The sequence below is a fragment of the Paenibacillus sp. J45TS6 genome (genome assembly GCF_018403285.1).
Classification (GTDB): Bacteria; Bacillota; Bacilli; order Paenibacillales; family Paenibacillaceae; genus Paenibacillus.
Genome location: NZ_BOSJ01000024.1, coordinates 1 through 54,608, shown reverse-complemented (window position 1 = coordinate 54,608; position 54,608 = coordinate 1). Strand labels below are relative to the sequence as shown.

At 41.2% G+C, this 54,608-nt stretch carries 45 protein-coding genes, 1 pseudogene and 1 riboswitch; of the genes and pseudogenes, 7 read left to right on the top strand and 39 right to left on the bottom strand.

The annotated features are described in order from the left end of the window. A pseudogene (locus KJS58_RS22635) lies at nucleotides 1-115 on the top strand (IS30 family transposase); the annotation flags it as partial. 88 nt (nucleotides 116-203) lie between these two features. Here the strand turns inward: KJS58_RS22635 and KJS58_RS22630 are convergent. The 14 genes from KJS58_RS22630 to KJS58_RS22565 all read right to left on the bottom strand — a co-directional run bounded on the left by KJS58_RS22630 (nucleotide 204) and on the right by KJS58_RS22565 (nucleotide 10,090). After that, entirely contained in the window at nucleotides 204-404 is a 201-nt protein-coding gene (locus tag KJS58_RS22630; RefSeq protein WP_213535722.1) for a hypothetical protein, read from the bottom strand. Between the two features lie 71 nt (nucleotides 405-475). After that, nucleotides 476-901 (bottom strand): GNAT family N-acetyltransferase, encoded by a 426-nt coding sequence (locus KJS58_RS22625; protein WP_213535720.1) that lies wholly within the window; start codon nucleotides 899-901, stop codon nucleotides 476-478. A gap of 99 nt (nucleotides 902-1,000) precedes the next feature. Beyond that, nucleotides 1,001-1,708 carry a hypothetical protein gene (locus tag KJS58_RS22620; RefSeq protein WP_213535718.1) on the bottom strand — a complete coding sequence of 236 codons (708 nt, stop codon included), beginning with the start codon at nucleotides 1,706-1,708 and terminating at the stop codon, nucleotides 1,001-1,003. A gap of 109 nt (nucleotides 1,709-1,817) precedes the next feature. Continuing rightward, nucleotides 1,818-2,333, bottom strand: coding sequence for a nucleotidyltransferase family protein (locus KJS58_RS22615; RefSeq protein ID WP_213535743.1), 516 nt, complete (start codon nucleotides 2,331-2,333; stop codon nucleotides 1,818-1,820). Nucleotides 2,334-2,526: 193 nt separating this feature from the next. Then, entirely contained in the window at nucleotides 2,527-3,246 is a 720-nt protein-coding gene (locus KJS58_RS22610) for a class I SAM-dependent methyltransferase (protein ID WP_213535716.1), read from the bottom strand. Nucleotides 3,247-3,306: 60 nt separating this feature from the next. Beyond that, nucleotides 3,307-3,528 carry an alpha/beta hydrolase family protein gene (locus KJS58_RS22605; RefSeq protein WP_213535714.1) on the bottom strand — a complete coding sequence of 74 codons (222 nt, stop codon included), beginning with the start codon at nucleotides 3,526-3,528 and terminating at the stop codon, nucleotides 3,307-3,309. Between the two features lie 48 nt (nucleotides 3,529-3,576). Then, a complete protein-coding gene (locus KJS58_RS22600) occupies nucleotides 3,577-3,738 on the bottom strand; it encodes a hypothetical protein (protein WP_213535712.1) in 162 nt (53 codons plus the stop codon). Between the two features lie 133 nt (nucleotides 3,739-3,871). Next, a complete protein-coding gene (locus tag KJS58_RS22595) occupies nucleotides 3,872-5,620 on the bottom strand; it encodes an ATP-binding protein (protein WP_213535711.1) in 1,749 nt (582 codons plus the stop codon). A 57-nt stretch (nucleotides 5,621-5,677) separates the two neighbouring features. Then, a complete protein-coding gene (locus KJS58_RS22590) occupies nucleotides 5,678-6,739 on the bottom strand; it encodes a cobalamin B12-binding domain-containing protein (protein WP_213535709.1) in 1,062 nt (353 codons plus the stop codon). A 206-nt stretch (nucleotides 6,740-6,945) separates the two neighbouring features. Next, on the bottom strand, nucleotides 6,946-7,404 hold the full coding sequence (locus KJS58_RS22585) for a MarR family winged helix-turn-helix transcriptional regulator (RefSeq protein ID WP_213535708.1): 459 nt from the start codon (nucleotides 7,402-7,404) through the stop codon (nucleotides 6,946-6,948). 76 nt (nucleotides 7,405-7,480) lie between these two features. Then, entirely contained in the window at nucleotides 7,481-8,008 is a 528-nt protein-coding gene (locus KJS58_RS22580; protein WP_306433111.1) for a GNAT family N-acetyltransferase, read from the bottom strand. Between the two features lie 62 nt (nucleotides 8,009-8,070). Beyond that, complete coding sequence (rpiA, locus tag KJS58_RS22575; protein WP_213535707.1) at nucleotides 8,071-8,742, bottom strand: ribose-5-phosphate isomerase RpiA; 672 nt, start codon at nucleotides 8,740-8,742, stop codon at nucleotides 8,071-8,073. Between the two features lie 181 nt (nucleotides 8,743-8,923). After that, nucleotides 8,924-9,538, bottom strand: a complete 615-nt coding sequence (locus tag KJS58_RS22570; RefSeq protein WP_249717834.1) for a TraX family protein — start codon at nucleotides 9,536-9,538, stop codon at nucleotides 8,924-8,926. A 75-nt stretch (nucleotides 9,539-9,613) separates the two neighbouring features. Beyond that, nucleotides 9,614-10,090: a GNAT family N-acetyltransferase gene (locus KJS58_RS22565; RefSeq protein ID WP_213535706.1), complete on the bottom strand. Its 477-nt coding sequence runs from the start codon at nucleotides 10,088-10,090 to the stop codon at nucleotides 9,614-9,616. Between the two features lie 202 nt (nucleotides 10,091-10,292). Here KJS58_RS22565 and KJS58_RS22560 point away from each other — a divergent pair, with 202 nt between their 5' ends. Both KJS58_RS22560 and KJS58_RS22555 read left to right on the top strand, forming a co-directional pair. Continuing rightward, nucleotides 10,293-10,760, top strand: a complete 468-nt coding sequence (locus KJS58_RS22560; protein ID WP_249717832.1) for a MarR family winged helix-turn-helix transcriptional regulator — start codon at nucleotides 10,293-10,295, stop codon at nucleotides 10,758-10,760. Nucleotides 10,761-10,830: 70 nt separating this feature from the next. Further along, entirely contained in the window at nucleotides 10,831-12,027 is a 1,197-nt protein-coding gene (locus KJS58_RS22555) for an MFS transporter (RefSeq protein ID WP_213535704.1), read from the top strand. A gap of 59 nt (nucleotides 12,028-12,086) precedes the next feature. Here the strand turns inward: KJS58_RS22555 and bcbE are convergent, their stop codons facing one another. Both bcbE and yicI read right to left on the bottom strand, forming a co-directional pair. Beyond that, nucleotides 12,087-13,367, bottom strand: coding sequence for a bacillibactin exporter BcbE (gene bcbE / locus KJS58_RS22550; RefSeq protein WP_213535703.1), 1,281 nt, complete (start codon nucleotides 13,365-13,367; stop codon nucleotides 12,087-12,089). Between the two features lie 188 nt (nucleotides 13,368-13,555). Continuing rightward, complete coding sequence (yicI, locus tag KJS58_RS22545; RefSeq protein WP_213535702.1) at nucleotides 13,556-15,874, bottom strand: alpha-xylosidase; 2,319 nt, start codon at nucleotides 15,872-15,874, stop codon at nucleotides 13,556-13,558. Between the two features lie 201 nt (nucleotides 15,875-16,075). Between yicI and KJS58_RS22540 the strand changes: the two genes are divergently transcribed. Continuing rightward, nucleotides 16,076-16,999 (top strand): helix-turn-helix transcriptional regulator, encoded by a 924-nt coding sequence (locus KJS58_RS22540; RefSeq protein ID WP_213535701.1) that lies wholly within the window; start codon nucleotides 16,076-16,078, stop codon nucleotides 16,997-16,999. Between the two features lie 52 nt (nucleotides 17,000-17,051). Here KJS58_RS22540 and KJS58_RS22535 read toward each other — a convergent pair whose 3' ends face one another. The 5 genes from KJS58_RS22535 to KJS58_RS22515 all read right to left on the bottom strand — a co-directional run bounded on the left by KJS58_RS22535 (nucleotide 17,052) and on the right by KJS58_RS22515 (nucleotide 24,497). Then, nucleotides 17,052-17,984 carry a hypothetical protein gene (locus KJS58_RS22535; protein ID WP_213535699.1) on the bottom strand — a complete coding sequence of 311 codons (933 nt, stop codon included), beginning with the start codon at nucleotides 17,982-17,984 and terminating at the stop codon, nucleotides 17,052-17,054. A gap of 28 nt (nucleotides 17,985-18,012) precedes the next feature. Further along, a riboswitch (cyclic di-GMP riboswitch) is annotated at nucleotides 18,013-18,105 on the bottom strand. Nucleotides 18,106-18,371: 266 nt separating this feature from the next. Then, nucleotides 18,372-20,189, bottom strand: coding sequence for an adenine deaminase (gene ade / locus KJS58_RS22530; RefSeq protein WP_249717830.1), 1,818 nt, complete (start codon nucleotides 20,187-20,189; stop codon nucleotides 18,372-18,374). A 264-nt stretch (nucleotides 20,190-20,453) separates the two neighbouring features. Then, nucleotides 20,454-22,823 carry an RNA polymerase recycling motor HelD gene (helD, locus tag KJS58_RS22525; protein WP_213535698.1) on the bottom strand — a complete coding sequence of 790 codons (2,370 nt, stop codon included), beginning with the start codon at nucleotides 22,821-22,823 and terminating at the stop codon, nucleotides 20,454-20,456. Nucleotides 22,824-22,853: 30 nt separating this feature from the next. Then, on the bottom strand, nucleotides 22,854-23,324 hold the full coding sequence (locus tag KJS58_RS22520) for a pyridoxamine 5'-phosphate oxidase family protein (RefSeq protein WP_213535697.1): 471 nt from the start codon (nucleotides 23,322-23,324) through the stop codon (nucleotides 22,854-22,856). A 108-nt stretch (nucleotides 23,325-23,432) separates the two neighbouring features. Next, on the bottom strand, nucleotides 23,433-24,497 hold the full coding sequence (locus KJS58_RS22515) for an FUSC family protein (protein WP_213535696.1): 1,065 nt from the start codon (nucleotides 24,495-24,497) through the stop codon (nucleotides 23,433-23,435). 370 nt (nucleotides 24,498-24,867) lie between these two features. Here KJS58_RS22515 and KJS58_RS22510 point away from each other — a divergent pair, with 370 nt between their 5' ends. Continuing rightward, on the top strand, nucleotides 24,868-26,088 hold the full coding sequence (locus KJS58_RS22510) for a stalk domain-containing protein (protein WP_213535695.1): 1,221 nt from the start codon (nucleotides 24,868-24,870) through the stop codon (nucleotides 26,086-26,088). A 74-nt stretch (nucleotides 26,089-26,162) separates the two neighbouring features. Here KJS58_RS22510 and KJS58_RS22505 read toward each other — a convergent pair whose 3' ends face one another. From KJS58_RS22505 to KJS58_RS22470, 8 genes are all read right to left on the bottom strand, one after another. Beyond that, complete coding sequence (locus KJS58_RS22505) at nucleotides 26,163-27,596, bottom strand: NAD-dependent malic enzyme (protein ID WP_213535692.1); 1,434 nt, start codon at nucleotides 27,594-27,596, stop codon at nucleotides 26,163-26,165. Between the two features lie 175 nt (nucleotides 27,597-27,771). Further along, nucleotides 27,772-29,862 (bottom strand): beta-galactosidase, encoded by a 2,091-nt coding sequence (locus KJS58_RS22500; protein WP_213535691.1) that lies wholly within the window; start codon nucleotides 29,860-29,862, stop codon nucleotides 27,772-27,774. Between the two features lie 69 nt (nucleotides 29,863-29,931). After that, the gene (locus tag KJS58_RS22495) at nucleotides 29,932-30,810 is read right to left on the bottom strand and encodes a carbohydrate ABC transporter permease (protein ID WP_213535689.1); all 879 of its coding nucleotides are present in this window, start codon (nucleotides 30,808-30,810) and stop codon (nucleotides 29,932-29,934) included. Between the two features lie 28 nt (nucleotides 30,811-30,838). Next, nucleotides 30,839-31,729, bottom strand: coding sequence for an ABC transporter permease (locus KJS58_RS22490; protein ID WP_213535688.1), 891 nt, complete (start codon nucleotides 31,727-31,729; stop codon nucleotides 30,839-30,841). Between the two features lie 122 nt (nucleotides 31,730-31,851). Further along, nucleotides 31,852-33,534, bottom strand: coding sequence for a type 2 periplasmic-binding domain-containing protein (locus tag KJS58_RS22485; protein WP_213535687.1), 1,683 nt, complete (start codon nucleotides 33,532-33,534; stop codon nucleotides 31,852-31,854). A gap of 101 nt (nucleotides 33,535-33,635) precedes the next feature. After that, a complete protein-coding gene (locus KJS58_RS22480) occupies nucleotides 33,636-35,270 on the bottom strand; it encodes a response regulator (RefSeq protein ID WP_213535686.1) in 1,635 nt (544 codons plus the stop codon). A 6-nt stretch (nucleotides 35,271-35,276) separates the two neighbouring features. Then, nucleotides 35,277-37,010, bottom strand: coding sequence for a sensor histidine kinase (locus tag KJS58_RS22475; RefSeq protein ID WP_213535684.1), 1,734 nt, complete (start codon nucleotides 37,008-37,010; stop codon nucleotides 35,277-35,279). Between the two features lie 337 nt (nucleotides 37,011-37,347). Then, nucleotides 37,348-38,538: an ornithine--oxo-acid transaminase gene (locus KJS58_RS22470; RefSeq protein WP_213535683.1), complete on the bottom strand. Its 1,191-nt coding sequence runs from the start codon at nucleotides 38,536-38,538 to the stop codon at nucleotides 37,348-37,350. Between KJS58_RS22470 and KJS58_RS22465 the strand changes: the two genes are divergently transcribed. Further along, complete coding sequence (locus KJS58_RS22465) at nucleotides 38,516-38,848, top strand: hypothetical protein (protein ID WP_213535744.1); 333 nt, start codon at nucleotides 38,516-38,518, stop codon at nucleotides 38,846-38,848. The genes KJS58_RS22470 and KJS58_RS22465 overlap by 23 nt on opposite strands. A 154-nt stretch (nucleotides 38,849-39,002) precedes the next feature. On the opposite strand, the gene KJS58_RS22460 is transcribed toward KJS58_RS22465, so the two are convergent. From KJS58_RS22460 to KJS58_RS22420, 9 genes are all read right to left on the bottom strand, one after another. Next, nucleotides 39,003-40,643, bottom strand: coding sequence for an extracellular solute-binding protein (locus tag KJS58_RS22460; RefSeq protein WP_213535682.1), 1,641 nt, complete (start codon nucleotides 40,641-40,643; stop codon nucleotides 39,003-39,005). A gap of 109 nt (nucleotides 40,644-40,752) precedes the next feature. Beyond that, nucleotides 40,753-42,420: a response regulator gene (locus tag KJS58_RS22455; protein WP_213535681.1), complete on the bottom strand. Its 1,668-nt coding sequence runs from the start codon at nucleotides 42,418-42,420 to the stop codon at nucleotides 40,753-40,755. Further along, nucleotides 42,421-44,172: a sensor histidine kinase gene (locus KJS58_RS22450; RefSeq protein WP_213535679.1), complete on the bottom strand. Its 1,752-nt coding sequence runs from the start codon at nucleotides 44,170-44,172 to the stop codon at nucleotides 42,421-42,423. It lies immediately after the preceding gene. 77 nt (nucleotides 44,173-44,249) lie between these two features. Next, complete coding sequence (locus KJS58_RS22445) at nucleotides 44,250-45,140, bottom strand: carbohydrate ABC transporter permease (RefSeq protein ID WP_213535678.1); 891 nt, start codon at nucleotides 45,138-45,140, stop codon at nucleotides 44,250-44,252. A gap of 15 nt (nucleotides 45,141-45,155) precedes the next feature. Continuing rightward, nucleotides 45,156-46,061 carry an ABC transporter permease gene (locus KJS58_RS22440; protein ID WP_213535677.1) on the bottom strand — a complete coding sequence of 302 codons (906 nt, stop codon included), beginning with the start codon at nucleotides 46,059-46,061 and terminating at the stop codon, nucleotides 45,156-45,158. Between the two features lie 202 nt (nucleotides 46,062-46,263). Further along, nucleotides 46,264-50,016, bottom strand: a complete 3,753-nt coding sequence (locus KJS58_RS22435) for an alpha-L-arabinofuranosidase C-terminal domain-containing protein (protein ID WP_213535676.1) — start codon at nucleotides 50,014-50,016, stop codon at nucleotides 46,264-46,266. A 240-nt stretch (nucleotides 50,017-50,256) separates the two neighbouring features. Then, entirely contained in the window at nucleotides 50,257-50,454 is a 198-nt protein-coding gene (locus KJS58_RS22430; RefSeq protein WP_213535726.1) for a YwbE family protein, read from the bottom strand. Nucleotides 50,455-50,493: 39 nt separating this feature from the next. Next, entirely contained in the window at nucleotides 50,494-51,252 is a 759-nt protein-coding gene (locus KJS58_RS22425; RefSeq protein ID WP_213535674.1) for a polysaccharide deacetylase family protein, read from the bottom strand. Nucleotides 51,253-51,435: 183 nt separating this feature from the next. Continuing rightward, complete coding sequence (locus tag KJS58_RS22420) at nucleotides 51,436-53,442, bottom strand: Na+/H+ antiporter (RefSeq protein WP_213535673.1); 2,007 nt, start codon at nucleotides 53,440-53,442, stop codon at nucleotides 51,436-51,438. Nucleotides 53,443-53,598: 156 nt separating this feature from the next. On the opposite strand from KJS58_RS22420, the gene KJS58_RS22415 reads away from it, so the two are divergent. Next, a complete protein-coding gene (locus KJS58_RS22415) occupies nucleotides 53,599-53,898 on the top strand; it encodes a hypothetical protein (protein ID WP_213535724.1) in 300 nt (99 codons plus the stop codon). 46 nt (nucleotides 53,899-53,944) lie between these two features. On the opposite strand, the gene KJS58_RS22410 is transcribed toward KJS58_RS22415, so the two are convergent. After that, complete coding sequence (locus KJS58_RS22410; protein WP_213535672.1) at nucleotides 53,945-54,211, bottom strand: MarR family winged helix-turn-helix transcriptional regulator; 267 nt, start codon at nucleotides 54,209-54,211, stop codon at nucleotides 53,945-53,947. Nucleotides 54,212-54,608 lie beyond the last annotated feature (397 nt).

The following is a 54,608-nucleotide window of genomic DNA, read 5'->3' as shown; positions in this document are numbered from 1 at the left end:
GACTGAGGAAGAATTAGAACATGCCCTCCAACTTATTAACAACAGACCAAGGAAATGTTTAGGATGGAAAACTGCTCACGAATCATTTGAAGAAGAAGTGTCGCACTTGGATTGACAATCCGTCATAAAAAAACGCAAAGAAAAAGACATATATTTCTGATAAGGTGAACCCACCTGTTTCAGAGTCATATATGTCTCTTTTATTAAGTAACAAAAGTAATAATACTCCCGATCAACATTCCTGCGATAAAGTAAGTTCCGCTCAGCGGAACTTTAACTTTGCGATGCTCCGCATAAACGAGGAGCAAAAACAACAATAGGAAGCTAATTTTCAGCCAAAGAAAAACAAAGGGAACTGCAAGTCCAAGAAGTAAACCGATAATTCGATACACTGTGGTAGGCAAATGCATATACTCCTTCTCTTAGTACCGTAATGGATGATACGTAAGTCTTGCTGTTCTCATCTTAGGATGGATTATTCCTCTTCTTCTATTTCAAACACACAGCGGAAACGTTCAACCCCAGGGTATTTTTCACCCAGACTATAGACAATAAAGCCAATATTCCGGTAAAAATCCACAGCTTCTTCGTCTGTTTCTGCGGTTACAACTTCAGGCTTTACACTACTAATCATTTCAGAGATAATGCCGCGTCCATAACCCTTCAGCCGATTCTCAGGCAGCACAGCGAGATGCTTGATTTGCACTTCTTGATTTTGTTTCTCGATTCCGATGAGAGCTACTAACTGCTCTTCATCCTCGAAACCGTACAACGTCATAGCGTCTTGTTCTTTATATTCCTTCAGGGCTGCAAGTACGTATTCCTGCTCTGGAAGGGTAGCGTATTCAATGAGTTCCTGTACTATAGGATCTTCTAAACGATCTTGTAAAGAAATAAACAATGTATATCCTCCTATTCATGCGCATTTACTATACGTACTTTAGGGCTTTTACAAGAATATTTCAAGTCTCTTATAGAATCACACACGAACATTTCATTTTCAACCATGATATGGATTATTGCTGTAAACCTCTTCAACAGGATCGGTTGATGAACTAAACGCTGACCAGGAAGGTAACAAGAAACGTAATTCTTCCGCTGTTTCTTGAATAAATTGTTCTATCCGTTCAATATCCATGAGCCGTAGTGAGCGAGGTTTAATCGGTTCTTCTAATTTACGAAGGATATCATACCGATAATCATCTACTTCTTGAAGTGAGACGAGTCTGCCCATGGCTGCAGCAGGTGCGGATTCAAGTAATTCGAGTAATTGCTTTGTTTCTGGATGCGTATCCATGAGTATGTATTCCAGTTGTGTGACGTCCCGGTTATATAGTGATTGAAATGAGCGAAACTGCGTATACCATCGGTACAGAAAAATGTTTTGTGCTAGATTTTCCATCCCTTTATATACGGTTTCAGCCCATCTCAAATCGACGTATATATGCGCAGCATACCCCATAAGAAACTGTCTGTAATCTTCACCAAGATGAATATTCGTATGTGATACATGAAACTGCTGAATTTCTCTTACCCGCGGCAGAATCCCTTCCACCTTACAGAGATGAGTATTCCACTTCATTTGATCATTCATATTCCGTCTTGTAAGAACAGCATTAGGTGCAATGTTGCCCAGAACAAAAGATGGTGATGGACGTCCTTGTTGAACCAGATGGGCAACCGTTAAATGTACCATTGGCCAAGGCATACTTTATTTCCCCCGCTTTTTCCCTTATAAAATGAGTAGCATAATAGATATTCTCTATTATTGTATCTTATTTCTCTCTATCTCATATTTCTCTACAATCTATGAGCTATCAGTCCATCATCAACAATAAAGGCCAATGATCAAGCCATTTCTTTTCAAATACTCTTTGTCTATACAGCCCAACATTCCGGAAATATGGACTTTTTTTCACATTCATCTCGAACAGATCAGATAAACCAAATGGAGCTATGATCTCCAGCTCATCTTGATCATTCAGACGAATCGCAACCGCAGTCGCTGTCTCAGTCCAGTACCTCATCGCATCTTCTACGGATTGGTAGGGAGGATCCATATTATATTCATGCATTCTTGCTTGGTTCTTAACTTGCCATTTTCGTCCAATCTGCCCTGACTGTAATTGTTTCTCATACTGGATATCAATCCATTCATCTAACTGCTTAGGATCATAATAAATGACATCAATATCATTCAGCGGAGTTGCGTCTTTATATTCGTGCAGTACATCCCACACTCGGTTCCTTACATAACCAGCAGCTATACATCCCTCTGGTAAGCCAAGTTCGCGAACCCGTTTAAGGTCATCGATAATTTGCGGCTGATTCATTATATCTCGCAAACGTTCTTCATATGTCAAATGTGATCGTCCTCCTTTTCTTCTATACTATTTAATCTAGAATGACACTTCATAGATTCACATACTTAATTATAGAGCGAACTTACTACAGCGACAATCAAATGTTTGCACTTTTATCCATAATGTAAAAAACAACAGACTTCATGAGCCTGTTGTTTTTTTATTATTTTCTTTTTCTTGCAGCAAATCGAAGTAACTGACAGCGGAATTCAGTAGGCTCATCATACTTTTCTTCAGGAATCGCCTGTGTGACTCGCTCTGTGAATAAAATATCCCAATCGTCCTGATAACGATGAGTTAATAAATCTTCAGCATATTGCGTAGGTAAATTTAGTTCGATCAGCGGTTTGATTGGTTCAAGATTCGAAAGTTTTACTTCCTCTACCCCGGTACTCATTGTAATGAGGTGTATACCGCCTATTTTTGTACCTGCCTGCATTCGGTCAAGCACCTGATGGAGCGCTTCTGCAGAGGATACATGTTCTAGACAAGAACAGGCTGCGATATAATCATACCGGTTTGGCTCAATCTCGTAATGTTCAATGTCTGCCTGTTCCGCCGTAATGAAGTGATCGACTTGATATTTTTTTGCGTGCTCATGTAAACTATCAATCGCTTCCTCTAGTAAATCTACCGCTACGACTCTGCTGTTCGTTCCGCGCAGTTTATCTGCTATCGCAATCGTATTTCTGCCTGCGCCTGCTCCAAGATCTAACACGGTGAGATGATCTTTATAAGCTCTTAGTCGGTCAAGCGTCTCCATGACAATCGGCATGGGTCCGGCCATCCAAGTCCCTTCTTCATAGAGATCGTGCTCTTTATAAAAATTACGATGATACGTTTCCTCCATTTTGCGCGCTTCTTTAAATTGTTGTTCAGACATATGGGCCCATCCCCTTTCCAAAATTGTTGTTTGAACTACCATTACCCATAATGAAACCTTTTATAGCCACTTTTTCTTTCTTATTTCCGTATTTTGTCCTAAATACCGGGCTACAAAATCTTTTATATGACGTTTATATCCCTCCGAATCTACTAGAAAAGAAGTAACATGTGCAGCTTCAGGAACGATATACAAATATTTGTCACCAGCACTTTCTCGGTACAGCTCATGAGCCATAGAGGTAGGAACGAAGGTATCTTCACCCCCACAAAATCGATCCATCTCATATCCACGGCCTGTATACCCGTGAGATAAAATAACGATCTTGTTCTATTTTAGACTCGTTGAAACCACTTTATCTCCTGCCATCTGTTCCGTATTCTTGATGATCATTGGTTTAGGTGTTCTTTTTATCGCCACTTTATAGAAATAGGAGACTGATGCCCACAGCAAGGCTGCAATCATAAGAAGTATTAGCAGTAAAATCCACATCCAATTTCTCTCCTCTATCTATTGATATATTGTACTTAAACCGTCTATGATTTCCTAACCTGCAAACCTGTTTTTCAGCACACAAAAAAAGGCATCCTAATTACGAAGCGGATACCTTTTCATAAACTTTGTATTATTGATGTATAGACGAAAGAAGCTTCTTAATTTCCCTGCAAGCCTTCTCGTAAGCAGGTACCAACAGTTCCTTCATTCGCTTAGGTTCTTCAAGACAACCCATTGTTGCAGATGTTTCTATCTTTCCTAACAGTAAAGAGAGATGTTCAATTCCCAAACTAAGACTGCTCGATTTCAAGTCGTGTGCGGTCTTGATTGCTTCACTACATTGGTTAGTATTAATATAATGAATCAATTGATCTATTTTACTCGGCGTATCCGCTTGATACATGTCAAGCAAGGTTTCTAATAACTCCCCCTTCTTCTCCTCACTAAGGTTCAATAACTCCATGATCACTTCCTCATTTAGAATAGAATCATCATGCATTTCAGGAAGCCATCTCTGCATCATTTCTCGCAGTGTTTCTAGAGTGATTGGCTTAGGTAAGTAATCGTCCATACCTGCCTCGAGACATTCTCTACGCTGCCTCTCTGTAACATTCCCAGTGAGTGCGATAATAGGAGTATGTGGACGCATTTCATCCTCTTCAATCTGTCGGATTTTTTTTGTTGCTTCTATTCCATCAAGCTTCGGCATCATATGATCCATCAGTATAACGCAGTATGGTTTACTGAGATAAGCGGCAACCGCTTCTTCTCCATTCTCCACCGTATCTATATTTGTAATTCCAAGCTTCTCTAACTGAACAAGGACAACCTTACGGTTAATGCTGTTATCTTCTGCGATAAGAATTGGATGTTCAAGAGGAGAGCACTGGATACAGTCCCTAGTCTCAAGTGTCACCGCTGTTAAACGGTTCATTTCCGCTTCATTCGTAGTAGGAATCATCGCCTCGACGCTAGACTTAACTTCAAAAGAAACTTCAATCCAAAAAGTAGACCCTTTTCCATACTCACTTATGACACCAATCTGTCCATTCATCAGATTTACAAAGTATTTGCTAATGGAGAGTCCAAGACCGGTTCCACCATACTTAGACTGTTGTCCATCAGATGTCTGAGCATAAGGTCTAAACAATTTAGACTGATCTTCCTTCGTAATGCCAATCCCAGTATCTGTAACTTCAATACGAATCATTTGTTTATGATCCTTTTCAGATAAAACCTGAATTCGAGTATAGATCGATCCGCCCTGCGTAAATTTGATGGCATTACCAACAAGATTCATTAGTATTTGAGTTACCCTGGTACTATCACCAATTAACGTGTCAGATAATGAGTCATCAATCTCTGTGTACAGTTGATTACCGGATTTATCAGCTTTTGCAGATAGAAGCATATTGACATGTTTCGAAATGCTTCGTAAATCCATCTCGGAAGGATTTAATTTCATTTCTCCCGCTTCAAGCTTTGATAGGTCTAATATATCATTTATTAAATAGAGCAAAAGTTGAGACGACTCCTGAATAACGGTAACCGATTGCCGCTGTTCCTCTGTAAGCGATGACATTAATAAGATTTCAGTCATCCCCATAATTCCATTCAAAGGAGTTCGAAACTCATGACTCAGCAAAGCCAGAAATTCACTTTTTGCTTCACTCGCTTGAACTGCCTGATTTTTCGCTTCATTCAGTCTGGAATTGTTTTTGGCAAGTTCCCTTTGTAACGTAACCAGATCGTTATTCATACTTGAAAATTCACTGAGTACGGTCTGCTCATGCTCTTTACTCTTAATTATTTCCCTGTTAAGTTCAGCTATGATATTTCTCAGTTTTGTCATCTCGTGTTCATTAAATTTTGAGGGCATATCATCCCTCCTCTCTAATAGATCACCTATAATGAAACACGAAGCAGGATTTATTCTTCACTTGGAAGAAAGCAGGGAATAAGCTACTTCAATGGCACTACCGGCATCATGAGCATACCCGTCTGCCCCAACTTCTCTCCAAAGTTCTGGGTCAATATTAAAAGGAAGCCCTCCAACGATAATAGACACCTGTTTTGTTGCAGGATTACTTCGCACCTCTGAAATTAACCGTTTTGCTAAATGAACATGAAAAGTCATCGTTACAGACAATGCAAGTACGTCCACATTATATTTTTGAATCGATTCCGTAATACCTTCTTTAGGAACATTGGCACCTAAATAATAGGTGTCCCAACCTTCCATCTCAAAGTGATCCGTCAGCATCCTAAGCCCAATTTCATGCAGTTCACTGCCTACACATGCAGCGAGCAATTTATAACCATTGTTCTCTTTGGTCAGCCAGTAAGGATAAAGCTTGGACATATTCGCCTGCGTTGCAGCCGTACATAAGTGCTCTTGAGCCACGGTAATGCTGCCCATATGCCATAACCTGCCGATTTCCAGCTGTGATTTTTGAAAAATAAAAAGATAGATATCTTGGATAGAAGTTCCTGCCGCGAGTAATTGCTCTATAACAGACCAAGCTCCCTTACGATCGGCAGACAATAGGGACCGAAGATACAACTCTGTATTTTCACGGTATGGCTGATTTTCCGCGATATACGTAGGTATAGGCTGGGCAGTTGCAATTTCCTGAATACCTTTTTCTAAATAATCAAGTAAGAGTTCTCGGTCTGTCTCTTTATATGTTTGTTCTAAGATTTCTTGGATTAAAGTGAAGTTAATACGCAAGTCTTCCTCTGTTACTTGATACCTCGCAACTAATATTTTTAGCCACGATACATATTGTGTAAAAAGAGAGGGACTTTTCAGCATAACACTCTCAGCCAAAAAACTTAGGCTATATTTTGTATCTTGTGTTGTTTTGATTTTGCCTGACGGGCCATATTTCAGTTCTAATTCAGGTTGTATTTCGTACTGCCTTTCTGTAATTTGTTCGGCGAGACGATCCACCTGTCGCAAGAGGACTTCCCCAGCTGCATTATTGGTATCATTCATCAGAATGCAGCTCCCTTCTTGTGAAAACCGATGTAATATTTACGCCCTAAAATTAAAATATAATATGAAACCAATATCCATTTTTCTCAAAGTGTATATCGATTTCAACTATTTAATTGTCCCACACTATAAAACAACATGCAAGCAATTGGAAATTTCAATCAAAAGAAAACCGACCTTATTGAGGTCGGTTTAACATACGAATTTCATCTTTCTATTTCTCGTCCACTAGCCGATAATCCAAGCTTTTTCAGCAGACGAATCGCTTCTATTTTCTCATCATCGGTTAGTCCTTGCTCTGCTTCTTTAATGACTTCATGATGCCCTGGAAAAATACGCTCAAAAAAAGCAGTTCCCTCATCCGTCAGTTCTGCAAAGATTACCCTTCTATCTTCCAAGGAAGCTCTGCGTAGTAGCAAATTTTTGCTTTGCAGCTTGTCCACTACATAAGTAATATTACCGCTTGACATAAGTACCTTTTCCCCAATCTTTTGCAGCGGTTGAGGTCCCTTATGATATAACAAATCAAGCACTCCGAATTCCGTCGTATTCAGCCCATGACTCTGAATGTCTCGATTAGATCTTGCAGTTACAGAGTTGTAGGCTCTGGCTAGAACCACAAACAACTGAAGCGATAGATCTCTCTCATCGCGTAAATTAGACATAACCTTGCCTCCAATAGCCTCTATCAATAAAAATATCCATTGTTTCCACTTTACACTTGGATCATGGAGTGAATCATTAGGATGAATGGCGTGCTTCCCATTCCTCCCGCAACATCCCCATTCGGATCGAATCATAATAGATTCCATCTACAATTCTGCACTTCCGCATACGGCCTTCTACTTGCATCCCTAGCTTTGTACCCACACTCATCATTCTTACATTTCCAGACCATGTAGTAAGACCTATACGAACAATAGGGAGAACTTGAAACAAATAAGTAATCCAGCATTTCATGGCTTTTGTACCGCATCCTTTATTCCAGTCCGCTGCTTGGTACATAACGATCCCAGTCTCGATCCACATCGACTGAGGATCTTCAATATAATAGGATAAACTCCCTATAATCTGACCACTTACTTCCATAATGACCCAAGAAGGTACTTCCTTTGAAGATGCCTTTTCGACTGTTTTACGAAAACCTTCCCGGCTCTCATGCACTAAGGGATAATAGGGTGCATCCCACTTTTTCCATTCCGGATTCGTTTCACCATATATGAATTGATATAAATCATCGATATCTTGTTCTTCTATGGTGCGTAGAATTACATCATCTAGCTTCAGGAGAATTTGTCCGATGACTTATCTTCCTCTCTTTGAAAAAGAAGTTACCTTTTTTTGAGCTCAATTGACCCGTCACTGTGTGACACTACCACGGTATCCGCCAGATCGACGAACAGACCATTATCAACGACACCTGGAATCATATTTAATTTTTGATTAAGAGCCTCTGCATTAGAGATGCGTCCAAGCAGACAGTCTGCAATATAGTTTCCGTTATCCGTCACATATTTCTCTTCACCGTTCATGCGCCACTGTGGACGGCAGCCAAGCTGATCAAGGGCCTGAAATGTCCATTCATGTGCAAACGGAACAATCTCAACAGGCAATGGGAATTTACCAAGCGTATGAACAACTTTGCTCTCATCCACTACAATGATGAGTCGTCTGCTGTTCGTGGCAACAATTTTCTCGCGCAGAAGCGCACCGCCGCCACCTTTAATCAGATTTAATCTGCCATCGACTTCATCAGCACCATCAATCGTAAGGTCAAGTCTACCCATCTCAGCAAAAGGAATGAGGGGAATTCCCAATTCCCGCGCCTGATCCTCAGAAGCTTTCGATGTAGCTACTGTCTGAATATTCAATCCTTCTTCCTTAATTCTTTCGCCCAGGCGTTTAATAGCCCAATAGGCCGTAGATCCTGTACCTAGTCCTACCTTCATTCCATCTTTAACGAAATCCACTGCTCTTTCTGCTGCTGCTTTTTTTAGTTCCACTAAATTCTCAACTCCCAATCTATGTTTAGCAAAACAAATCATCATACCACTTCGTGGAATAGATCCAACTTATGTTCTATTGTAACCGATTCATATTCATGAAGGAATATCACCATAAAAAAAACAGCACAAGATATGTACTCTATATTGCCTATTATAATAGGCAGCTTTCGTTTCCGTGTTAAACGATTCGAATGACCGCAAGTACAGCAAGATGTAACGGATAGAAACTTACCCATAGCCAGCGCGGAACAGTAGAGCGAAATGAAGCTCCCTTATCCATTAAGAAAGCAATATATACCGTCGCTAGCGTGCTCCAGATTTGAAGTTCAGATACCACCATATCCGCAATATTAAGTAGCAAATGAGCACCCACCATGACCATACCTTCCGTGTATCTAAAGATTAGAATCAGGAAGAGACCATAGATCCCATAGTCCATCGTGGATAATTCCATGAGAATACCAGAGATCATAACAATCAGAACTTTACTGATTCCACTTTGGGACTTATCCAGCAGCTGAAGAACAAGCAGCGAGGACAACAGTGTCCAGATTACATTCAAATTAGAATGCTGAAAAGCAAGCATAAATGGGATCTGCGAAATGATAGCCAGAAGAAGTAAACGGTAAGTATAGCGTTTCATATTCCTTGTGTATTTATAACCAAGATATGTCGAAAACGCATAAATCGGAAAGGCAAGCCTTCCAATGATCCGAAATATGCCTTGATCCTGATAAAAAATAGCACCTATATGATCAATCAACATGGTAAGCATTGCAATCCAGTACAGCATGAATCCCTCCTTATGTTCCGTAGCTGTATTATGCCATAAGGATTCTTCGGATTACAACGAACCCTGGGTATACAATCAAGATTTTGTAATTGTAAGAAGATTATAATGCCAAAATTCATTGTCTCGTATGTATCCTTCAGACTCATATAACTTCTGGGCTGCACTATTATGTGCTGAAGTGGATAAAGTCAGTCCTTTTGCTCCTGTAAGGCGGGCCAAATGTTCTGCTTCTTGAAGCAGAGCTCTTCCAGCTCCCAATCTTCTAGCTTCTTTTCTTACATAGAGATCATTTAAGATCCACAGAGACTGAAGGGAAATGGACGAAAAGGAGGGATATAGTTGTACAAAACCAACGGGCTCATCTGTTCCTTTTATCTCAGCGTAAAAAATGACAGATTGCTCATTTTCCATTCTCTCCATCAAAAAAACTTCAGCACCCTTTGGATCAGACTCCTGTTCATAGAATACACGGTACTCATCAAATAAAATTGCAAGTGCAGATATATCCTTTTTTTCGGCGCGTTTTATAGTCAGCTTGTCCCTATTAGTCATGGGAATCCCTCTTCTCTCATTTTAGTTCACTCTTAGATTATAAGAAACATTCATGCTTTGTTATATATAATTTACATCGAAAAGTTTGCATGATCTGGAAAAAATTTTGTGTAGCTTGATTTATAAAATTCTTTGACACGAATAAAAACATTTAATAATATTAGTATAACAAGTATTTTATAGAGGAGGGTTAACTAACACATTGAATAAGTTTACACTTGAACATTCGCTTGGGTTTATGCTTGGTGTTGCTCATAGACGTTCTGTTCATTTAATGAATCAACTTTTGAAAGAATACGAGATTACAACGGAGCAATGGTCTGTTCTATTTCACATCTACTCCCACGAAGGTTTAAATCAACGCGAAATTGCCTCAAGAGCTTATAAGGATCAACCAACGACTACACGGATTATTGACATGTTGGAAAAGAAAAGTTTAGTCGTTCGTAAACCGAATCCTGCCGATCGCAGAGCGTATGAACTATTCCTTACGGATGAAGGTGCTCATCTCTGCCGCTTGATTCTTCCTCTTGAAGAGAAATTAAATGCAGATTTTGCTGAGATCATTCCCGAAGAAGACATAAAAGTTTTTCTCCGAGTATTAAATGAATACCACAACCATGTGCAAAAACAACAAGAAGTACACGAACAGAAGAACAGCTCAAAGTAACAGGATGTGAGGGCGAAAGCTCCCCTCCTGAGCAGAGCCGCTCTAGAAATGAAGGAGATTAAACTTAATTATGCAGCTAGGGAAAAACCGATTATGGACCAAAGAGTTCATTATACTAACTTTATGTAACTTTTTACTATTCTTACAACTTCACATGATTATCTCTACCTTACCCACTTACGTGCAGGGAGAATTTAAAGCCAGTTCATTTCAAGTGAGTTTATTCACAACCCTCTTTGCACTAAGTGCGATTGCAGCACGTATTTATTCAGCCAAACAGCTGGAAAAAGGAAATCGAAATAAAATGATATATTGGGGTATTGTTATTATCTTGCTTGTTACCCTGGGTTATTATTTCGCTGCTGTAATGGGTGTACTCCTTGTCATGCGGATGATATTCGGCATTGGTTTTGGGTTAAGCAGCACAGCCTTTCCTACAATGGCCACGGATGTCATCCCCGTTAAGAGAATGGGTGAAGGAATGGGATATTTCGGACTATCCACCAGTTTAGCCATGTCCATTGGTCCTGTTATTGGACTTGCCATACTGAACTCATCAGGATTTACTGTGCTTACGTGGGCTACTGCACTTGTTATCCTCATTATCGCTCCGCTAAGTTATATACTGACTTCGAAAAGTCCGAAACCAAAAGCACCTTTTGAATCTCCTTTTACTAATGAAAAGAAAACAGGATTTAACAAAGCTCTCATTATACCTTCTGTCCTTAATATGCTTCTCGCTGTTACTTATGGTGGTATTGTCAGCTTTATTGCCCTGTTCGGCAAAGAAAATGGGATCGATAACGCTGCTTTATTTTTCTTATTTAACGCTTTGGCCATTCTTATTGTCCGTCCTTTTGCAGGACGCATCTATGATACAAAAGGTCACCTTGCTCTTGTAATTCCTGGATCTATACTTGTCATTACAGGGCTTGCACTCCTTTCTAATATTAGTTCGACTATCGGATTATTTGTTTCTGCTTTCCTGTTTGGACTTGGATATGGTGCACTGCAGCCATCTTTTCAGACCTGGATGATTCAAGTCGTATCCCCAGCGCAAAGAGGTCTCGCGAATGGTATGTTTTTAAATACGCTTGATTTCGGGATCGCTCTTGGTTCATTGGTACTTGGAGTCATTGCCACTTTTACAGGATACAATCTGATGTTTCGTTACTCAGCTCTCTTCGTCCTTCTTCTACTCGTCATTTATCTCGTCCACATGAGCAAGGCTAGAAGAACAAAAATGAATGAAACTACATCTATGTAAATCACATTACATATGCAGCAAAGCCCATTCTTTCGACCGAAGGAATGGGCTTTGTTATGTTATGCTTTACGCTTAATTCGAATAAAGCTTTTCCCACCTAACCGATAATGCTTACTGCCTGTATTCTTTCCAGAACCGGTTCCTTCATTTTGTTTCGGTTTTATTGCAAACAATGTGAGTAACGCTCCTACAGCTGCAACACCTGCTAATATGGAGAACAGCACGAAATGTGAGGTGTTTAACAGCAGCGAAATGATAGGCGGCCCAAGAGATACCCCAATAAAACGCATACTGCTGAATAAAGAGGTAATTGTTCCTCTGTGCTCCTTCTCTACACCTTCTGTTATCAATGTATCTAGACATGGCAAAGTTGCGCCAATACCGATTCCTCCCACTGTAAAAACGCCCACTACATAATAAATGGATTTTGAAAAACCCATAGTAAATAAAGCTGCTGTCAAAATGACAAGTCCAATAAACCCGATCCACTTCATTCGGGATTTATGACTGCCAATGATTTTACCGCTCACAAAAGAGGATAAACAAAGCATTGCCAAGGGGATTGCCAGTACAAATCCTTTTGTTATGCCATCTATACCGTACTTGCTCTCAAGAATTTCAGATAAGTAAAAAAGCACACCAAAAATAACAAACATGCAAATACATCCCACCGCAAAAATGGCGTATAACCAGCGCCCTTTTTCTACCATGACTTCTTTAAGGGAGCGAAGAAATTGCCGCAAAGGTGGTACTTCTTTATGTTTTTTGGGTGTTCTCACTAAAAAAATGACAAGTAATAAAGAAATGATACAGAGGGTAGGAATCATTAAAAATGGTGAATACCATAACCAGGCCCCAAGCGCTGCCCCAATGATCGGGCTGAGCACTTTTCCAAAAGTATTGGATGTTTCAATAATCCCCAAACTTGCACTTACTTCTTTTTCATCATCAAACATATCCCCTACGAGTGGAATAACAATGGGAAAAGCTCCAGCTGCACCGATACCTTGCAGTAATCTTCCACCTATAATTGTCCAGTAAGCGGCTCCGTCTGTCATGAACCAGGCAGCGAGTCCTGAAATAGCCCCACCTATAGCAGCAATCGCAAGAGAGGGAATGATGATCGCTTTTCTTCCAAAACGATCCGATAAGTACCCAGCTATGGGAATTAAAATAATGGCCACTACAGCATAAACTGTAATCAGCATACTCACTTGAAAAGTAGAAACTCCCAGTTTTTTGCCGATCTTCGGTAAAATAGGGATTAAGGCTGAGTTACCTAAAGTCATGATAAATGGAATAGAGGCTAGAGCAGCTAGATCCCATTTCTTATCTTTCATTACATACCCACCTCAGCTGCTTTCGGTTATTCATTTGACCCTAATTATGATCAGGATACGAAACCATATTAAGATCAAACGACGTTCTTAATATGGTTGTATCTCTTTGAAATTATGCAGTTATCGTTGTTATAAAGCACAAAAAAGAAGGCGCTGCGTTTATGCAGCGCCTTCCCTACCAATTTATATTAGAGCTCTATCGTATATATTCCGTTGTTCTTCTCCGGTGTAAATACCAGACCATGTTCTCCTTTAGATACAGTCCCGCCGTTTACTCCCGACACTTCATGAATATCTCGTAATACCAGAGACCACGCTTTTCCTTCTCCAGTTGCGGACACTTTCAGCTCGGAACCTGCACGACTTACCGATACCGCCAGCTCTTCCTCAGCTTTCGTGCTGAGTACCTTTGCTTCTGCAGCAGCTTGATCTGCCAGCTCAAACAAATGCAAGGAGACTCCATCTGCGTAATCATATTCGATAACGTCGTTAACTGCACCGACTGCAATCAGACTATTTGGTTTTATCATCATCGGCAGTGTACGGAAACTGTGGTTCTCATGAATGTATTTTCCACCAGCCACTTTATCGCCCGTGAGGAAGTTCGTCCATGTTCCTTCAGGCAGGTAATAACTTACGTCTCCTTCTATATTAAAGACAGGAGCAACAAGAATCGAATCCCCCAGCATATACTGTGTATCCAGCCCAAATGTTGCAGGATCGTTCGGGAACTCCAGCATCATAGCGCGCATCATTGGGATACCTTGTACGGTTGAGTCTTTAGCTGCATGGAACAAGTAAGGCATTAGGCTGATTTTAAGTTTCGTGAAATCACGAACTACATCAACGGACTCATCATCAAACAACCAAGGTACACGGTATGAAGTGCTGCCATGCAGGCGGCTGTGCGAAGATAACAATCCAAATTGAACCCAGCGTTTATATACATCTGCTGGTGCCGTGTTTTCGAAGCCGCTGATATCATGACTCCAGAATCCAAATCCAGACAATCCTAGAGATAGACCGCCTCGAAGGGACTCCGCCATGGATTCGTATGTTGCTGAACAATCTCCGCCCCAGTGTACAGGGAATTGCTGACCACCTGCTGTTGCGGAACGCGCAAAGAGTGCTGCCTCATTTTTACCGAGTTTCTCTTCAAGCAATTCAAAAACCGCTTTATTGTAAAGTTGAGTATAATAATTGTGCATTTTCACCGGATCTGATCCGTCATAATACACAACATCGGTAGGAATTCTTTCACCAAAGTCCGTTTTAAAAGAATCTACGCCTTGGTCAATGAGTACAGACAGTTTGCTCTTATACCATTCCACTGCATCTGGATTTGTGAAATCAACAAGTCCCATGCCTGCTTGCCACAGATCCCATTGCCATACACTGCCGTCAGCTGTTTTCACTAGGTATCCATTTTCCATACCTTCATCAAAGAGATAGGATTTTTCGGCAATATAAGGATTAATCCAAGCACAAATTTTGAGACCTTTATCTTTCAGTCTGCGAATCATCCCTTCTGGATCTGGGAACATTTCTTCATCCCATACAAAATCAGACCACTGATATTCTTTCATCCAGAAACAATCAAAATGGAATACGGATAACGGCAAGTCTCTCTCTGCCATACCATCAACAAAATGATTTACTGTCGCTTCATCATAATCGGTAGTAAAGGAAGTCGTCAGCCACAGACCAAATGTCCAAGCCGGCGGCAACGCTGGTTTACCTGTTAAAGCAGTGTAGTTATTCAGCACGTCTTTTGGATTATCGCCGCCGATGATGAAGTACTCTAGCGTTTCACCTTCCACACTGAATTGTACTTTGGACACATTCTCGGATGCCACCTCGTAAGAGACACGCTCAGGATGGTTAACAAATACACCATATCCTTTATTAGATAGGTAGAAAGGAATGTTTTTATAGGCTTGTTCACTGCTTGTACCGCCGTCTTCATTCCAAATATCTACCACTTGGCCATTTTTCACAAAGGGTGTGAAACGTTCGCCAAGTCCATATATATACTCGCCTACACCTAGATCGAGTTGTTCACGGAAATATGCTTCTTTATTAGGACCCGTAATGTATCCGGCTGCTCTGCTTCCGCTACCCGTGATGCGCTTGCCATCGTATTGAAACTGTATATCCCATCCGTTCGTTTTGTCCACATGAACACTTAACTTGCCGCTTTGAAGTACTGCACCTTGCTCATCTTTATGAATAGATACATCTGTATCTTGATTATAAATTTCAAAAGCAGGACCATGGTCTACTTTCCCTTTATGATGATTCAAAGTTACCTTAATTACGTTTGGCATCGGTGAACTATAAGTCGCTTTAAGCAGCGTACCATTTAATGTATCCCCTTTTACCAAAATACGTTTTGTAGCTGCATGTACCGTAATTGAATCTCCCTTTTGAACAATGTCGCGAATATCAGTGGGGTTCTGAATTTGATACCCTTCGCGTACTAGCCAGAATCCGTCTGTAAATTTCATTGTTTCTTACCCCCTTCAGTTATACTATAATGATATTGATATAATTTGGTTTTTTCTTACGATATTTTGATGAATAGTATCACTATTCTGATATTTTCAGCTATTCTTACCCGTTTATTTGTCTACCTGGGCCTATTAATGGAAGCGATTGCAATTTTATAAAGATTTATATGTGAAAAAAGAGAGGCGTGAACCGTTTATATGAACAAAGAATTGCTTCGTGAAAATCGAGTCCATGGACATTCTTTATTTCCTGTCAGTGTATATCCAAAAGTAAATCAGCTGAATGGGGACAGTATCCTGGATTGCCACTGGCATGATGAAATGGAAATTATACTCATGGAACAAGGTACTGCTGTATTTCATGTAGATATGAATGTATATGAGGTTAGTGCAGGGGACGCTATCTTTGTGGGAAGCGGAGAAATACATGCCGGTTATCTGTTAGGTGACGAACGCTGTATTTTTTCAGCAATTGTATTTGATTCAAGATGGCTGGCCGGACCTTCCTATGATGCTTTGCAGGAGAATTTATTCGATCCGTTACTGACAAAGAGACTCCTTCCTCCGCGCCATATTAAGAAAAGCACAGCATGGGGATCTTCAATTCTTCATTACATCCACCAGATTTTGCATGATCACGAGGTAAAGAGTCGAACGCTCGAAATTTCTACAAAAGCTCATTTGTATCTGATCTTCGCTGACATGTTTGAACAAATGCAGCTGGATGATAAAGCGTCGGGGGTTACAGGCAGCCCAGATAAAATTGATCGGATTAAAGTTGCCCTGGGTTATGTACACGAGCATTACAGTGAAAACATGAAGCTGAAAGATTTAGCCTCTCACCTTAATATGAGCGAAGGACATTTCTGTCGTTTTTTTAAACAGATGGTACAGAAAAGCCCTATTGACTATATTAATCACTATCGAATTCAGAAAGCCTGCAAGCTGCTCGAAAATACAAACTATAAAGTAGTTGATATTGCTCTCGAAGTCGGGTTCGATAATCTCAGTTATTTCATTACTCTTTTCAAAAAACAAAAACAATTGACTCCTTCGCAGTATCGCAAACTTTTCTATGAACAAATCGCAATCGAAGCTTTACAATATAATGAGACCACATAGAGAAAAAGGTGCCAAAGAGTATCCATTGAGGATCTCTTAGCACCTTTTTTTATTAACGTCTTGCGAGCTTTAACCAGCTGGCATATTCATGAATTGATATTCCGGAATACGAGCTATGAATGCTAGCTTTTTGTTCAACTAATGTAAGCTGCTGGGCCATATACTCAGGTCCTTCTTCATAAAACGTAATGAAATCTCCTTCATTACTTTGATTCGTTTCCACAGCTATGGATACTTTCTTGCCAAGAGCAGAAGCTTCAGCCAGTTCATCAGAAGCCACATCATAGATCGCACTTGCTTTATCACGATAAGCCATAACGGTAACCGAATCATACTGACGAATCATCCAGCTGCTTATTTTCATATCTTTATCAGGAGTTGTATAGTTATCAAGCCAAAACGGAATATCTGCTCCGATCTCCATATTGAGACGCTTAGCTTCACTAGTCAAATAATTTACGTTCGATTGCCACTGTTTCACTACCTCATCGACGTTTTCTTTCCATTCAGGAAGAACGTGAGGTTCAATATCCACATGAATCCCGGAGAATTTTTCAGTCTCGCTTGCTTCATTCTGGTAGTTCTCAATCCAATCTATAAAATCGACCAAACCTTGTCTGGATTTGGTAAGTCCCCATGAAGGACGACCATCTAAAATCTCCACTTTAATTCCTGCAAGCGTTGCATTATGTATAAAAGTTTGATAATACTTATTCCGCACATCACGATTGATTTGTAAATAAATAACGTTTAGGTTATTCTCCTTAGCAAAGGTTAGAACAGAATCGGGTGCTGTTTTAATCTGCGTTGTATCCCACAGCCAAGTGGCAGTTTGACTCGCCGGAACTGAAGTAGATTGGGTAACCTTCGTAGCTTTCATTGCTCCAGTAGCTTCCACTTCTCCGATCGTTCCTGCCCATGGTACGAATGCGATAACGGTTGCCAAGATCATGGCGCTTAATTTCCTGCTGTTTTTTCTCCACATATGTCTGCACACTCCTTCGATTTTTCACGTCGGCAACCGGCTATCATCGTAAGTCCTAAGACTCACTTTAGACCCTATGGCTTTGCGTCTTTACCTTTCGGTAAATTTGCCCTCAGTGTATACACAACTATCCAATAGTCACAGCCTTTTTCTCTTTGATCAATAATTTGAACTAGTCTTAACCATTTCAGAAATACGAAAGTCTCATTTTTTTCATTAAAGAGAAGGTCAAAAGCCTTACATAATATATTTCGTAATTAATACGCAATCTGATTATAGGTCTTTAGGCTCATTTAGGTATATTACACTATACTTTCATAAAATAAAACAAAAAATAGGTGAGCAGACATGTGTCTGCTCACCTATTCAGGAGGATAACTACTTATATTATTCAAATAAGGAAACAATCTTAATTCCATCTGCGGAGATCTGAACAAGCCCTTTATCAGATAAGCGAAGTTCTGGAATAACCACTAACGCAAGTAAAGATAAGGTCATAAATGCATTATTAAGATTACACCCTGCACTTTGTAAAGCAGTACTGATTCCTGCTGATTGCGATGCGACCACTTCAAATGGTTCGGTAGACATCAGACCCGCAATTTGCAGTGGAAATTCTGTTGTCCCTTCTTCCGTTATAACTACAACTCCGCCCTGCATGGTCGCTACTCGATTAGCTGCTTCAGCCATAAGTTCATCATTCGTGCCAATGACCATCAAATTGTGGCTGTCATGAGCTACCGTCATCGCGATAGCTGCTGGGCCATGGAATCCAACCCCTGAAACAAGGGCAACGGATTTATCACCCGTCATATGATGTCTTTCGATGACGGCAATTTTACAAATATCCTTTGCGGTACTCAGTTTTACTAACCCAGACTCTACTTGTACTTGTTCCCATATTTCTTTTGTTTCTACATGATTCTCTGTCACTTGAATGATTCTTGCTTTGATCTCTCCCTCAGAGATCGGGGCCGTAATACGAAAATCTTCTGGCCGGACGGATTCTGCAAGGTGAACTGTACCCAGCGCGTCCTCCGGATATACATAGGTTTCCCATTCTGCAACCATTTTTCCTGAGCGTGCCACCACTTGCCCGGCAGCAATCGTCGTATCTACGTCTACATCCGCGAGACGTCCCTTTAATAGAATAATATCTGCAATGGAGCCAGGAGTAATCGAACCTACATCCCGCTGAACCCCAAACCGTTCCGCTGTATTAATGGTTGCCATCTGGAAAGCTGTGATCGGCTTTAGCCCCTGAGAAATCGCATGTCTAACAACAAAATTCATATGCCCTTCCTCCAGCAAGGACTCTGAACTTCGATCATCAGTGACGAGCATCATCCGCCGAGTATCAAGACCAAGCTCTGTTGCAGCTTTTACCGTTTCCGCAACATCATGCCACGCAGATCCTTGACGCAGTTTTGCATACATCCCAAGCCGAATTCGCTCTAGAACGTCTTCCTTTGTTACACATTCATGATCTCCGGTAACGCCTGCAGCAGCGTAAACAGGAAGTCTCCAATCATCAGACGCCCAAGTAAAATGACCGTCTACTGCCTTTCCGGCTCTGAGTGTTGCTTCAATTTCGCCAATCATTTTATCTTCACCATAGACTACACCCGGAAAGTTCATCACTTCACCAAGTCCAATCATATCGTCTCCCCAAGATAAAGCCTCTGCTACTTCCTCTGGACCAATCCAGGCACCTGTTGTTTCAAGCTCAGGACTTGTAGAAGGTACACAGGAAGGAGCCTGCATATATGCTGCCATCGGAGTTATTCTTGCTTCCTCCAGCATGTACTTAAGTCCTTTTAATCCGAGTACATTTGAGATCTCATGCGCATCAAAGAACCCCCCTGTTGTTCCAAGTGGCAGAACTGCTCTCGCAAACTCGGATACTTTCAGCTGCGTACTTTCAATATGGCAGTGTCCATCAAGCAAACCGGGTGCAATATACATTCCTGTTGCATCTATAATTTCAGTATCTGGCCCAATCGTATGTGAGACATCTTTACCAACATAAGCAATTCTTGCTCCTTGTACTGCTACCGACATCTGTTCGATGATTTCACCAGAAATTACATTAACAAGAGATCCACCTTGAATAACCATTGTAGCTTTCAAATCGCCTCTTGCAGTTGCTACTAGATCCTTTACACACTCCGCTAATCCAGGTCTTTCGAATCGTTTTGTTTTCAAGTATGATCTCCCCCATTCATTTACTCCAAAAAAATATATTGTTAACGATTATAGTGGTCTAGGTCTCGCATGTAAATAAATTTAACTCAAAAAATCAATATTTCGTTGAATGGACTGGATAACATTATATTTATATACCAATATATAACATAGGATAAACAATATCTCTTTCATCATATGTAAATTAATTGAAAAATGTCCTTCTCACTCCCAATTATCTAATAAAAAAAGCACTCCAGATTTTCATCTGAAATGCTTTCTCTTTTATTGGCTTTGTAACTCCTTGCTTCGTTTGTACTTCTCAGAAGGCACATCCGCAATAAACGGACTAACCGGACCGAGAGAGTAAATATCAAGCAAATGCATAGCTCTTGTACAAGCGGTATAGAACAGCTTCCGTTCACTTTCTGCAGCATACATTTCTTTTGAACCATCATAAATAATGACAGCATCAAATTCGACGCCTTTTGCAAGATATGCCGGGATGATCTGCACACCTTTGTCGAAACCGAGTGTTGTTTTCTTGACAAGTTTCGATGGCATACTGAGTTTATTAGACATTCTCTCATATACATCTTTACTTTGGTCTGCTGTTTTACATATTACAGCTATGGATTCATAACCTTCCGAAATTAATTGTTCCAATTGATGATGGATGGCTTCTTCCATTTTTAGGGATTGATTATACTCGTGAACTGTCGGCAGTTCTCCTTCCCGATTAAACGGAACAATCTCTTCCCCATTCGGCAGCATTGCTTTTGTAAATTCCACAATTTCTTTCGTCGAGCGATAGCTTCGTGTCAAACGAATCACTTCGGTCGATTCCGTACCAAATATCTCACCTAGCGGACTTGTTGCCTGTAGTACAGACGAGTGCGCATAGATCGCTTGATTAAAGTCACCAAGTGCCGTGATTTTGGCCCGAGGAAAGATTCGTTTGAAGAACGCTAACTGAAATGGAGAATAATCCTGTGCTTCATCAATAATGACATGGCGAATGCCTGCAAAAATCCGGAATCCAAGCAGAGAATCTTTTAAATACAAAAAGGGTGTTGTATCTTCATATGCCAGTTCCTGTGCCTGTAAGTGATCGGTAGTAAACCGGCTAATCTCCTCCCATGCAGAAGGTAAATTCACCCCTGATGAAATGAAAGACAGCACCTCAGAATCATTAAAAATAGCGCGATACAACTTTTTCATATCCACAAAACGGATAGCTTTCACCCATTTTCTCAGCGGCTTCAGCCGATCCGATACAACCATTTTCGCTAAAATCTCTCGCTCTAAATCATAATCATCAAAGGTTTCCTTCTTGCCTTGCTGTTTCCGTTTCAGCCTCTGATATGCCCGGTGATAATCTTCCTTACTAAGAAGCTGAATCTGTTCATCTACCCAAGGTGCATCCAGTTCGCTTTTTCCGAATAGAGATAATTCTTTTAAGAGCCAATCTTTCAATAGCTCTAAACGGTTAGCAATACGAATGCTTTGATCATATTCATAAAACTTTATACGGATCTGTTCTGCTGATACGACTTCTCTGCCCAGAAAACGCAGCGGCCTAAACATCATGCCCCGCTGAGCCAGCATTTCTCTATATTTCGTAATCATGGTTAGGAACGACGGAGATGATTTAAATTCAATCCCTTGAATTCTAGCCTCATAAGATGGATCAGCTTTCTGCGACAATACATACTCTAATTGCACAAATGGATCTTCCAGCTGATATTCTCTGCCGATTCTGCGCTCTAAATATTCTTGGAATGTAGTTTGAAGCATGTTTTCCTCACCGAGCTCAGGCAGTACGGTAGACACATAGCTGTTAAACATTGGGTTCGGAGAAAATAAGATCATCTGATCTGCTTTCAGGTGTTCTCTATCTTTATATAATAAATAAGCAACACGCTGGAGAGCTGCCGATGTTTTTCCACTTCCCGCCGCTCCTTGTACGATTAGAAATTTGCTCTTATCATTTCGAATAATCTGATTTTGTTCTTTCTGAATTGTTGCCACAATGCTCTTCATTGTCGCGTCAGAACTCCGGCTTAATACCGCCTGCAGTAATTGATCACCAATCGTGACCCCGGTATCGAACATGAACTTAATATCCGCATCTCGAATGGTGAACTGGCGTTTCAGTGTAATATCACCTTCAATTAATCCGGAGGGAGTGTCATATGAAGAATGACCGGGAGCCCCATCGTAGTATAAATTAGAGATCGGTGCCCGCCAGTCATACACTAGAAAATCCTGTTCTTTTTCTGATAAGAAAGAGGCGATTCCGAGATAGATAGACTCCTTCTCCTCAGAACCTTCTTCTATAAAATCAATTCTCCCGAAGTAAGGACTCGAGACAAGCTTATTCATTTTACTAAGCGCTTGAAACGTATTTTTGTGACTGCGTTCGCGTTCAGAAAGTACTTCCGACTGCTGTCTTAAATTCGTTGAGGTTTCCCCAACATCATCCGCTTCACTGAAGTTAATCGTCACTTCATCCCAGAAGTCTTTTCTCATCTCAACGACTTCGCCGCGGACTGAGCCGACTTCCTTTTCGAGTTTGGTAATCGCTTGTCGTATTTGTGTTGTTACTTCATCTACTCGTTCTTGTTCAAATTGCCACTCTTTGTCCGTGCTCAAGACGCTCTCTCCTTTGTACTCCACTTTATGTCAATATGGATTATGTTTCAGTATTTCAACTTGTGCCTGCCATCGATCAATTACACGATCGGGATTATGAAGTCTGACCTGTACTCCAGTCTCAATCTCGGCATACTTTGCTTGGTCTATTTTTAACGCATGAATATGCGCACTGAATCGCTCTCCTGTATGTACATCAGAATGAACAGCAGAGTGATGCTTCATCTGAAGTTTTATATAATATACAAGACCTTCATAAATAATAACGAGTTGCGCTTTTTTACTCCGCATGAGGTTTAAGGTGGTCATCGTGTTTGGCCATAACATCAGGCGAAATGTATACGGATCAGCTGCAATCACTTCACCCACACTAATCATTGCAGAGTGAGGCCAGCCATCCTCGTTCACCGTCTGTAATAGGAAAGCCTCTCGCTGCTTATCTTTTAAATTTTCACCGCTCAGCAGTGTCATCAGTGCTTCTGGAATGGCGGTTTTCATCATCCTGATCGTCCCCCAAGCTCTACAAAAAGAATAAACCCGGACAATGTAGTCGGTGTCCGGGCTGTTTTATTATTGTATCCAATCCACAGAATGGATGCAAATAAACCACTATTTTTTCAACCAAGCAGAAAGGCCGTCTGAATTGTCTTTCGACTCTTCTGAATCGAGTATGTGATCAGCAAGCCTGTTTAGACGTTCTAACTGATATCCATAATCATACATTGCAGCAGCAACAATCGATAACCTTAACATTCCTTCTCTGTCAAATTCAATTCGCTCTATAGCTGATTCCATAAATTCCACATTCGTCCTAACGATCTCTTCCCCTTCATGATCGTTCGGTTTCAGCTTATCTTCAAATTTAAGCAGAACATGTTCATGAAATTTAATCAATTTTTCCAAGTGGTTGTCAAAATATTCATCCGTTTTCTCTGTTCTCTCTGACTGAAAATAATGTCTGTCTACTGCATCAAGTACAGCGTACCCTTTTTGGAGACTAGATAACATGAGTTTGTACACAACCATCTGTCTTGTTGTACTAAACTTCGCTCTTCTCAGCTTTTGGGTCTCTTCCTCAAATAAGCGATATTTATCTACAAGAGATTTGATCTGGCCCTCTAGGTCATTCTTTTCGTCGCGGAACACGGATTCCTTAATTTCATCGGATATCGAAGTTCGCAATAATAGCGACATACGGTCAAATACACTGCGAATCTGCATAACAAACTGAATTTTAGGCTTTGGAGGTGATACAGTTACGTTAATAACCGATGCGCAAATAATTCCCACTAAGGTGAGTAAAAATCGATTAAGTGCATAATTCCAATCCCCTGAAGCTTCCATAATGGATACAACGGTCACCAGTGTGAGTCCAATGGTATCTCCCATGTTCAGTTTAAGACAAATACTTATAACGAGGATGCAAGCGGCACCCACCGCAATCGGTTCATTGGAGAATATCATTCCTCCAACTAGTGCAACAATGGCTCCAAGCGTAGTAGATTGAAGTTGGTCCAAAAAATACCGCCACGAACGGTATATGGAAGGCTGCATGGCAAAAATTGCGGCGATCGCTGCACCAACGGGTGACTGATCGATACCTAGCAGCATACTTACATAGAGGGCAAGTGTTACTGCTATACCGGTTTTCAATACACGAGCGCCAAATGACATGACTCTCCCCTCCTTATTTCTTTATGTTATTGGATGATTTCATTCTTTACTGTTTTATGTGTAGTTTAGCATTGTACTAGATGATTTCCCTAAAAAGCATAACGATTTATTGTAACATATCTTAGTATGACTTACGAGTATGTTTCTAACATATTTTTTTGAAAAAAAGTGTATTTGGTGTACCCTCCTCTAATAAAATAACGCTTATTCACTTGAATTATTTTTTATTAGAAAATAGTTCCAACTTTCTTGCATTAAATTTCCTCCAAAGGTAAACTGAATGTTTGCATTGTCTTATACTAGATTTAACCATACATCTTGTATTTGAGTTAGACAGTGCACTTACCCACAACCTAGAGGAGTTGACAACATGCTAAAAAAACAATGGGGGCTTATCACCCTCGCACTAGTAATGGTATGGTCCATCATGGGCAGCACTGTAAGTGCAGCTGCAGCACAGAACCAAATCCGAGTTTATCTGGACCAGGTTGAAATGAAATTTGATGTTCCGCCAACAATTAAAAATGGAGTGACTTTTGTACAATTCCGTCCGCTTTTTGAAGGACTTGACTACACAGTAAAATGGAACAATGCGGATAAACGAATCAACGCAGACAATGGTGAGACCAAACTGCAATTAATTGTAGGCAAAAAATCTGCACACATTAATGGACAAAGAACAAAATTACCTGCTGCGCCTTACATAAGTAAAGGAAGCACGTTAGTTCCGCTTCGCTTTGTTGCAGAAGCTACCGGTTATAACGTAATCTGGGATCAAAAAAAGAAAACGATTCATATCGAAACAGGTAAAGTCGATGACAAAACAAAAACACAAGTCAATGCCTTCCTAAACAAACTGAGTCGTGCGGAAAATGAGCGCAGTATTGAGAAAGTGTCGGCATTAATCGATAAAAATGCCCCTTTCTATGAAGAAATGATTCATGATTACAGTGAATACTTCAAATCACAGGGTCAAGTCACCTATACAAACATTAATCCTGTTAACATGTACGATTACGGAGCCACTGTGTTTGTAACAAAAACAAATACATGGAAGAGCGGACCTTTTTATTTTGATGTCAAACAGGAACTGATCCTGAAACTCACCAAGGCTTCGAATGGTAACCTACAGTTATTCTATGAAGGTGTCATTTCAGAATCGTACGCAGCGGAACAACTCATCGGTAAGAAACCAGTTGTGCCGGTTAAAGCAAAATCAGCTATTGAGGAAACATTAAATACACAGTACAAAGGATACAACACAGAGAATAAACAGCTCTTATTATCTGCATTTGATCCTACGACTTGGATTTATCGTGATCTAACCTCTGTTCTTGAGGACGGTTGGTTCGAAGAATTGGATTACAACTTATCAGCTGCTGAAATTAACATCGTACAATATGATGGCGAAACAGCTATCGTTCATGCGGAAGAAACAGATCTCGAAGGGGATCAAACAAGTATGTACTATATGAAACAAAACCTAGCAGGAAAATGGCTCATTGCTGACACTTTCGTTAAACTACATGATGAAGATGACGACAGCAGATCCTCTCTTAGTGATTCAAGAGAAGCGAAGTCCATACACTAAAATAAACCCGGAAACGCAATGCGTTTACCGGGTTTTTCTTAATCTTAGCTCCTTCATGTGAGTATTGCGTTTCATCATGATTTGGTTTCATTGTTTTTTCTGGGGAACCTTCTTGCAACCCCCGTCTGAATCGCAGCTTCAATGACTCGTTCTCGAATACTTTTCACAACACGATCATTAAATACGCTTGGAATAATGTAGTGTTTTGTGCGTTCTTCATCTGAAATGGATGAGGCAATGGCAGTGGCTGCTGCGAGTTTCATCTCTTCATTAATTACAGAAGCGCGGCAGTCGAGTGCGGCTCGGAAAATACCAGGAAAACACAAAACATTATTGATCTGATTCGGATAATCGGATCGTCCGGTGGCTGCGACTGCCACAATATCTTCGATTACACTCGGCATGATTTCAGGAACTGGATTTGCCATCGCAAATACGATCGGATCTTTTGCCATCGTAAGTATATGTTCCCTTGTAAGCAAGTTCCCTTTGGATACACCAATGAACACATCTGCACCTTTCAGAACTTCATGAAGTGTGCCTTCCTCGAGTTCTGGATTTGTCCGCTCTGCATAACTCTGCCATACGGGATTATCATAGACTGCAGTGCGAACGAGTGCACCTTCACGATCGACGCCAATGAGTCGTTTTGCGCCGGCGGATAACAATATGTTACTGCAAGCTACTCCAGCAGCTCCAATTCCACAAATAACGATTTTACTATTTTCCAGCGTTTTTCCTGCGAGTTTAAGTGCATTAATCAGACCTGCATACAGGACTACAGCTGTACCATGCTGATCATCATGAAATACAGGAATATCAAGTTCCTTGTTTAATCTTTCTTCGATTTCGAAACAACGCGGAGAGGATATATCCTCCAAATTGATTCCTCCAAACGCAGGCGAGATCGCTTTTATCGTGCGAATAATTTCTTCAGTATCTTGAGTCTGCAGACATAGCGGAAAAGCATCAACGCCAGCAAACTGTTTGAATAACATTGCTTTACCTTCCATAACAGGCATCGCGGCTTCAGGACCGATATTGCCAAGCCCAAGTACAGCACTGCCGTCGGATACGACAGCTACCGTATTTCTTTTAATCGTTAATGAATAAGCTTTATGCGGTTCCTCTGCAATGGCAGTACAGATCCTTGCCACATCAGGAGTGTAGACCCTTGATAAATCTTCTCGGTTATTAATCGGCGTTTTGGGAGTGATTTCGATTTTTCCGCCCAAATGCAGGAGGAATGTACGGTCAGATACATTAATAATCGTAACGCCATCTAATTTACGAACTTGATCAATGATTCGTTTGTTCTGTTCACTATCCGTAATCGCTACCGTTAAATCACGGACCGTTACATCTTGATTGGTTGAAATGACGTCAATGGCAACAATGTCTCCACCAGCAATGGAGATGGCAGAAGCAACTTCTCCAAAATTAATTGTCTTTGTTTTCATTTCAAGGCGGATAATGATACTGTTTCCATCCAGATTACGCTGAATCATGATGTTCCCTCCCGCAAATAATATTCCAATCGTATTCTTTTACCATTTCGTGATGGTGCTTCTCTTTTCCTTCCTGCCTCAGGATTTAACAAGAAGGCGGCATCCCTTCTGCTGATAAGTATTTATCAGAGATGAGTGCCGCCTTCTGTTTTATTATTTTATTATTATTTCATTATTATTTGATAATATGCTTTCTTTTTATAACACGAACACTGTATGGCTCTAATACGATCTGTTCTTGCAATGACTGACGATGATCAGAAGATGGAAGCCCAATTTCGGTGTAGTCCGCATCGTCCAAAGGAAGAACTTGTTCTTCTCCCGTATAGTTCTGTACAAATACATAATCATGCTCTCCATCTGTACGAACGGATACCGTTACCCCGCTTGGCAATTCACTCTCCATGGATTTCTTAATTCCTGCTTCTTTAATAATCCCTTGATAGAATGTTTTGTGAAATGATTCAGAGTTACGGGAAGCGATGTAATATGATTTTCCTTCTCCAAAGGAGTGTACGGTTGCTGCCGGTCTGCCTTTATAAAAATCACTTCCATAAACCGCTAGTGCAGTCGCACCTTCCAGATGAATCAAGTCACATAGTTCAATCGCTTCATATTCGCCGGTGAGTCCTAAAGAATTATCAGCTAGAGCTTCAATTCGGTTGACTTGTCCGTCATGAAGTCCATCAATTTCTTCTGACCAGATCCCAAGTGTTTTACGAAGCGGTCCTGGGAATCCTCCTAAATGACACAAGTCGTTCTCATTAACGATCCCTGACCAATAAGTAGAGACAAACGTGCCTCCATTCTCCACATACTTCTCAATTCTCTCCCCAACCCCTGTTTTCACCATGTACAGCATCGGTGCAATAACAAGTTTGTATTTGGACAGATCTGCATCCATATTGATGATATCCACAGGAATCCCTTGATCCCAAAAAACTTTATAGTGTGATTGAATCGTTTCATCATATTTAATTCCGATATTTCTTGGTCCTTGTGAATCCGTTATTGCCCAGCGATTCTCCCAATCAAAAACAATAGCAACCTCCGCTGGTACTACGGTTCCTACTACATCCCGAAGTTCCTGTAGACAGCTTCCCACCTCGGTTACTTCACTAAATACGCGAGTGTGTTCATTCCCTACATGGTCTACTACTGCGCCATGCAGTTTTTCACTGGAACCACGGCTTTTACGCCACTGAAAATACTGTACAGTGTCCGATCCATGTGCCACTGCTTGAAGAGAGGAAAGCAAATGCATACCTGGCTTTTTCAGTTTGCTGACATCTTGCCAGTTCGTCATGCTAGGTGTGCTTTCCATCAGCATGAATGGTTTGCCGCCTTTAATCGTACGTACGATATCATGCATTAATGCAACCGAAGCTGCCTGCTTGCTATCATCTTGCTCTGTATCATGCCATGTCGGATAACTATCCCAGGATAGAACATCAAGGACATCAGCAAATTTCCAATAATCCAGCCCGTCAAAATAACTCATAAAATTAGTGGTTACCGGTAAATCCGGGTTCACCTGTCTAAGCGGAGCAATCTCATGCTTCAAGAAATCGACTGTTTGATCTGTAACAAACCGTTTCCAGTCTAAATTCATCGCATGAACCTGAGTTTCACCGTGAGGCGCCGGAGACTCAATCTGGCTATAATCCGTATAGGTATGACTCCAGAAAGTCGTCCACCAGGCATGGTTCAGTTCATCAAGCGTTTCATACCGATCTTTAACCCATTTTCTAAACGCATCCTGACAGTAATCACAGTGACAATCTCCACCAAGTTCGTTCGAGATATGCCAGCCAATAACAGCTGGGTGATTTGCGTATCGCTCGGCAAGTTTAGTATTGATGATATTCACTTTCTCCCGATATACAGGAGACGAATAACAGTGATTATGACGGAAACCATGCAGGTTGCGAACCCGGTTACTGCTTACTCGCAGTACTTCTGGGTATTTTTGTGACATCCATGCGGGTCTCGCTCCGCTTGGTGTCGCAAGCAGTGCATAGATTCCATTCTCAGCGAAAGAATCCAATATATGGTCAAGCCACTCAAACGTAAATACCCCTTCCTCGGGTTCCAAAGAAACCCAAGAGAAAATACCAACGGACATTACATTAGAATGAGATTTTTTCATCAGTCTAATATCTTCTTCTAGTACTTCTGGATATTTCAACCATTGTTCTGGATTATAGTCAGCGCCATGCAGCATAACAGGCGCTTTATCAAATAGAGGTGGATATTTCTGTATCATGATTTTGTATTCTCTCCTTTATTTGCATCGCTTTTTATATTTCATATGTTCATTCGAAAGTGTCTTCTATTAACCTTTAACAGAACCCACTGTCATTCCTTTTACAAAATACTTTTGCAGGAATGGGTACACAATAAGAATCGGAGCTGCTCCAATAAAGATTTGCGCTGCTTTCACCGTCGTTTGGCTAATGAGTTCCATCTCTTGTGGATTCATACTCATTGAGCTCATATCACGCTGAATGATGATCGTTTGCAGAAATGTAGCAAGCGGGAAATCTTTTGCATTATTGATATACAATAGTCCATCAAACCAGGAATTCCAGTGAAATACCATACTAAACAAACTAATTGTTGCGATCGAAGGCAGTGAAATGGGAAGGTATACCGAGAACAAAGTTCGGAAATGTCCTGCTCCATCCATAAGAGATGCCTCTTCGAGTTCTTTCGGGATGCCTCTAAAGAAGTTCAGCATCAGAATTACGAGAAATGTATTTACAGCTGACGGCAGAACCAGTACCCAGAATGTATTCATCAAATGAAGGGATTGAATAACTTCGTAAAACGGTACAAGTCCTCCATTAAACACCATACTGAATACGAAGATCCAGGAATAAACCGTACGGCTTCTAAAAGCGCTGTTCTCTTTAGATAGCGGATAAGCCGCTAAAAACGTAATCACGAGTGTAATGAGCGTACCAACGATGGTACGTGCTACCGAAATCATGATTGATCTAAGAAACGCAGGATTATTTATTGTCTTTTTATAAGCTTCTAAAGAAAAATCAATCGGAATTAGCGATACAATATTGGCATCGGCCGCTGCTTTACTACTAAACGAAATGGCAAGTACGTGTATAAGCGGAACGATACATAGTACAGATAAAATAATAAGGAAAATCGTATTAACAACGTTAAAGACACGGTATGATTTTGATTTATGATACACAGTTTTTCCTTCCTCTCTTATCCTTTATTTAGAAGATACGGTACCCTGCCCACTTGTAGGCAAGTCTATAGGAGATTAAGATAAGGACCATACTAATCACGGATTTAAACAATCCAATGGCTGTACCAAAGCCCATCTCTCCGTTTAGAATCGCAGTGCGGTATACAAAGGTATCAATAATATCTCCTGTTTCATATACAAGCGGATTATAGAGGTTAAAGATTTGGTCAAATCCGGCATTAAGCACATTCCCCAAAGCAAGCGTTCCCACCACAATCGTGATTGGAATTAAGGAAGGGATCGTAATATGAAGTGTTTGTTTAAAGCGAGTTGCTCCATCCATCTCAGCAGCTTCATATAAAGAAGGATTGATTGTGGCAAGAGCCGCCAAGAATATAATGGTGTTGTAGCCAAATTCTTTCCAGACATCCGATAAAATTACTGTGAAACGGAACCAATTGTTATCCCCTAAAAATAGGATGGGGTTAATCCCGAACTCTCCAAGTACTCGGTTTACCAAGCCCCCTGGAGCAAGCAAGTCCACCAGAATTCCTCCAAGAATTACCCAAGATAGAAAGTGAGGCAGATATACAAGAGTTTGTATAGAGCGCTGAAGTCCAACTTGTCTAATCTCGTTCAGCAGGATGGCAAACACAAAGGGAACAAGAAGATTGAAGATCATCTTCGCTACAGCAATGACAAGTGTGTTCCAGATAACCTGAACACTGTCATCTCTCTCGAATAAATAGCGGAAGTTATCAAGTCCTACCCATGCAGAACCTGAGATCCCTTCCCAAGGTTTATAATCTTGAAAAGCCATGACGATCCCGCCCATTGGCAGATAACTAAATAAAAATAAGAAGATCATGGCAGGCAGCAGCATTACATGGAAAGGCCATGTTTTTTTCAACATTTTCATCCACTTTTCCTCCTAATTTTCGTCTCCCAGCTCATTTTGAGTGAAGAAAAGCAGCATGCATGAATGAATGCATGCTGCTTTTCGGGAGTTTATCGTGGTAGTCTTACAATCGAATTGCAATCTTATTTGACACTGTCATACCATGTGTTCACTTCTTCTGTAATCTTGTCGCCGCCTCCAGCTTTCCAGGTCTGAACAAAAGTATCAAAAGAGTCTACTGGTTTGTTACCGTAAATAATTTCATTGAATGTTTGATTCTCGATTTTATTAAGATAGTCAAGTTTTGATTTCATTGTTTCTGTAGGTGGACCTGTGAACATATCTTTGAATGAAATATCTTCTTGCGACATAAGAACCTTCGCAGCATTAGGAGTTTCAAGGCCATAGTTCGCTTGCACTTCACGTTCTAGTCTTGTAGTTGCTTCCTTACCATCTGCGAGACTGAGCAGAGCTTTCATCTGTGCATCTGGTATCCGCGCACCATCACGAACAAGTAGATAACGAAGCACGTTTACATAGCCGCCTTCAATCTCGTCGTATCTCTTCTGGTTACCATTTGCATCGAGCTCATAGTCATATCCTTCAAATAAACCGAAATCATGTTTACTTCCTGCAGCCGGATCTGCAAACTGGTCATACATGTAGTTTTGGTAAGTAAAGAATGCTTCTGGATGTTCCATATCTTTCTTAATAAGAGTCACTGCACTAGCATAGTTTGTTCCATGACGCATTGCTGTACCATCGGCTCCCGTTGGGATTGCATAAGGTTTCCACACTGCTTTCGGATCATTTTTCACTGTATCCGTCAGCGGCCAGCCGCTCATCCAGTAAGGTCCAGGGATAATACCAGCCGTACCGGCCACAGCAGGCTCAGCTGTTTTATTTTCATCCCATAGAGCTACTTCTTGTGGAATGTACCCTTTTTCAAACCAATTTCTTAATCTTTCAAGACCTGCTTTCATCTCTGGCTGTACAGATCCATATTCAAGTTTTCCATTTTCGTCTAAATTCCATTGCTGAGGAAGCGTACCTGCTGCGCCAAAGACCCAGGAAGGATCGCCCATCCAAGTGTTCATTGAATTTTTAAACCCAATACTCAGTGGAATTACTTTACTCGGAGCAAGTCCGCTTGGGTTATTGTTCTTAAAGGCATCCATTACTTGTTCAAGTTCATCAAGCGTTGTCGGTGCTTTGAGATTTAGTGCATCGAGCCAATCTTGACGAATCCATAGGATGTAATCATTGTTGTATGCATAATCCAAAACAGGAATCCCCATTTTCTTACCATCACGCGTTACTGAATTCCATACCGTAGGGTCAATTTCCATCGCTTTTTTCCAAGTGTCTGAAGCATATTTATCAAAGAGCTCGTCCACTTCTCCGTAAATACCCGATTCAATTAGATCTTGTATTAGTTGTGTTTCATTAGATCCGATTGTGATGATATCCGGCATATTCTGTCTTGATGACATCGACAGTCTTACTTTCGTTGCAAAAGCCCCATTCGTATCTGTTACAGACCATAGAGAGTTGATATTAATTCCCAGCTCTTCTTTTGCCCATTTCGTTGCGACACTATTTTCAATCGTTTCCCCATTTTTAAATGTGACTGTCGGATCGATTCCCCATGCAGTGGAGATCGTGACTTCCGGATCGTATTTTTCTTTGTATACGTTTTCAGTATTTGCCGGTGCAGACGTATTACTATCACCTGAGTCTTTACCTGAACATCCCATAAGGCCTGCACTGATGACCATCGTTAATGCAAGGACAGCAAGTGAAGAAGTTTTCCACGTTCGTGCCATTTTGTTTCCCCCTAAATTTCTTCGTCTTTATATTTTTATTATGGATGATATCTCTATTTTTTCCTATGACACTAATTTAAGGTTTCTGCACCTTTTACAACTTATTGCTCTCTAAACTCATTTGGGGTTATGCCATAATGCTTCTTAAACAGTTTGCTGAAATATTGTGGATTTTGATAGCCAAGCTCAGCTGTGATCTCATATATTTTTTTATTCGTATGTTTAAGCAGATATAAAGCTCGCTCAAGCCTTGTACGAATCAAATATTCACTTAGGCCCTCTCCGGTCTCGGCTTTGAAAATCTTGGATAAGTACACGGGATGAAGAAATACACGATCAGCTATCATTTTGACCGTTAATTCGATTCCTTCTTCTTGCAAAATCATATCTTTTACCTGACTTACAATATGGCTTTTCGGTTCTGCTGGGGCAGATACTGCCTGTTGAAACTTCATAAGTATTTGCTCTGTGTAATCTTTTAACAGCGGCGGATAGTGAATCATTCGTTCCACCAAATGAGGTTCAAGTCCTTTTGCATCCAATTCACTGATCCGAAGTCCCGTTTGATGGGTGATATACAAAAAAGAATTGATGATTGCTAGATAAATCTCATACATGTGCTCACGTGAGACCGGATTTTTTTCGATAATCGCAAATACTTCATCTAATCGCTGTGAAGCAGCTTCCCAGGATTTTCGTTCTAAAAGTTGCTGCAGCATCGGTGGTCTGTACAATACTTCAAAAGCAGCTTTTGAAGATGGAGATTCTATACTTACATTGTCTCCTTCAATAAATACCACACCCGACTCCATCTGACGGTCCGCTAAATAAACAGAGTTCAAACCGCGTCTGTAGGTTTCACTGATATCCTGCGTAAACATACATGGACGACTTACGATGACATGCACCTCTCCTCGCAAATACGTCAATACACTAGACCGAAAGTTCTCGATAAAAGGCCGAAGATTTTTAGGTTTTAGAAACTCCGATTCCCCACTTTCTATATCATGTTGATCTTTCGGCTGTAACAAGATTAATAAACAATGATGCGGTGTTCTCCCTTGCCAGACATCGTATGTTTCTCCAAAAATCTCTTCCGCCATATTACCAATTGCATACTCCATTAGCACTCTCGTTTTTTCATCATGTTCCATGAAACCTTCATGTAAATGAACAAGAATCATTGTTGTCATAGATGAGTACGAAAGCTTAATCTCATAATCATGTAGAAGTTGGATCATTCTCTCCGTCTGAATCTGATCGCCCATGAGAAGTTGACGCAATAAATTTTCTCTAAGGAGCGTATAGTCCGATTTACGTTGATATAACAACTGTTGATACTTCGTAGCTTGTTTTCCTTCTTCGTCAATGGACTGAACGGCCTGCTTTATGCTTTTTATAAGATCATCATCATCTACAGGTTTTATGATATAATCCGATGCACCTAATTGAATCGCTTTTTTCGCGTACTCAAACTCACCGTATCCCGTTAGCAGAATTGAACGTAGACTCGGGTACAATACACTTGCTTTTTCGATCAGTTCAAGTCCGTTCATACCGGGCATTCGAATATCCGTTATCAAAATATCGACAGGATGAGCAGCAAGCAGTTCGAGTGCATCTCCTGCTGAATCGCTTCTATACACTTCGCTGATTCCCAGTTCACTCCAAGGGATTGTTGCTTCCAAACTTTCTGTCACATAAGTCTCATCATCTACAAGCAGTACATTAATCATAAATGGTCATCCCTTCTTTATATTATCTATATAAATCGTTGCTTTCAGGCCACCCATAGGAGATCTTCCAAAAGTTAAGTAACTTCTCTCGCCATACCGCAGCTGCACTCTTTGATTCACATTCCATAGTCCGCAACCGCTATGTTCGTCCATAGGTCTTGTTAGCTGGTTTTGTAATAACCTCATTGCCTCATCATTCATTCCAAGTCCATCATCTTCGACCTGAAGGCACAGAAGCCCCCCTTCTTCAAATCCCGTTACGCGAATAAAAGACGCATCTGCAGACCTCTCAATCCCATGAATGACTGCATTTTCGATCAGAGGCTGAAGGACAAGCGGAGGAACCAGTAGTTCCATCATTTCTTCTGGTATTTCCATCACATAATCCAAACGGCTCATTCTCATCTTTTGAATTTTTAAATAGGAAATGACAAAAGCAATCTCTTCTTTCATAGGAACAAGATCCTTTTCTTGACGTGTCGTATAACGATAATAACGGGAAAGGTTATGGGACATCGCCACCACCGCATCTGTTTTTCCAAGCTTTGCCATACTCGTAATATAAGAGAAACAATTATAGAAAAAATGAGGATTAATTTGAGACTGCAGCTGTTTCAGTCTTGCTTCACGCACTTGAATCTGCTCTAGGTAAACGTGTTCGAATAGCTCCTGGATCTGTATAACCATGGAGTTAAATCGCTCCGATAAAAAGCTGAATTCATTCCGCCCTTTTGGCTCAAGCCGGACAGAGTAGTCTCCAATCTTTAAACGCTGAAAGCCGTGCATTAAATCTCTGACTGGAATCTGCACTTGTACATATAACAAGTAAGCTGCCAAAAAACTCATAAATAAAAGGCAGGCAACCGCTCCATAAAACAACCGATTCGAGTTTTTAATGGGAGCGAGCACATCGGTCAGCGGAATATAATCAATTAAATACCAGCCTGTTGTAGGTGACATCACGGTGTGAACACTATAGACTTCCTCCCCAAGCTCAATCGTGCGGTAATCCACATCTTTTATTTCGGTAAAATCCAATTGTTTCAATAGTTCCGTACTCCGGTCTATATCCGCTGTTCGGTTATAAATCGTGCCTGTCCCAGGTATATAATAAAAAGGATCTCTTCTTCCGTTATTTTTGAACTTGTCCAACATATCCTGGATATTGGTACTGTCAAATTCAAGCTTGATAATACTTCTCGCATTTTCCACTACATCTCTAGCTGAATATGGTGATGCTGTATACCAGGAGAAGAGGTAACGCTCCTCATTTCCTGTTGTCACTTTTTGTACCTGCCAGCCAGGTAAATTGGCGTTATCCAGTTCCTTATTATCGTATGTTCTCGAATCATTTTCGGTAATCATACGTTTCATAGAAGCTGAATATAAGCTCAAACTGCTTCTCCAATTAGAAGAACTCTCCTGAATACTTAGCTTATTCTGGATTCTTTTCACATGATTAATAAGATCCAAATTTAGATATTCACTCTCCAAATCCTGTTGTTCAAAACTCTCAATATCCGGATCATGGATTAATATAATAGGCCAGGAGGATAATTCCTCGATGCTTGTATTCACCTGACTTTGAAAAAAAGCGAGTTGATTACTACTAGATCGATTGAGTTCACTCACAACGACGTTTGTTGTCATTTTGTTCGAGTAACTGTATAAAAGCACAACAGGAATTAGCATAATTACAATGAGAAGTACCATTTTAGTAAACAAGTGATATCGAACCATAGCCGTGTAAGCCACCCCAAACCTAAAGATATGTAACGTAAATAATGACGAATGACTGAAATAATAATCGAAAAATGTCGGACGAACTTATTGTAAGCGTTTGATATGGAAAAAGTAAAACTATTTTTGTTTCTCATGCAAAAAAAAGGCAGACTCTCTCGTCTACCCAAAAATATTACTAAAAAATTCGAACTATATTCTGACATCATTCGAGAACGAATGGATCCGGCCTCCTCGACATTAACCGCACTGATCGATGACATTCTTTTATGCATTTCGTTATATTGCGCAAAGGGCTAACAAAATGACGATTTCTGTTAGTTTACCATTGTCTGTATTACGTAAACACCTGCTCCAATTGTGTGATGGCCCACTCCAGTTCCTGAACGGATATGACAAGCGGCGGAGCCAGTCGAATCACAGTTTCATGTGTTTCTTTACATAACAGTCCTAACTGCATTAATTTCTCGCAGTACGGCCGTGCTGAACCCTTGGTCTCTATGCCAATAAATAAACCGCGCCCGCGAATGGTTACAATATCTTTAGCAGGGATGGCTTGTAACCTCTTCAGCATTTTCTTGCCGAGGTCAAGAGAGCGATCTGCAAGCTTTTCTTCTTCAATCACAGCTAGTGCAGCTATGGCTACACTGCTTGCCAGTGGATTTCCTCCAAAAGTAGAGCCGTGAGATCCTGGTTCAAACAGTCCAAGAATATCATCATCTGCAGCAACCGCAGATACGGGCAACACCCCTCCCCCGAGTGCTTTTCCCATAATGTAGATATCCGGAACTACCTTCTCCCAATCACATGCAAACCGCTTACCTGTTCTGCCGAACCCAGTCTGTATTTCATCGGCTAAGAGTAGTACCTTCTCTTGATCGCAAATCTCTCTTACTTCCCGCAGGTAACCTTCCCTTGGTATGACAATTCCAGCCTCACCCTGAATAGGCTCTACTAAAAAAGCTGCCGTACTCCGTGTGATTGCAGCCTTTAACGCATCAATGTCTCCATAAGGAATAATGGTGAACCCTGGAGTAAAAGGACCAAACTCTCTTTTATAGTCCGGTTCTGATGAGAAGGATGTAATGGTTGTTGTTCTTCCATGAAAATTCCCTTCGCAAACGATGATTTCTGCTTGATCAGAACTCACTCCCTTAACACGGTAGGCCCATCGCCTTGCCGCTTTCACCGCCGTCTCTACTGCTTCTGCACCTGTATTCATAGGCAGAATTTTATTTTTCCCTGTCAGCTTCGTAAGTACTTCCATCAGTTCTGCAAGAGGCGCATTATAAAAGGCCCTTGAAGTAAGCGTCACCTCATCTGCCTGTCGTTTGAGCGCTTCAATAATACGAGGATGACGATGCCCTTGATTCAAAGCAGAGTAGCCGCTGAGCATATCCATATAACGACGTCCCTCTTGGTCTTCAACCCACACCCCCTCCGCCTTATGAATAACAATCGGAAGTGGATGATAATTATGGGCGCCAAGCCTCTCGGTCTGTGACATGATATCTGCTGAAGATTTCATTTATTTCGCCTCCCTCTGTGCTGTTACAATCCGGGTTCTCTATTTAATGTATGCAGAGCAAAGGAATCATGATGTTTTCACAATTGCACTAAGAAAGAGGAATGTAACACCGACTACCCAGCCTCCTGTTCCTTTTGATATAACAGGATTATATCCATTTCCAAACTCTTGGATATCTGCACTTGAGTGGGCCCTTATTCCAGCCGCAGCCATTTGTAACGTGAGTCCATTTGAACTTGCCAAACGAAATCTTATTCCTGTCCTAACAAGGCTTACTGTAACGACGATCGCAGCCATTTTATTGATGTAGGACAAAAATAAAAAAGGACCGTAGGCAAACTAGTTTAGGCTAATTTGTCTACAGTCCGAAGGGCTCCTATACGGAATCCCTTTCACATTGATATAGTTCTTACCCAATGATTCATCTCTTATGGATCGTTTGAATCTAGTTCATAGCAGGGAACTTACTTACTTGCATTGATTACTTCATTTACTTCCTGCGTAATTTGATCACCGCCGAGTTTTTTCCAATTTGCAACAAAGTTATCAAACTCGTCAATGGACAGGCTGCCATAAATAATTTTCAGAAACGTCTCTGCTCTCAGTTTGTCCAGTGTTGCCTGCTTCGTGTTCATGGTCTTTGTCGGTGCATAGATGAACTCATTCATCATAATTAAATCATGATCCCGATAATATTTAATGACACCCTGTGAGCTTTCTGGTCCGAAAATACGTTCCATATGCCATTTATCGAGGTTCCCATTACGGTAATCCATAATATCTTCATAGAAAAGCTTCGCTTCGAGCCCTAGTCCTGACGTGTCTCCGGTTTTTATCGCCTGCTCTACTTCATCTTGTGCTTTTACGTTTTTGTTGGCAGGAAGGTTTGACACTGTGGCATTTTGAAAACCAAGTCCTGTTAACCCGTTCAAGTAGTCAGCTCGTTCTGTTTCTGCAGACTCACCAAACATTTTCTCGGCTTGGAAATTGAGCAATTTGATTAATGCTTCAGGATGCTCATAGCCTTTACGAACCGCAAAGATTCCCCCTAAACTCAAATGATTTTGGGTCTTCGCTGGCTCAGCATCAATGGACTGAACAGGATATGGCATCCAGTCTACATTTTGATCCTTCTTGATCATACTACTAACTTGAAAAGGTGCCCATTGCGGCAGGAAGAACATGCCTGATTTGCCTGCATTCACATCCTCCATCATCTTGGCAAAATCTTTAACACCAAACTCCGGATCAATTACACCTTTTTTATACAGGTTCTGCAGTTCTTGCAATCCTTCTTTCACTTCAGGTTGAACGGTGCCATTAACAACCTGACCTGATTCATCCTTAATCCATGTCTCAAGATATCCGTGATGACCAAGCAAGAAACCGTTAATCGGCAAATCCTTGTTCATTGCAATACCAAACGTATCATTTTTACCATTTCCATCTGGATCTTCAAAAGTGAAGGCTTCCGCGATCTTGATCACGTCCTGCATAGATTTTGGAGCTTCCAGTCCCACTTTTTTGAGCCAATCTTGGCGAATCCAGATCATATCAGAAGAGTCTAGTGAACCTGGGAAACTAACCATAGCGTATATTTTTCCATCTTTGGTTACCGGTTTCAGACCTGCTCCATCTTCAGCTGACATAAATTCTTTTACAAGATCGGAAGCGTATTTGTCATATACTTCTGTCAAATCTTCGAGCATCCCGGCTTCATGCAGCTGTTCAAATTGAACCGCACTCACTTTCAGTACATCCGGCAAATCACCACTTGCAAGCGTAACGTTCATTTTATCATTGTAGTTGGTATCCGGAACAATCCAATCATAGGTTACTTCAATACCGAGTTCATCCTTATAGCCCCTGGTCCAAATATTGCTCGCTTGAGTATCTCCTTCAGCTAGAGTTTCTTTCCCAGTTTCAGCCATTGTAGACGTAAGCTTGATTGGTGGATCATACTTCGTGAGCGGTCCCCCAGCATCTTGCTGTGTACTTGGGCTCGCTACCTCTTCACTTCCCGCACCAGACGAACAGGCAGTAAGTGTCGCTGCTAAAACCATGGATAATGTAAGTAATGAGAACTTCTTAAGTGATATATTCATGTGAATCCCCCTTTTAATTCCTTCCCGAGTTATGTATTCATTGTATGAAGAAAGCGCTATCACTTCGAGTGGACGAAGTTGACATCTGGTATCTTTAATTTACCAATTCTCATTCTTTGCTAATTTTTTGCTCACGGTACTCTTGGGGGGTACAACCGATCGCTTTCTTGAAAAACCGATAAAAATAATGTTGGTCGCTAAATCCGACCTTAGCGGATATTTCATGCATTTTACAATTTGAACCCAGTAATAATTCTTTGCTACGCTCAATCCGCCTGTCATGAATGTAATCGGATATTCCCTTTCCTGTAATCCGTTTATACCAACGGGACAAATAGGAAGGATTCAAGGAAACCTCCTGTGCAATGCGGGTTAAAGAAAGATCGTCTTCTAAGTGATGTTTGATGTAATGATGAATAGCAATCAGAATCTGGGACTGGTCATTCAGGCGAGTATCGCTCCTTTTGGAAATAATCCATTCATAAGCTGTTTGATAGAAAACGACCAACTCTGGCCAAGGTGTATGTATATTAAAGTGAAGCATACGGGAGAGCGTTATTTCCTCCATGGCAGACTCATACAAGCCGAGTTCATGAAGTATTTCTATTAGTCCATTTCCTGCTCCAGTGATGATCTTCATTCGAAAGAAGGGATCTTGTAGTCCCGCCTGCGCTGCTTCCGTCCATTTGTGAAATGAGTCGAGCCACTCCCTTTCACCAGCGGTGACCCGCTCTTTAACCTGATCCATATGAAGAGCAGCGACCGCCTGCTGACTCAACAGGTTTGGTGTATAGTCTGAATCAGAATGCAGTTGTACACGAAGCAGCTTTTCCATCCCAAGCCCAGGCCCATCATGGATAGACAGTCGCAACCTTGCAATCGTTGAATTAAGATCTGCCCATCCCACAGCCTGATCACTCACCATAATCGATACGGACAGTTTCAAACAATCTGCACAAGATTGCTGCACGGACTCTAGCGTTCCATAGACAAAACGAAAGGTCTGTTCCCATCTCTCTTGCTGATTTGATGGAAAGCGTGTGTGTTCTACCAAAGGTTGTATTAAACAGGAAATCACCTGATAATCCAGATCAATAGCCTTAACCGTAGTTTTATCTTGAAGTAACTCCTCTGCGACATTAGCAACCGCATAGCGAATCAGACTTCGGTCTGAATGAGATTGATATTCGCTCCATTCCTCTACTCGGATGATGACCGGAATTACGGGTTCCCCTGACCGGAGAGGAAGCTGTACGGCATCCAGTTCTTCTTGAAGTGAAGCAATACCTTGCTTTTCCGTTCGTTTCATTACATCGAGCAGCAATTGCCGCTGCAATTGAGGAAGTGCCCTTGGCAGCTTACTCTTGAACCAGGAATTCTGATAACGGAAGTCATTCTCTTCCGAGATTTGCTTAAGCGCTCGCTCTACTGCAGCACGAATATGAGCCATGCCCTCTGTCTTTAACAGGTAATCTACAACGCAAGGATTCCGTATCGCCTGATGCGCGTAATCGAATTCGTTATGCCCAGTCAGTAGCAGAACCTTGCACCTTGGCCACCGATCCATAATTTTCTCAATCAGTTCCATTCCATCCATGCCCGGCATACAGATATCGCTGAGTACAATATCAATTTTGACTGTATTCAGCCACTCAATCGCTTCAAAAGCAGAATAAGCCTTAATAATCTCCATATCCTGAAAATCCGCTTTTTGAAAGAACGCATGTAATCCATCCAAAATAACCGGTTCGTCATCTACAATTAACATTCGCTGCATCTAAGATTCTCCTCTCCCTGGAACATTTACTATGATACATAGGCCGCCCAGTTCACTGCGCTGTGCGGTAAGACCATATTCTGCTCCGAACTTTATCTGCAGTCTTTGATGGACGTTGATAAGACCTGTAATCTCTTTACTTTCATGCCGATGTACTGACTCTTGAAAAGCAAATTCAAGATCATTCAGAATTTCATCGGTTAACTGATTCCCATCATCCTCTATTCTTATAGACAACTTACCATGGTCTGCCTTGTAAGAAATCTTAAGTACACCTCCGCGGCTGCTTTTGGATAGTGCATGCTCAAAAACATTTTCTACAATAGGCTGCATAATGACCCGAGGAACGGTTATAGCTCTGTAGTCTGAATTCATCTCTTCGATTTGAAGGTTTATCCTTGATCCAAACCTTATTTTTTGTATAGCTGCGTAGACCAGTGCATGGTCCATCTCTTCTCCAAGAGAAACCTCTGCTTGCGAGTCTCTAGACATATATCTAAAATATTGACCGAGATAATCGGTGAATTTCTGTATTAATTCCACATTTTCAACTTCAGCCATTTGTTTAATACTGAATAGACTATTGTATAAAAAATGAGGCTGTATCTGTGACTGTAGATGCTTAAGCTCGGCCTCACTGGTTCGGATCCGAGCGATGTAATTTTCCTCAATCAAAATATGTAAGCGCTCTATCATATGGTTAAAACGAGAGTATAAATATCCGAATTCATCCCGTCTGGAATGAGGAATATAAATGCTCGTATGACCTTGCTCTGCCATACGAAAGCCTTTAACCAGCGCAGATAACGGCTTGTGAATGGATCGGTAGATTGAAAACGAAAAAATCAGAATAATAACGATGGACATCACGGTTAAAATCCATAGCCATAGCTTGTACTGCTCTAAAGGTGCCTCAAGTACATCATCAGCAATGCTGGAAGTAAGCAGGAATGAATGCTCTTGATCATAGAGTGAATAGTGCAAGTAATGGTCGGACTGATATCTCGTCACCTGTGGTGAATCCTGGGACTTTGGTGTCTGCGCATCCAGTAGCGAAATAGAAGCAACCTGATCTGATGAAGAAATTACGACTTGCTGCTTATCACCGAAACTGAGGGTAATGTCGCTTCCCCCTTTTTCTGAGAGCTGTTGTAATCTCTGCTTGAGCTCTTCAGCACTTAAACGTATACCTAGTATAAAATTGGGCGGTTCTTCGTAATTCATATTATAGGGATTGCTTTTAAGAAAATAGAGATCGTTATTTAAATAAGACAATTCGCCATTCAGGTTACCCATCGTTGCCAGCAGTTTTCTCCATTCATCATCTTCTACACTACGGATCCCGTCGGTTGCACTGACTCTTTTGTGAAGAGCGGGTACATAGTATACAACATCACTAATGTACGGGCTTGCTGCCATGATCTGACTCAGTTTGTTATGTATGTTATTTAGACTTGAAGTTACATCGTACCTGCTCATAATAGCTGCACGTGTACTTAAGGTAGACATCGGTTCATCAAAAGAATACTCATTTACGAGTCCGCTCATTCGTTCCAATTCGAATTGCAGATGGTTATGGTAGAAATCCAGTTTAGACTCGTGAGCTCGTTCTACTTCGATCTGCATCTGTGTGGAGCTGTAATGCGTAATCATAATACTTATCCCGTACAATGGCAGAATAACAAGGACAAAGGCTATCATTAGTTTGAAGACAATCGAATTCGTTTTCCAGCTTCCCCTGACATATTTCATTATCCCCGTAGCTCCCTTCTCATAGGAAAAAAGGAGCCGGAAATCGGCTCCTCCATTTGGTTTTCCTACTCATGATCTTATCCCTTAACACTCCCGACAACAAGACCATGAACAAAATATCTCTGCAGGAATGGATACACAAGCAGGATCGGAATAACTGACAAAAAGATTTGTGATGCCTGCGTTGTTCTGTCCGATATTTGACTGAGTAATGTTGCATCTTCGAGCGTCATCATCTCGCTCTGAATCATGGTAACCTGCTGCAGCATGGACTGAAGGTAGGTAGCAAGCGGGTAGTGATCCGGACTTTTCATATAAATCATCCCGTCAAACCACGCATTCCAGTGGCCCACCATCGAAAATAGTGTAATCGTTGCGATACTTGGGAGTGAGATCGGTAGATAGATGCTCCATAACGTTCGAAAGTGCCCCGCCCCGTCCATCCATGATGCTTCTTCCAGCTCTTTGGGTAAACCTCGAAAGAAATTAAGCATGAGCAGTACATTAAAAATAGGCACAGCTCCCGGTAAAATGAGAGCCCATATCGAATCAAGAAGACCCGTTTCCTTCACTACAAGATAACCCGGGATAAGCCCCCCGCTAAACAACATCGTAAATACGAACAGCCAAGCATAGATGGTTCTTGAACGGAATTTGGATGCCTCTTTAGAGAGAGGGTAGGCAACAAGAATCGTAAAGATCAGGTTAGTCGAGACTCCAAGTACAACACGAAGGAGACTCGTTCCAAACGAATTCAGAAATTGTTTATTTTCCAATATATATTGATATGACGATAAAGTGAAATCTACAGGCCAGAATGTGACGCTTCCCGCTTTGACTGCATCACTTGAACTAAAAGAGATGGCCAAAATATTAACGATCGGAAACAGACAAAGCAAGGCAAGAACGGTAAGAATAACGTAATTAAACCCTAAAAACCATCGATAGGCTCTCGAAGTGTGGTGCATGGTCTTGCCTCCTTTCTAGAAAATCCGATAATTGGCAAAGCGATAAGCTAAATAATAACCGAGTCCAATGAAAACGAAGGATACCACAGATTTAATAAGACCCAGTGCTGTGGATACCGAATATTGTGCATCCTGTAGACCAATCCGGTAGATCATCGTATCTAAAATATCTCCTGATTCATAAACGAGTGGATTGTAGAGGTTAAATACCTGATCAAATCCACCATTAAGCACATTTCCAAGACTAAGCGTAACCATCAAAATGACGATTGGGCGTATCCCTGGAAGTGTAATGTGCCATGTCTGCTTCCATCTTCCAGCTCCATCCATGACGGATGCCTCATAAAGAGACTTATCAATACTTGTAAGTGCTGCCAAATAAATAATCGTACCAAAGCCAAATTCTTTCCATTGGTCCGTAATGACAAGTATGTAGGGAAACCATTCATTACTAGCGAGAAATTGAATAGGTTCAATACCTATTGCCTTAAGAAACATGTTAACGAGCCCGCTACTTGGGGATAACACGTCCACAATAATACCGGCAAGGATAACCCATGAAAAAAAATGCGGCATATAAATAATCGTTTGAATGGTTCGCTTGAAACCTGTTCTTCCTACCTCATTTAGCAATAAGGCAACGAGCACAGGAATCACTAGACCCGAAACAATTTTCATGACAGAGATGAATACCGTATTCCATACCACCTGTCTAAAACCAGGTAAATCAAACAGGTATCTAAAATTGTCAAGTCCCACCCAGTTCACGTTTTTAAACCCGCCAATGGGAGAAAAATTTTGAAAAGCAATGGAGAGCCCGGCCATAGGAATGTAACCGAATACAATAATGATGAGCATACCAGGCAAAATCATAAGATGAAGCGGAACATTTCGAATAAATTGTCTGTAGTTGGAACGCATAAGCTGTCTCCTCCTTCAAATTCAATTATAGGAGCAGGCCAGACTGTGTAAAAGTGTAGGGTATTTACTTTAGGTATCTTCTGTTGACTCCGAATCTCAGTTAAATATTGAAGATTCATTGTTTTGAATGCAAAAATCCTCCATCCTGTCAGGAGCGACAAAGCGCCCTACAAGATGAAGGATTTTATAGATAATACCTAGATTAGATCGACATCACCAGCAAGCTCACAGAATTTGCAGGGAGCTTAAGAACAACGCTATCTCCTTGCAGTTCGATGCTTTGCTCCTGCGGTGTAATTTTCTCATCGTTTTTCTTGTTTACATTCGGAACATGAAGCAGATTTTCATCCCCGCTTAGCGTAACGAGTGTTGCATTAGGCTGAACAGTCAGATCCTGCAGGTTAATCTGTGTAGCCTTATCCACACCATCTGCATTCACCAATTTTACATATACATGCTGTGCATCTCTTGTAACGGAATGGAATACCTCCCTGTTGTATGCTTCGAGCTTGTAATCCAGCGTTTTACTAGTGAAGTCTCCATCTGTATAAGAGCAGATTAGATTCTTTCCATTCTCTCCGCCGTAATTCACGGTAATCAAATAATCCTTCTCATTCTCAAGTGGCTCATAGTTAGCTGCTCTAAGGTTTCCGGCTGCTGTACTGGACGAATAATCACCTAATGTATAACCTTCGATTCCTTGTTTGTACACTTTCACACCTGTTGCTTGGCCGCCATATGCGATCGCATACTCGATTACATCCTTATTCTCAGGAGTAATGTCGGTCAGTCCCACACCAATATAGAATCCATCCTCACCCTTAATCCGGCTTGCTTCTACCTGCACCTTGTAGTTTGTCCATTCATCATTCATCAGGTACAACCCGTTCAGGCCGCTCTTCTGCGCCTTCAGAAGCAATCCTTTGCCAGGAATTGATGTATAGCCTTCCGATCCAGGGATAAGACTCCATGCTTCACTTGGTCCCTCTTGTTCCCGGAAATTTTCTTCAAAAAGAACACGGCCATCCTTGTTCGAAGTGACAACCACTTTCTTCACAAGAATATCGGCATTGCCTGCCGCGATTTCGATCCCGCCATGCGGAATAAGTTCCACGGGTTTACCTTTGCTGTACGTCTCGAACGATGTACGAAGTACCTCTTCACCAACACTTTTAGCAAACATTTGCTGTACATAATAGTTTGGTGTAAACCACACCGTCTCATCATCAAACCAGATGCAGTCCGGTGTCCAGCGGTACGTACCATCTGTCAGCACCTTATTAAACAGCGGCGCATAGGCTGCCATGCGGACAACATCTGCATTATTTTCAAAACTGGTCATGATCGCAGCTTCAGCAATAGCCCCTGCCAGAGTATTTTTATCCGTGGATGCATATTCACCGACAAATACCTTGGATGTCTCTTTAAAGTCAATGCTTCCATCTGCGTGGTAGGCCCGGTCATAATAGTTATAACGATCCGCATTGTTCAACAGATACTCATTAGATCTGTAGTAATGCTCATCTGCAATGGTATCCATATAGTTCTTCTGATTCTCATACCAGGTTACTGTCTCTTCGATTACCTCTTTGCCATCCGCAAAAGCAACTTGAGCTGAACCGGTAAGGTTCCCGCTAAGGAATTTCCATCCTTGCTGATAAGCATCATCATCCGCCTGTGCACCAACGGTAGAGATAATATGCAGTTCATGATCTGGATAGTTCCGTTTCATATATTCATCAATCGAAGCTTTGAACACTTCAAAGTTAGCGAAAAATTCATTTCCCCAGTTCTCATTTCCCACACCGAGATAACGAAGATCAAAAGGCTCCGGATGTCCCATACTGCTGCGTACTTGTGCCCATTCGTTATGCTCCATATCCGTGCTGAGTGCAAAGTCGATCAGATCCGTAAAGTTCTTGATATAGTACTCCCTTAAAGCTCCGCCTGCCGGATGTGCATAATCAGAACGTGCCTGACACAGAACACCGCAAGCCATAACCGGAACTGGAAGAGCATTCAAATCCTCAGCCAATTGGAAGTATTCCATATAGCCAAGTCCCATCGTCATCATGTAACCCCACACGTTGTAGTTCTCTTTTCTCAGTTCTATAGGGCCTACTGAGTCCTTCCAGTCATAGACATTCTCCCAGATGAAAGATCCTTCTGAGATACAGCCGCCAGGAAAACGTAAAAACGTAGGATGCAGGTCAGCAAGCGCTTGAATTAGATCTTTTCTCAGTCGATAATTTGGATTTCCTGTATAGTTCGCGTGTGCTGTAGCGGATATCCCTTTTTCCTCAGGGTCTGCTCCCCATACATTTTGCGGCGTAAGTGACACCATATCGATGGAAATATCACCTTCAAAGGTAAGAACCAGCTGACCAAGAGCCGTATCTGTACCTGTAAGAATAAGGTTTTGCTCCGTTTGCTCACCATATTTTTTCCACGAGTCCCCGCCTTCTACATGCAGCGTAAGTGGCTCACTAATCGGCTCATTATTGCTATCTTGTAATTGAACGGTTATTGCACCTGGAGCATCCGCTTTCGCCCAAACGGTAAAGTTATAGTCTTCTCCCTGCCTAATCGACATTGCACAATGTTGATTGGAATCCGAGAACCCGCGATTGCGAATCGTTGCCCCATTCTGAACCGTTACATAATAAGCGTTCACTTCTGGGTCACTGGCTCCAAAGTGTTCATTTAATCCACCTTTATTATGCGGGCTCATCAGATGGGTGTCTCCAGACCACGCAAACAAAGGATCACGATTTCGGCCAGTGGAACAACCACATTCTCCCGATTCAGGTGAGTAGGTATCAAAGGCAAAGGATTCAAACGAGCGATTCTGTACAAGCTCAGCGTAAATTCCGCCATCCGCTGCATTATTGATATCCTCGTAAAAGAGTCCATACATCACTTCACTGATATCAGCCACTTTTTGATCTCCGTGAATCGTTACTGTATAGGGCGGAAGGTGTTCCGGTACAACCGAAATCTCAAAATGTTTGCTCAGCGTACTTTCTCCTTTACTTAATACCGCATGGAGTGTGATTTCCTCAGCAGATGTAATGGACTGAACTTTACCCGTATGAGATAGAGATTCCGGACGACTTGAGTTCCAGCTCACTTGTACTTTACCGCCTAGTAAACTAGCAGGCAATGAAACGTCTTTTGTGACAATTTTCGTTGGAAAAGATAAATATTTATCTCCTGCAAGCTTTACAATCTCTTCATCCGTCAATGATTCGCACATCACTTCAATCACTTCATCGATCGTCAGACCATCCCGATAAATCCGGAAATCAGATAGCGAACCCGTAAAGTCCACATCGGCTGCATACTGAGAACGTCCAATATAATTTTGGCTGTAATTCGAAGCCTCAGTAAACGTATCAAACCACCTGCGCAGCTTAGCATAAGTTCCGCTGGAAGTTTGACTGATGGAACCATCTGCTACTTTTTCTCCATTCACATAGACAACCGGACCAGCACTGCTCAGTTTACCACCCTCAGTACCTGTCACCGAAAATGCGATATGCATCCACTCACCGGCAGCAAATCCCCGGCCCGGGTCTACAACCAGATCATCTCCAGCATATAGAGTCCCTCTTAGCTGACACGTCAAAAAAGCATAAGGCCCTTGTTCCCCTTTACCAAAGTCGAAAATTCGTTCCCATACGTTCGAACCTTTACCAAAATTGACCCATGCCGTCACGGTCAGTCCCGTGTTATCGCTTACATCTGCTAGCAAATTAGATGGAAGCTGTATATAAGAAGTTCCGTTAGCTCCTCCTGGAAATTGAGCTGCGGATCTGCCAGCGATACGTGAAATTTCAGGTTTCAGCGTTCCCATAGCTTCTCCATCATGTCCATTTCCTGAGCTGTCTTCACCAAGGTGTGCTGCATTATCGAACTTATAGTGTGCAATGAGATTTTCATTAAAATTGCTCATTCTTCTGCCTCCTATGTAAATCATCGTTTGATTTGAATAAATGTAAATCGATTTATAAATATATAAATGAATCACTTACAGGTTATAGTACTCATTTTCCGATTATTTTTCAACAAAAAAGTAAAAAGAATCAAACTTCTGAAAGAAATTGTGTGGCGAAGCGATTCATAAAAACCAAAAAAAGGACTCCTGCATGCGGAGTCCTTTTCATCATTTTGATTATAATACTGCACTTTATATTTACTTTTGAATAATATGCTTTACTCTGCCTACCTGACCATTTTCAAGGCGAACCTTGATGCCATGCGGATGTGACGGAGAATTGGTTAAAATATCTTTGACCATTCCCCTCGTTAATTTCCCTGTTCTTTGATCCTGTTTAAGTACAATATCAACTTCAATTCCTGCGCGGATATCGGCTCTGCTGTTTCCATTCATCCCTTTATTTCTCCCCTTCTCTTTTAGCCATCCCATGATTTAAGGTAATTCCATGACTTCCTTTTCCTTCGTCTTCAGTAGCTGTGATACGGTCACAAACTGATACCCTTGCTTTTTCAGTTCCGGTAATATTCGCTCTAGTGCTTTTATCGTCTGACTTTGTCCATGTACATTATCATGAAAAAGAACGATATCTCCATTACGGGCATTACGAAGTACTTTATTAATAATACGCTGTTTTCCTGGTCTGCTCCAGTCCCCTGTATCCTGATGCCAAGACCACAGCACAATTGTATATCCCCTTTTTTTAGCACTGTCTAGCACAATGTCGTTATAAACACCGCCCGGCGGGCGAAAAAGGGTTGGTTTGGGTCCACCCGCTTCCTCAATTAAACGATCTGTGTCTTCCAGTTCTTTCATATAATCTTCTTTATTCTTGATTTTATCGGCAAAAGTATGAAAATAGGTGTGATTTCCCACTTCATGACCTTCTTCAATCTCCTTACGAATAAGGTGAGCTTTCTTTTTTGATTGCTGGCCCACCACAAAAAAGGTAGCTTTCGCGTCATATTTTTTAAGCAGATCTAAAATTTGTACAGTTTCCAGCTCATCTGGTCCATCATCAAAGGTAAGAGCGATCTGTTTTTTGGAAATAGGAGCTTCCCATACAATATCCCCTCTTTTTTCATAATATGTCCGGTCCTTTAAGATGGGCTGACTAGCTTTTGCCTCGGAGGCAATCATCGCACATACAAGTATAACGGATGCTAGTGCAATGAACCATTTTCTTATTGTCATATCATCCTCACCTTACATTTGTCTTGTGTACATAACTGCTCCGTAGTATCCCACAAGCGCTCAGGAAATATATAATTTTTTGTTTTGTAAAAAAATACTTCCATAAATGAGTTTCAACTCAAAAAGAGTTATCCCATCACCAGTGCGGCAACAGAACAACTCTTTTATAAAGGTTATTTTTCTTTATTCTTCACTCAGAAGATTTGATTCCAAATTGTTTATATAATGGCGCAAAGAAGCAGCTGTATTTCGGTGGATATCGCCCGTTTCAAATAACTCTTGAACGGTATTCCTTTGTTCCTGAATCGCTTTAATTTGCAGTTCCAGTTTCTTTTCATTAAAAGCATTATCATCAAGTTCGGTATCACCTGCACGAAGCATGAATATGATCCGCTCATAATGAGAAATAATCGTCAGTGATGCAGCTCTGTTTTCATCGTTCATTTGACTTCGGATCGCTGTGATCGCACTCTCACAGGTCTGAATACGAAGATTACGAGATGCATTTACTCTTTCTCTCATTGGATTACTCGGATCCATCTGTTTCTTCATAAAGACTCTTCCGATCGTTCGCCCAATACTGCGTAAGGAAGACCAAATCTGCGATTTCATTCGGCTGGACATGACAATTTCACGTCGATCCAGAACTTTTAGATAGAACATCCCAAGCTCTTCATTTACTTCCCCTGTTTTCAGGAGATGCTCAATTTCTTTTCGCTCTGCATGAATGGCTTTTGTACGAATGGACATCTCTTGTTTTTGAAAATGGCTTCCCCATTTTTTCTTATCGTCTTGGGTCGAATAACGATTCAAGTATTTGTTGAGATCGGCGATAACTGACAATACGGCCGCTTTGTTGTCATCATTCATTTCGGCTTTAACCACTTGGATGGAACGATCAAATATTTTGGTTAACGCACGTACTTGGGCTACATCTGCACCAGCCTTCTCTTCTTTATCTGCAATAAGCGGAAGTGCGATACTCGCAGTAATCAGTGTCAGCAGAATCACCCCAGCAGATATAAAGAGGATAAGATCTCGTTCGGGAAAAGGGGATCCATCCATCAGAACAAAGGGGATGGAAAAGGCACCGGCTAACGTTACAGCTCCGCGTACACCAGATAAGGTAGTTAAAATAATATGTTTCATGAACGGTTTTTCCTGCTTATTCATTTTCCACGCTGTCGTCTCAAATGCATAAATCCACAGAAAACGCAGAACAAACAGCATCAGTGTAATGATGAAAATATAGGTCATAATCTGCACATGATTAAAGGCGTCATTTTCCCAAATCTTACTGATTACATTCGGCAGCTGTAAGCCGAGAATAACAAAGACAAGCCCATTTAGTATATATACAATTACTGTCCAGGTACTTTCTGCAACAATTTGCATTTTGGGCTGAATCGTATCTGCTCGGTCCCGGTCAATTGCATGGATAATCCCACCTGCTACCACCGCTAAAATTCCTGATAAACCGATTTCTTCAGATACGAGGTAAATAATAAACGGAGTAATGATTTGAATAAGCATATGAACGGTTACGTCTTCCATGCCAAGTCTTCGAAGCAGCACTCCAATTTTACGAATCAGAAAAGACATTACTGCACCAAGGAGCAGTCCGCCGACAGCGATAACCACAAAACTAATAGAGGCATCTGCTAAAGAAAACACACCCGTTACCGTTGCGGCAAGCGCAAATTTAAAAGCAACTAGACCGGAAGCGTCGTTCATAAGTGCTTCACCTTCAAGCGTCCGCAAAATACTTTTGGGCAGATGAACACGTTCAGCCATAGCACCTACGGCTACAGCATCCGTTGGAGATAGAATTGCGGCAAGCGCAAACGCCGCTGGCAGCGGTATACTTGGAATGAGCATATGAATACCATAACCTGCGACAAGTACGGTTAGAAAAACGAGTCCTAGTGCAAGCAGCAAGATTGGAGTACGAAGGCTCCATAGTTCATCCCGTGGTGTTTTGCGCCCATCATTATAGAGCAGCGGAGCGATGAACAGTACAAAAAACAGTTCTGGATTTAAATCGAGATGGATCCCGAAAGGAACAACTTCAAAGACCACTCCAAGCGCAATTTGGATAAGCGGCACCGGAATAAATGGAACAAACCGATTAATTACGTTGGATAAACCGATAATTATGAGCATAATGAGTATTGTAATAAAAAGCTCCATATATCTTCATCAATTCCTCTCTTGCTTCTTTCCTATGGGCTTTATTTTCTGATGAATACGGCACGTTTTTTCCGTATCCTGTTCGCTTCTATCCCATTTATGAGGTAAAATATGAGAATAGATGGACTAAACGTAATGAAGCAAAGGATGAATAACATGGCTTTTGGCATTACACGAAGTGAACTCGAAGAGTGGAAAGAAAAAGTGAGAGAAGGTCAAATTGCTTATTTGACTCATTACTGGATTGACCCCCGTTTCCCTGGTATAACCAGCGTAACGAAGGTAGGTTGCTCTGATCTTAAGCGATTACAGCACTGGTGCAAAGAGCACGAACTTAATCCCAAATATATTCATCATCGAGAACCATTTCCGCACTTTGATCTTCTTGGAGCAAGACAAAAAGAAATTCTATTACAAGAAAAGCGATATGACCATATTCAAAGATTCAAGTTATAAAAAAAGACCAAACTCAAGCAGCCTAGGCTTCAAGAGTCTGGTTCTTTTATGTAAGAGCAGCAAGGATTCGTTCTTCGATTCTTTTAACGATGTCCAGAAATTGTACTCTTTCCTCTTTTGATAGAAGCCCTAGAATCTCTTTATTCATACGTTCGCGATCTTCACGCAGCTTATCTGCAACGTGCTGCCCTTCCTCCGTTAGGAATCGCCACACGATTCGTCTGTCTTCCTCACTTCGAGCACGGATAATGTACCCTTCTGCTTCCAATTGATTACGTATGACCGTGGTTGCACCCGAAGAAAGCTGAAGCACCTTTCTGAAAATAGAAAATAGATAATTTAATCACAGTCTATACTTTCAGATATTGAAATTCATATCATCACATTCAGCACATAACGAACAAAATCAGCTTTTTTTGCCCGAAAATAGCTATTTATTATGTTAACTTTATCATAAACTTATGAATCATAACAAGTTTTGCGCACTGTAACCCCGCCTCTACTGATCAAAGAAAAGGAAAGGAAATGTCAAAAAACCATGTCAAGCTTCCTAATAAAAGGATCCAGACATGGTTTTTTATTTGACGGATTGTAATATGAAGTGCGACACCTTACTCAAAAAATAAAAATGGCCCATGGCCTGATTCGTGTAGAATTAAGTTACCACACCAAATTCACACAGGAGAATCAGTCCATGAGCTATTCACATC

What these genes read in the sequence shown, in the direction of transcription:
- KJS58_RS22600 (WP_213535712.1), bottom strand. Translation starts at nt 3,738, where the DNA reads ATGTGGATTTTACTGCTAATACTTCTTATGATTGCAGCCTTGCTGTGG.
- KJS58_RS22440 (WP_213535677.1), bottom strand. Translation starts at nt 46,061, where the DNA reads ATGCGTTCCAACTACAGACAATTTATTCGAAATGTTCCGCTTCATCTT.
- KJS58_RS22615 (WP_213535743.1), bottom strand. Translation starts at nt 2,333, where the DNA reads ATGAATCAGCCGCAAATTATCGATGACCTTAAACGGGTTCGCGAACTT.
- KJS58_RS22415 (WP_213535724.1), top strand. Translation starts at nt 53,599, where the DNA reads ATGGCTTTTGGCATTACACGAAGTGAACTCGAAGAGTGGAAAGAAAAA.
- KJS58_RS22605 (WP_213535714.1), bottom strand. Translation starts at nt 3,528, where the DNA reads ATGGATCGATTTTGTGGGGGTGAAGATACCTTCGTTCCTACCTCTATG.
- KJS58_RS22480 (WP_213535686.1), bottom strand. Translation starts at nt 35,270, where the DNA reads ATGATTAATGTACTGCTTGTAGATGATGAGACTTATGTGACAGAAAGT.
- KJS58_RS22425 (WP_213535674.1), bottom strand. Translation starts at nt 51,252, where the DNA reads ATGACAATAAGAAAATGGTTCATTGCACTAGCATCCGTTATACTTGTA.
- KJS58_RS22570 (WP_249717834.1), bottom strand. Translation starts at nt 9,538, where the DNA reads ATGCTGTACTGGATTGCAATGCTTACCATGTTGATTGATCATATAGGT.
- KJS58_RS22460 (WP_213535682.1), bottom strand. Translation starts at nt 40,643, where the DNA reads ATGAATATATCACTTAAGAAGTTCTCATTACTTACATTATCCATGGTT.
- KJS58_RS22485 (WP_213535687.1), bottom strand. Translation starts at nt 33,534, where the DNA reads ATGGCACGAACGTGGAAAACTTCTTCACTTGCTGTCCTTGCATTAACG.
- KJS58_RS22505 (WP_213535692.1), bottom strand. Translation starts at nt 27,596, where the DNA reads ATGATTCAGCGTAATCTGGATGGAAACAGTATCATTATCCGCCTTGAA.
- KJS58_RS22490 (WP_213535688.1), bottom strand. Translation starts at nt 31,729, where the DNA reads ATGAAAATGTTGAAAAAAACATGGCCTTTCCATGTAATGCTGCTGCCT.
- KJS58_RS22510 (WP_213535695.1), top strand. Translation starts at nt 24,868, where the DNA reads ATGCTAAAAAAACAATGGGGGCTTATCACCCTCGCACTAGTAATGGTA.
- KJS58_RS22590 (WP_213535709.1), bottom strand. Translation starts at nt 6,739, where the DNA reads ATGAATGATACCAATAATGCAGCTGGGGAAGTCCTCTTGCGACAGGTG.
- KJS58_RS22450 (WP_213535679.1), bottom strand. Translation starts at nt 44,172, where the DNA reads ATGAAATATGTCAGGGGAAGCTGGAAAACGAATTCGATTGTCTTCAAA.
- KJS58_RS22420 (WP_213535673.1), bottom strand. Translation starts at nt 53,442, where the DNA reads ATGGAGCTTTTTATTACAATACTCATTATGCTCATAATTATCGGTTTA.
- KJS58_RS22475 (WP_213535684.1), bottom strand. Translation starts at nt 37,010, where the DNA reads ATGGTTCGATATCACTTGTTTACTAAAATGGTACTTCTCATTGTAATT.
- KJS58_RS22540 (WP_213535701.1), top strand. Translation starts at nt 16,076, where the DNA reads ATGAACAAAGAATTGCTTCGTGAAAATCGAGTCCATGGACATTCTTTA.
- KJS58_RS22515 (WP_213535696.1), bottom strand. Translation starts at nt 24,497, where the DNA reads ATGTCATTTGGCGCTCGTGTATTGAAAACCGGTATAGCAGTAACACTT.
- KJS58_RS22595 (WP_213535711.1), bottom strand. Translation starts at nt 5,620, where the DNA reads ATGCCCTCAAAATTTAATGAACACGAGATGACAAAACTGAGAAATATC.
- yicI (WP_213535702.1), bottom strand. Translation starts at nt 15,874, where the DNA reads ATGAAATTTACAGACGGATTCTGGCTAGTACGCGAAGGGTATCAAATT.
- KJS58_RS22555 (WP_213535704.1), top strand. Translation starts at nt 10,831, where the DNA reads ATGCAGCTAGGGAAAAACCGATTATGGACCAAAGAGTTCATTATACTA.
- KJS58_RS22470 (WP_213535683.1), bottom strand. Translation starts at nt 38,538, where the DNA reads ATGAAATCTTCAGCAGATATCATGTCACAGACCGAGAGGCTTGGCGCC.
- KJS58_RS22435 (WP_213535676.1), bottom strand. Translation starts at nt 50,016, where the DNA reads ATGAGCAATTTTAATGAAAATCTCATTGCACACTATAAGTTCGATAAT.
- KJS58_RS22520 (WP_213535697.1), bottom strand. Translation starts at nt 23,324, where the DNA reads ATGATGAAAACCGCCATTCCAGAAGCACTGATGACACTGCTGAGCGGT.
- KJS58_RS22610 (WP_213535716.1), bottom strand. Translation starts at nt 3,246, where the DNA reads ATGTCTGAACAACAATTTAAAGAAGCGCGCAAAATGGAGGAAACGTAT.
- KJS58_RS22535 (WP_213535699.1), bottom strand. Translation starts at nt 17,984, where the DNA reads ATGTGGAGAAAAAACAGCAGGAAATTAAGCGCCATGATCTTGGCAACC.
- KJS58_RS22500 (WP_213535691.1), bottom strand. Translation starts at nt 29,862, where the DNA reads ATGATACAGAAATATCCACCTCTATTTGATAAAGCGCCTGTTATGCTG.
- KJS58_RS22465 (WP_213535744.1), top strand. Translation starts at nt 38,516, where the DNA reads ATGATATCTGCTGAAGATTTCATTTATTTCGCCTCCCTCTGTGCTGTT.
- KJS58_RS22430 (WP_213535726.1), bottom strand. Translation starts at nt 50,454, where the DNA reads ATGAATGGAAACAGCAGAGCCGATATCCGCGCAGGAATTGAAGTTGAT.
- KJS58_RS22620 (WP_213535718.1), bottom strand. Translation starts at nt 1,708, where the DNA reads ATGCCTTGGCCAATGGTACATTTAACGGTTGCCCATCTGGTTCAACAA.
- KJS58_RS22445 (WP_213535678.1), bottom strand. Translation starts at nt 45,140, where the DNA reads ATGCACCACACTTCGAGAGCCTATCGATGGTTTTTAGGGTTTAATTAC.
- KJS58_RS22585 (WP_213535708.1), bottom strand. Translation starts at nt 7,404, where the DNA reads ATGTCTAATTTACGCGATGAGAGAGATCTATCGCTTCAGTTGTTTGTG.
- KJS58_RS22455 (WP_213535681.1), bottom strand. Translation starts at nt 42,420, where the DNA reads ATGCAGCGAATGTTAATTGTAGATGACGAACCGGTTATTTTGGATGGA.
- bcbE (WP_213535703.1), bottom strand. Translation starts at nt 13,367, where the DNA reads ATGAAAGATAAGAAATGGGATCTAGCTGCTCTAGCCTCTATTCCATTT.
- KJS58_RS22565 (WP_213535706.1), bottom strand. Translation starts at nt 10,090, where the DNA reads ATGACTAATAGGGACAAGCTGACTATAAAACGCGCCGAAAAAAAGGAT.